This is a genomic window from Synechococcus sp. 1G10, from assembly GCF_002252625.1.
Lineage (GTDB): Bacteria > Cyanobacteriota > Cyanobacteriia > PCC-6307 > Cyanobiaceae > Regnicoccus_A.
Genome location: NZ_NQKW01000007.1, coordinates 1 through 51,102, shown reverse-complemented (window position 1 = coordinate 51,102; position 51,102 = coordinate 1). Strand labels below are relative to the sequence as shown.

73 protein-coding genes, 1 tRNA gene and 5 pseudogenes are annotated in these 51,102 nt (G+C 64.3%); 49 read left to right on the top strand and 30 right to left on the bottom strand.

Annotation, left to right across the window (positions count from 1 at the left end; genetic code table 11):
• The first annotated feature begins 75 nt into the window (after positions 1–75).
• The 9 genes and pseudogenes from CJZ82_RS07945 to CJZ82_RS19470 all read left to right on the top strand — a co-directional run.
• Positions 76–282 (top strand): type II toxin-antitoxin system HicB family antitoxin, encoded by a 207-nt coding sequence (locus tag CJZ82_RS07945; RefSeq protein WP_094555260.1) that lies wholly within the window; start codon positions 76–78, stop codon positions 280–282.
• 324 nt (positions 283–606) lie between these two features.
• Entirely contained in the window at positions 607–906 is a 300-nt protein-coding gene (locus CJZ82_RS07935; protein ID WP_198949696.1) for a nucleotidyltransferase family protein, read from the top strand.
• Between the two features lie 2 nt (positions 907–908).
• Positions 909–1,199 (top strand): DUF86 domain-containing protein, encoded by a 291-nt coding sequence (locus CJZ82_RS07930; RefSeq protein WP_158218512.1) that lies wholly within the window; start codon positions 909–911, stop codon positions 1,197–1,199.
• 52 nt (positions 1,200–1,251) lie between these two features.
• A complete protein-coding gene (locus tag CJZ82_RS18325; protein ID WP_158218511.1) occupies positions 1,252–1,389 on the top strand; it encodes a hypothetical protein in 138 nt (45 codons plus the stop codon).
• A 28-nt stretch (positions 1,390–1,417) separates the two neighbouring features.
• The gene (locus CJZ82_RS07925; RefSeq protein ID WP_094555257.1) at positions 1,418–1,636 is read left to right on the top strand and encodes a DUF433 domain-containing protein; all 219 of its coding nucleotides are present in this window, start codon (positions 1,418–1,420) and stop codon (positions 1,634–1,636) included.
• Positions 1,633–1,977, top strand: coding sequence for a DUF5615 family PIN-like protein (locus tag CJZ82_RS07920; protein ID WP_094555256.1), 345 nt, complete (start codon positions 1,633–1,635; stop codon positions 1,975–1,977). The genes CJZ82_RS07925 and CJZ82_RS07920 overlap by 4 nt, the downstream gene beginning before the upstream one ends.
• A 133-nt stretch (positions 1,978–2,110) precedes the next feature.
• On the top strand, positions 2,111–2,407 hold the full coding sequence (locus CJZ82_RS07915) for a nucleotidyltransferase family protein (protein WP_094555255.1): 297 nt from the start codon (positions 2,111–2,113) through the stop codon (positions 2,405–2,407).
• Positions 2,391–2,747, top strand: a complete 357-nt coding sequence (locus CJZ82_RS07910) for a DUF86 domain-containing protein (protein WP_094555254.1) — start codon at positions 2,391–2,393, stop codon at positions 2,745–2,747. The genes CJZ82_RS07915 and CJZ82_RS07910 overlap by 17 nt, the downstream gene beginning before the upstream one ends.
• A 26-nt stretch (positions 2,748–2,773) precedes the next feature.
• A pseudogene (locus CJZ82_RS19470) lies at positions 2,774–3,057 on the top strand (hypothetical protein); the annotation flags it as partial.
• Positions 3,058–3,112: 55 nt separating this feature from the next.
• On the opposite strand, the gene CJZ82_RS07905 reads toward CJZ82_RS19470, so the two are convergent.
• Together CJZ82_RS07905 and CJZ82_RS07900 are read right to left on the bottom strand one after the other, a co-directional pair.
• Positions 3,113–3,511, bottom strand: coding sequence for a type II toxin-antitoxin system VapC family toxin (locus CJZ82_RS07905; RefSeq protein ID WP_233130117.1), 399 nt, complete (start codon positions 3,509–3,511; stop codon positions 3,113–3,115).
• Positions 3,511–3,771 carry an antitoxin gene (locus CJZ82_RS07900; protein ID WP_094555252.1) on the bottom strand — a complete coding sequence of 87 codons (261 nt, stop codon included), beginning with the start codon at positions 3,769–3,771 and terminating at the stop codon, positions 3,511–3,513. The genes CJZ82_RS07905 and CJZ82_RS07900 overlap by 1 nt, the downstream gene beginning before the upstream one ends.
• 221 nt (positions 3,772–3,992) lie before the next feature.
• Here CJZ82_RS07900 and CJZ82_RS07895 point away from each other — a divergent pair, with 221 nt between their 5' ends.
• On the top strand, positions 3,993–4,211 hold the full coding sequence (locus tag CJZ82_RS07895) for a type II toxin-antitoxin system HicB family antitoxin (protein WP_087067897.1): 219 nt from the start codon (positions 3,993–3,995) through the stop codon (positions 4,209–4,211).
• Positions 4,151–4,408, top strand: a complete 258-nt coding sequence (locus CJZ82_RS07890; protein WP_094555251.1) for a type II toxin-antitoxin system HicA family toxin — start codon at positions 4,151–4,153, stop codon at positions 4,406–4,408. The genes CJZ82_RS07895 and CJZ82_RS07890 overlap by 61 nt, the downstream gene beginning before the upstream one ends.
• Positions 4,409–4,449: 41 nt before the next feature.
• On the opposite strand, the gene CJZ82_RS18320 is transcribed toward CJZ82_RS07890, so the two are convergent.
• The 3 genes from CJZ82_RS18320 to CJZ82_RS07880 form a co-directional block, all read right to left on the bottom strand.
• Entirely contained in the window at positions 4,450–4,740 is a 291-nt protein-coding gene (locus CJZ82_RS18320) for a hypothetical protein (protein ID WP_158218510.1), read from the bottom strand.
• A 155-nt stretch (positions 4,741–4,895) separates the two neighbouring features.
• On the bottom strand, positions 4,896–5,300 hold the full coding sequence (locus CJZ82_RS07885) for a HEPN domain-containing protein (protein ID WP_198949694.1): 405 nt from the start codon (positions 5,298–5,300) through the stop codon (positions 4,896–4,898).
• The gene (locus tag CJZ82_RS07880) at positions 5,293–5,622 is read right to left on the bottom strand and encodes a nucleotidyltransferase domain-containing protein (protein ID WP_233130116.1); all 330 of its coding nucleotides are present in this window, start codon (positions 5,620–5,622) and stop codon (positions 5,293–5,295) included. The genes CJZ82_RS07885 and CJZ82_RS07880 overlap by 8 nt, the downstream gene beginning before the upstream one ends.
• Before the next feature lie 90 nt (positions 5,623–5,712).
• On the opposite strand from CJZ82_RS07880, the pseudogene CJZ82_RS19465 reads away from it, so the two are divergent.
• The 8 genes and pseudogenes from CJZ82_RS19465 to CJZ82_RS18315 form a co-directional block, all read left to right on the top strand.
• Positions 5,713–6,005, top strand: a pseudogene (locus CJZ82_RS19465) (hypothetical protein); the annotation flags it as partial.
• A gap of 117 nt (positions 6,006–6,122) precedes the next feature.
• Positions 6,123–6,449: a nucleotidyltransferase family protein gene (locus CJZ82_RS07870; protein ID WP_094555248.1), complete on the top strand. Its 327-nt coding sequence runs from the start codon at positions 6,123–6,125 to the stop codon at positions 6,447–6,449.
• 106 nt (positions 6,450–6,555) lie between these two features.
• A complete protein-coding gene (locus CJZ82_RS07865) occupies positions 6,556–6,804 on the top strand; it encodes a DUF86 domain-containing protein (protein WP_094555247.1) in 249 nt (82 codons plus the stop codon).
• Positions 6,805–6,833: 29 nt separating this feature from the next.
• A complete protein-coding gene (locus tag CJZ82_RS18625) occupies positions 6,834–7,007 on the top strand; it encodes a hypothetical protein (protein WP_198949693.1) in 174 nt (57 codons plus the stop codon).
• Between the two features lie 28 nt (positions 7,008–7,035).
• Positions 7,036–7,149, top strand: a pseudogene (locus tag CJZ82_RS19460) (DUF433 domain-containing protein); the annotation flags it as partial.
• A gap of 398 nt (positions 7,150–7,547) precedes the next feature.
• Complete coding sequence (locus CJZ82_RS07845) at positions 7,548–7,766, top strand: type II toxin-antitoxin system HicB family antitoxin (protein ID WP_094555365.1); 219 nt, start codon at positions 7,548–7,550, stop codon at positions 7,764–7,766.
• Complete coding sequence (locus CJZ82_RS07840) at positions 7,763–7,942, top strand: type II toxin-antitoxin system HicA family toxin (RefSeq protein WP_094555244.1); 180 nt, start codon at positions 7,763–7,765, stop codon at positions 7,940–7,942. Before CJZ82_RS07845 ends, CJZ82_RS07840 begins: the two co-directional genes overlap by 4 nt.
• A gap of 145 nt (positions 7,943–8,087) precedes the next feature.
• Positions 8,088–8,337, top strand: a pseudogene (locus CJZ82_RS18315) (hypothetical protein); the annotation flags it as partial.
• Here CJZ82_RS18315 and CJZ82_RS07830 read toward each other — a convergent pair.
• Positions 8,310–9,611, bottom strand: coding sequence for a type II toxin-antitoxin system HipA family toxin (locus tag CJZ82_RS07830; RefSeq protein WP_094555242.1), 1,302 nt, complete (start codon positions 9,609–9,611; stop codon positions 8,310–8,312). The pseudogene CJZ82_RS18315 and the gene CJZ82_RS07830 overlap by 28 nt on opposite strands.
• Before the next feature lie 2 nt (positions 9,612–9,613).
• Positions 9,614–9,955, bottom strand: a complete 342-nt coding sequence (locus CJZ82_RS07825) for a helix-turn-helix domain-containing protein (RefSeq protein WP_094555241.1) — start codon at positions 9,953–9,955, stop codon at positions 9,614–9,616.
• A gap of 138 nt (positions 9,956–10,093) precedes the next feature.
• Here CJZ82_RS07825 and CJZ82_RS07820 point away from each other — a divergent pair, with 138 nt between their 5' ends.
• Together CJZ82_RS07820 and CJZ82_RS17740 are read left to right on the top strand one after the other, a co-directional pair.
• Positions 10,094–10,486, top strand: a complete 393-nt coding sequence (locus tag CJZ82_RS07820; protein WP_094555240.1) for a hypothetical protein — start codon at positions 10,094–10,096, stop codon at positions 10,484–10,486.
• A 34-nt stretch (positions 10,487–10,520) separates the two neighbouring features.
• Positions 10,521–10,679, top strand: coding sequence for a type II toxin-antitoxin system HicB family antitoxin (locus tag CJZ82_RS17740; protein WP_143593571.1), 159 nt, complete (start codon positions 10,521–10,523; stop codon positions 10,677–10,679).
• Positions 10,680–10,704: 25 nt separating this feature from the next.
• Here the strand turns inward: CJZ82_RS17740 and CJZ82_RS19555 are convergent, their stop codons facing one another.
• The 3 genes from CJZ82_RS19555 to CJZ82_RS07805 all read right to left on the bottom strand — a co-directional run bounded on the left by CJZ82_RS19555 (position 10,705) and on the right by CJZ82_RS07805 (position 13,049).
• Positions 10,705–10,821 (bottom strand): hypothetical protein, encoded by a 117-nt coding sequence (locus tag CJZ82_RS19555; protein ID WP_369820037.1) that lies wholly within the window; start codon positions 10,819–10,821, stop codon positions 10,705–10,707.
• A 168-nt stretch (positions 10,822–10,989) separates the two neighbouring features.
• The gene (locus CJZ82_RS07810) at positions 10,990–11,265 is read right to left on the bottom strand and encodes a nucleotidyltransferase family protein (protein WP_255380806.1); all 276 of its coding nucleotides are present in this window, start codon (positions 11,263–11,265) and stop codon (positions 10,990–10,992) included.
• 74 nt (positions 11,266–11,339) lie between these two features.
• Complete coding sequence (locus CJZ82_RS07805) at positions 11,340–13,049, bottom strand: YdiU family protein (RefSeq protein ID WP_233130114.1); 1,710 nt, start codon at positions 13,047–13,049, stop codon at positions 11,340–11,342.
• 138 nt (positions 13,050–13,187) lie between these two features.
• Between CJZ82_RS07805 and CJZ82_RS07800 the strand changes: the two genes are divergently transcribed.
• Both CJZ82_RS07800 and CJZ82_RS07795 read left to right on the top strand, forming a co-directional pair.
• On the top strand, positions 13,188–13,430 hold the full coding sequence (locus CJZ82_RS07800) for a type II toxin-antitoxin system Phd/YefM family antitoxin (protein ID WP_094555237.1): 243 nt from the start codon (positions 13,188–13,190) through the stop codon (positions 13,428–13,430).
• The gene (locus CJZ82_RS07795) at positions 13,427–13,696 is read left to right on the top strand and encodes a Txe/YoeB family addiction module toxin (RefSeq protein WP_094555236.1); all 270 of its coding nucleotides are present in this window, start codon (positions 13,427–13,429) and stop codon (positions 13,694–13,696) included. Before CJZ82_RS07800 ends, CJZ82_RS07795 begins: the two co-directional genes overlap by 4 nt.
• On the opposite strand, the gene CJZ82_RS07790 is transcribed toward CJZ82_RS07795, so the two are convergent.
• Positions 13,662–15,116, bottom strand: coding sequence for an FAD-dependent monooxygenase (locus tag CJZ82_RS07790; RefSeq protein ID WP_233130113.1), 1,455 nt, complete (start codon positions 15,114–15,116; stop codon positions 13,662–13,664). The genes CJZ82_RS07795 and CJZ82_RS07790 overlap by 35 nt on opposite strands.
• Positions 15,117–15,267: 151 nt before the next feature.
• Between CJZ82_RS07790 and CJZ82_RS07785 the strand changes: the two genes are divergently transcribed.
• On the top strand, positions 15,268–15,918 hold the full coding sequence (locus CJZ82_RS07785) for a hypothetical protein (protein ID WP_094555234.1): 651 nt from the start codon (positions 15,268–15,270) through the stop codon (positions 15,916–15,918).
• A 99-nt stretch (positions 15,919–16,017) separates the two neighbouring features.
• Complete coding sequence (locus CJZ82_RS07780; RefSeq protein ID WP_094555363.1) at positions 16,018–17,112, top strand: linear amide C-N hydrolase; 1,095 nt, start codon at positions 16,018–16,020, stop codon at positions 17,110–17,112.
• A gap of 86 nt (positions 17,113–17,198) precedes the next feature.
• Here CJZ82_RS07780 and CJZ82_RS18875 read toward each other — a convergent pair whose 3' ends face one another.
• Positions 17,199–17,462: a serine hydrolase domain-containing protein gene (locus CJZ82_RS18875; protein ID WP_233130112.1), complete on the bottom strand. Its 264-nt coding sequence runs from the start codon at positions 17,460–17,462 to the stop codon at positions 17,199–17,201.
• 112 nt (positions 17,463–17,574) lie between these two features.
• Here CJZ82_RS18875 and CJZ82_RS07770 point away from each other — a divergent pair, with 112 nt between their 5' ends.
• The 5 genes from CJZ82_RS07770 to CJZ82_RS07755 all read left to right on the top strand — a co-directional run bounded on the left by CJZ82_RS07770 (position 17,575) and on the right by CJZ82_RS07755 (position 22,963).
• Complete coding sequence (locus CJZ82_RS07770; RefSeq protein WP_143593570.1) at positions 17,575–18,408, top strand: hypothetical protein; 834 nt, start codon at positions 17,575–17,577, stop codon at positions 18,406–18,408.
• A 58-nt stretch (positions 18,409–18,466) separates the two neighbouring features.
• Positions 18,467–18,640, top strand: a complete 174-nt coding sequence (locus tag CJZ82_RS18310; RefSeq protein WP_158218507.1) for a hypothetical protein — start codon at positions 18,467–18,469, stop codon at positions 18,638–18,640.
• Between the two features lie 174 nt (positions 18,641–18,814).
• Positions 18,815–18,976 (top strand): type II toxin-antitoxin system PemK/MazF family toxin, encoded by a 162-nt coding sequence (locus CJZ82_RS07765; protein WP_094555232.1) that lies wholly within the window; start codon positions 18,815–18,817, stop codon positions 18,974–18,976.
• A gap of 340 nt (positions 18,977–19,316) precedes the next feature.
• The gene (locus CJZ82_RS07760; RefSeq protein ID WP_233130110.1) at positions 19,317–21,506 is read left to right on the top strand and encodes an adenylate/guanylate cyclase domain-containing protein; all 2,190 of its coding nucleotides are present in this window, start codon (positions 19,317–19,319) and stop codon (positions 21,504–21,506) included.
• Positions 21,503–22,963 carry a mechanosensitive ion channel family protein gene (locus CJZ82_RS07755; RefSeq protein ID WP_094555231.1) on the top strand — a complete coding sequence of 487 codons (1,461 nt, stop codon included), beginning with the start codon at positions 21,503–21,505 and terminating at the stop codon, positions 22,961–22,963. Before CJZ82_RS07760 ends, CJZ82_RS07755 begins: the two co-directional genes overlap by 4 nt.
• A 46-nt stretch (positions 22,964–23,009) precedes the next feature.
• On the opposite strand, the gene CJZ82_RS07750 is transcribed toward CJZ82_RS07755, so the two are convergent.
• The 5 genes from CJZ82_RS07750 to CJZ82_RS07730 all read right to left on the bottom strand — a co-directional run bounded on the left by CJZ82_RS07750 (position 23,010) and on the right by CJZ82_RS07730 (position 27,971).
• Positions 23,010–25,835, bottom strand: coding sequence for a cation-transporting P-type ATPase (locus tag CJZ82_RS07750; protein ID WP_094555230.1), 2,826 nt, complete (start codon positions 25,833–25,835; stop codon positions 23,010–23,012).
• A gap of 82 nt (positions 25,836–25,917) precedes the next feature.
• Positions 25,918–26,991, bottom strand: coding sequence for an ACR3 family arsenite efflux transporter (arsB, locus tag CJZ82_RS07745; RefSeq protein WP_304442158.1), 1,074 nt, complete (start codon positions 26,989–26,991; stop codon positions 25,918–25,920).
• Entirely contained in the window at positions 26,988–27,308 is a 321-nt protein-coding gene (locus CJZ82_RS07740) for a helix-turn-helix transcriptional regulator (RefSeq protein WP_094555360.1), read from the bottom strand. The genes arsB and CJZ82_RS07740 overlap by 4 nt, the downstream gene beginning before the upstream one ends.
• Before the next feature lie 73 nt (positions 27,309–27,381).
• Positions 27,382–27,699, bottom strand: a complete 318-nt coding sequence (locus CJZ82_RS07735; protein ID WP_233130109.1) for a PIN domain-containing protein — start codon at positions 27,697–27,699, stop codon at positions 27,382–27,384.
• A 20-nt stretch (positions 27,700–27,719) separates the two neighbouring features.
• Positions 27,720–27,971, bottom strand: a complete 252-nt coding sequence (locus CJZ82_RS07730; protein ID WP_094555228.1) for a hypothetical protein — start codon at positions 27,969–27,971, stop codon at positions 27,720–27,722.
• A gap of 134 nt (positions 27,972–28,105) precedes the next feature.
• On the opposite strand from CJZ82_RS07730, the gene CJZ82_RS18305 reads away from it, so the two are divergent.
• The 10 genes from CJZ82_RS18305 to crtR all read left to right on the top strand — a co-directional run bounded on the left by CJZ82_RS18305 (position 28,106) and on the right by crtR (position 34,384).
• Positions 28,106–28,273: a hypothetical protein gene (locus CJZ82_RS18305; protein ID WP_158218506.1), complete on the top strand. Its 168-nt coding sequence runs from the start codon at positions 28,106–28,108 to the stop codon at positions 28,271–28,273.
• Positions 28,274–28,322: 49 nt separating this feature from the next.
• Positions 28,323–28,685 (top strand): UPF0175 family protein, encoded by a 363-nt coding sequence (locus CJZ82_RS07725; protein ID WP_094555227.1) that lies wholly within the window; start codon positions 28,323–28,325, stop codon positions 28,683–28,685.
• Positions 28,649–29,164 (top strand): DUF3368 domain-containing protein, encoded by a 516-nt coding sequence (locus CJZ82_RS07720; RefSeq protein ID WP_094555226.1) that lies wholly within the window; start codon positions 28,649–28,651, stop codon positions 29,162–29,164. The genes CJZ82_RS07725 and CJZ82_RS07720 overlap by 37 nt, the downstream gene beginning before the upstream one ends.
• Before the next feature lie 266 nt (positions 29,165–29,430).
• Positions 29,431–29,730 (top strand): hypothetical protein, encoded by a 300-nt coding sequence (locus CJZ82_RS07715; RefSeq protein WP_094555225.1) that lies wholly within the window; start codon positions 29,431–29,433, stop codon positions 29,728–29,730.
• Positions 29,655–30,251, top strand: coding sequence for a type IIL restriction-modification enzyme MmeI (locus CJZ82_RS07710; protein WP_369820032.1), 597 nt, complete (start codon positions 29,655–29,657; stop codon positions 30,249–30,251). Before CJZ82_RS07715 ends, CJZ82_RS07710 begins: the two co-directional genes overlap by 76 nt.
• Positions 30,252–30,279: 28 nt before the next feature.
• Positions 30,280–30,597 carry a hypothetical protein gene (locus CJZ82_RS07705; RefSeq protein ID WP_094555223.1) on the top strand — a complete coding sequence of 106 codons (318 nt, stop codon included), beginning with the start codon at positions 30,280–30,282 and terminating at the stop codon, positions 30,595–30,597.
• A complete protein-coding gene (locus CJZ82_RS07700; RefSeq protein ID WP_094555222.1) occupies positions 30,594–30,929 on the top strand; it encodes a hypothetical protein in 336 nt (111 codons plus the stop codon). The genes CJZ82_RS07705 and CJZ82_RS07700 overlap by 4 nt, the downstream gene beginning before the upstream one ends.
• Before the next feature lie 87 nt (positions 30,930–31,016).
• Complete coding sequence (locus tag CJZ82_RS07695; protein ID WP_094555221.1) at positions 31,017–32,057, top strand: ArsJ-associated glyceraldehyde-3-phosphate dehydrogenase; 1,041 nt, start codon at positions 31,017–31,019, stop codon at positions 32,055–32,057.
• Positions 32,054–33,307, top strand: coding sequence for an organoarsenical effux MFS transporter ArsJ (gene arsJ, locus CJZ82_RS07690; RefSeq protein WP_233130107.1), 1,254 nt, complete (start codon positions 32,054–32,056; stop codon positions 33,305–33,307). Before CJZ82_RS07695 ends, arsJ begins: the two co-directional genes overlap by 4 nt.
• 36 nt (positions 33,308–33,343) lie before the next feature.
• Positions 33,344–34,384 (top strand): beta-carotene hydroxylase, encoded by a 1,041-nt coding sequence (gene crtR / locus CJZ82_RS07685; RefSeq protein ID WP_369820031.1) that lies wholly within the window; start codon positions 33,344–33,346, stop codon positions 34,382–34,384.
• 30 nt (positions 34,385–34,414) lie between these two features.
• Here crtR and gatC read toward each other — a convergent pair whose 3' ends face one another.
• Both gatC and CJZ82_RS07675 read right to left on the bottom strand, forming a co-directional pair.
• Positions 34,415–34,708 carry an Asp-tRNA(Asn)/Glu-tRNA(Gln) amidotransferase subunit GatC gene (gatC, locus tag CJZ82_RS07680; RefSeq protein ID WP_094555218.1) on the bottom strand — a complete coding sequence of 98 codons (294 nt, stop codon included), beginning with the start codon at positions 34,706–34,708 and terminating at the stop codon, positions 34,415–34,417.
• A gap of 73 nt (positions 34,709–34,781) precedes the next feature.
• Positions 34,782–35,609: a creatininase family protein gene (locus tag CJZ82_RS07675; protein ID WP_369820036.1), complete on the bottom strand. Its 828-nt coding sequence runs from the start codon at positions 35,607–35,609 to the stop codon at positions 34,782–34,784.
• Positions 35,610–35,710: 101 nt separating this feature from the next.
• Between CJZ82_RS07675 and CJZ82_RS07670 the strand changes: the two genes are divergently transcribed.
• Entirely contained in the window at positions 35,711–36,010 is a 300-nt protein-coding gene (locus CJZ82_RS07670; RefSeq protein ID WP_094555217.1) for a DUF6679 family protein, read from the top strand.
• Between the two features lie 31 nt (positions 36,011–36,041).
• Here CJZ82_RS07670 and CJZ82_RS18620 read toward each other — a convergent pair whose 3' ends face one another.
• Entirely contained in the window at positions 36,042–36,221 is a 180-nt protein-coding gene (locus tag CJZ82_RS18620; protein WP_094555216.1) for a hypothetical protein, read from the bottom strand.
• A 7-nt stretch (positions 36,222–36,228) separates the two neighbouring features.
• On the opposite strand from CJZ82_RS18620, the gene CJZ82_RS07660 reads away from it, so the two are divergent.
• Positions 36,229–36,951, top strand: coding sequence for a DNA-3-methyladenine glycosylase (locus CJZ82_RS07660; protein ID WP_094555215.1), 723 nt, complete (start codon positions 36,229–36,231; stop codon positions 36,949–36,951).
• Positions 36,948–37,997, top strand: coding sequence for an aspartate carbamoyltransferase catalytic subunit (locus tag CJZ82_RS07655; protein WP_094555214.1), 1,050 nt, complete (start codon positions 36,948–36,950; stop codon positions 37,995–37,997). The genes CJZ82_RS07660 and CJZ82_RS07655 overlap by 4 nt, the downstream gene beginning before the upstream one ends.
• On the opposite strand, the gene CJZ82_RS07650 is transcribed toward CJZ82_RS07655, so the two are convergent.
• The 4 genes from CJZ82_RS07650 to CJZ82_RS07635 form a co-directional block, all read right to left on the bottom strand.
• A complete protein-coding gene (locus CJZ82_RS07650; protein WP_233130106.1) occupies positions 37,984–38,322 on the bottom strand; it encodes a DUF565 domain-containing protein in 339 nt (112 codons plus the stop codon). The two genes, CJZ82_RS07655 and CJZ82_RS07650, sit on opposite strands and share 14 nt — an antisense overlap.
• Positions 38,323–38,446: 124 nt before the next feature.
• Positions 38,447–38,647: a hypothetical protein gene (locus CJZ82_RS07645; protein WP_006172336.1), complete on the bottom strand. Its 201-nt coding sequence runs from the start codon at positions 38,645–38,647 to the stop codon at positions 38,447–38,449.
• A 132-nt stretch (positions 38,648–38,779) separates the two neighbouring features.
• Positions 38,780–38,941: a PCP reductase family protein gene (locus CJZ82_RS07640; protein ID WP_198949691.1), complete on the bottom strand. Its 162-nt coding sequence runs from the start codon at positions 38,939–38,941 to the stop codon at positions 38,780–38,782.
• Positions 38,942–39,388: 447 nt separating this feature from the next.
• Positions 39,389–39,461 (bottom strand) — tRNA-Ala (locus tag CJZ82_RS07635).
• Positions 39,462–39,551: 90 nt separating this feature from the next.
• Between CJZ82_RS07635 and CJZ82_RS07630 the strand changes: the two genes are divergently transcribed.
• Positions 39,552–39,764 (top strand): DUF2555 domain-containing protein, encoded by a 213-nt coding sequence (locus CJZ82_RS07630; RefSeq protein WP_094555211.1) that lies wholly within the window; start codon positions 39,552–39,554, stop codon positions 39,762–39,764.
• The gene (gene coaBC, locus CJZ82_RS07625) at positions 39,754–41,058 is read left to right on the top strand and encodes a bifunctional phosphopantothenoylcysteine decarboxylase/phosphopantothenate--cysteine ligase CoaBC (RefSeq protein ID WP_094555210.1); all 1,305 of its coding nucleotides are present in this window, start codon (positions 39,754–39,756) and stop codon (positions 41,056–41,058) included. The genes CJZ82_RS07630 and coaBC overlap by 11 nt, the downstream gene beginning before the upstream one ends.
• On the opposite strand, the gene CJZ82_RS07620 is transcribed toward coaBC, so the two are convergent.
• A complete protein-coding gene (locus CJZ82_RS07620; protein WP_094555209.1) occupies positions 40,994–41,335 on the bottom strand; it encodes a hypothetical protein in 342 nt (113 codons plus the stop codon). The two genes, coaBC and CJZ82_RS07620, sit on opposite strands and share 65 nt — an antisense overlap.
• Positions 41,336–41,470: 135 nt before the next feature.
• Between CJZ82_RS07620 and psbO the strand changes: the two genes are divergently transcribed.
• The 4 genes from psbO (at position 41,471) to CJZ82_RS07600 (ending at position 46,209) form a co-directional block, all read left to right on the top strand.
• Positions 41,471–42,289 (top strand): photosystem II manganese-stabilizing polypeptide, encoded by an 819-nt coding sequence (psbO, locus tag CJZ82_RS07615; RefSeq protein WP_094555208.1) that lies wholly within the window; start codon positions 41,471–41,473, stop codon positions 42,287–42,289.
• Between the two features lie 197 nt (positions 42,290–42,486).
• Positions 42,487–43,659 (top strand): sulfate adenylyltransferase, encoded by a 1,173-nt coding sequence (gene sat, locus CJZ82_RS07610; protein ID WP_094555207.1) that lies wholly within the window; start codon positions 42,487–42,489, stop codon positions 43,657–43,659.
• A 53-nt stretch (positions 43,660–43,712) separates the two neighbouring features.
• Positions 43,713–45,557 (top strand): ATP-dependent zinc metalloprotease FtsH3, encoded by a 1,845-nt coding sequence (gene ftsH3 / locus CJZ82_RS07605; protein WP_094555206.1) that lies wholly within the window; start codon positions 43,713–43,715, stop codon positions 45,555–45,557.
• Positions 45,532–46,209, top strand: coding sequence for a bifunctional 4-hydroxy-2-oxoglutarate aldolase/2-dehydro-3-deoxy-phosphogluconate aldolase (locus CJZ82_RS07600; protein ID WP_094555205.1), 678 nt, complete (start codon positions 45,532–45,534; stop codon positions 46,207–46,209). The genes ftsH3 and CJZ82_RS07600 overlap by 26 nt, the downstream gene beginning before the upstream one ends.
• On the opposite strand, the gene aroC is transcribed toward CJZ82_RS07600, so the two are convergent.
• The 5 genes and pseudogenes from aroC to CJZ82_RS07575 all read right to left on the bottom strand — a co-directional run.
• Positions 46,191–47,279: a chorismate synthase gene (gene aroC / locus CJZ82_RS07595; protein ID WP_094555204.1), complete on the bottom strand. Its 1,089-nt coding sequence runs from the start codon at positions 47,277–47,279 to the stop codon at positions 46,191–46,193. The two genes, CJZ82_RS07600 and aroC, sit on opposite strands and share 19 nt — an antisense overlap.
• 66 nt (positions 47,280–47,345) lie before the next feature.
• Positions 47,346–48,170 (bottom strand): ATP-binding cassette domain-containing protein, encoded by an 825-nt coding sequence (locus CJZ82_RS07590; RefSeq protein WP_094555203.1) that lies wholly within the window; start codon positions 48,168–48,170, stop codon positions 47,346–47,348.
• On the bottom strand, positions 48,160–49,335 hold the full coding sequence (gene devC / locus CJZ82_RS07585) for an ABC transporter permease DevC (RefSeq protein WP_094555202.1): 1,176 nt from the start codon (positions 49,333–49,335) through the stop codon (positions 48,160–48,162). The genes CJZ82_RS07590 and devC overlap by 11 nt, the downstream gene beginning before the upstream one ends.
• Positions 49,332–50,564: an efflux RND transporter periplasmic adaptor subunit gene (locus CJZ82_RS07580; protein ID WP_094555201.1), complete on the bottom strand. Its 1,233-nt coding sequence runs from the start codon at positions 50,562–50,564 to the stop codon at positions 49,332–49,334. Before CJZ82_RS07580 ends, devC begins: the two co-directional genes overlap by 4 nt.
• A gap of 320 nt (positions 50,565–50,884) precedes the next feature.
• Positions 50,885–51,102: pseudogene (locus CJZ82_RS07575) on the bottom strand (photosystem II q(b) protein); the annotation flags it as partial.

Sequence of the window (51,102 nt, the reverse complement as noted above, 5' to 3'; positions counted from 1 at the left end):
AGATTCAGGGGGCAGATTATCGGGAGCTGGCGACCGCTGCCAGCCCTGTCAGGATGGAGTGAAAGCCGTAGGTCCATGGAACTGACAGCCGTGCTCATCCCAGCCGAAGAAGGCGGCTATTTGGCCTACAACCCCGAAACCGGCACCGCAAGCGAGGGCGAGTCCATTGATGAAGCACTTGCAAATCTGCGTGAGGCGACATCTTTGTATCTCGAGGAGTTCCCACTCGCTGTGACGGGCCACCCACTGGTCACGATGTTCAGCATTCCTGCCCATACCTGAACTTCCGCACCTTTCTGGTCGGGAGGTTATTCGGGCATTGGAACGCCTGGGGTTCAGCGCTGTCCGGCAGAACGGAGCCATATGGTGATGCGCTGCGGTAGCCGGGGTTGCGTGATTCCGTTGCATCGAACGGTCAAGGTGGGCACCCTCGCAGGCCTTTTCGCTAGGCTCAGGTCGACGTCAGTGAGTTCCTCAGAGTTCTTTGATCCCGCACGATTGATGGCCGCCTCAGTGGCATCTCCTCCGGAGCTGGCGGTGGCGGTGTGAGGGAACCCAGGACTCCACTAACCTGACTCAATGGAAACGGCTGCCCCACTGCTGCCCTTGCTGGTCGACCGGCTGGAGCCGCTCAGGCACCTGTGCGACCGCTACGGCGTGGATCGGCTTGAAGTGTTCGGCTCGGCGGCGAAGGGCCTGTTTGACCCTGCCAGCAGTGACCTGGACTTCATCGTGCAGATAACGGGCCAACGAGAACCGGGCTATGCCCGGCGCTTCTGTTCCTTCGCCGATGAATTGGAAGCCCTCTTCGGCCGTCCGGTGGATCTCCTGACGGAATCCATGATCCACAATCCCTATTTCCGCAAAGACGTGGACGCGTCACGGCGGCTTCTCCTGGAACTCTGAACATGCGAATGGAGGCGCTGAAACGCCTGCATGACGCCTTTGAGGCCATCGAGTCGATTGAGCGCTTCATTGTGAACTGCACCCTTGATCACTACCTTGACGATGAACTGATCCAGTCAGCCGTAGAACGTAAGTTCGAAATCATCGGAGAGGCACTCAAGCGGGCCCTGGATGCCGATCCCAGCGTTCTTACTGTCATCCCGGATCTCCGCCGCATCGTGGGTACACGCAACTCTGGGATGCGATCCAGAATGACCTCCCTGGCCTCAAAACCTCTCTGCAGGATGTGCTGAGCAAAGACACCCCAAGGCCTTAGCCAGCGACTTGAACGCATCCAACGCCTGGATGGGCCTATCCCTCCCCATCACTCAAGATGCGGCGGCTCCACGCTGCCGTTCCTGTGCCTGGGCTTTGCCGATTCGCTGGCGGCTGCAGCGGGCGATTCCGGAGGCCTTCTATCCGGAGCTGGCAGTGGCGGTGTGAGGAGGGCTGAAGCCGCTAGCTTGTTGCAATGGCTCATTCGCGCATTACCCACAACCCAGCCCAGTGCGGTGGCAAGCCCTGCATCAGAGGCATGCGGATCCGCGTGAGCGATGTGCTCGATCTTTATGCCGCTGGGCTCTCCCCCGATCAGATCCTCTCCGAGCTTCCTGATCTTGAGCCGGAAGATCTGCAGGCGGCCCTCAGCTACGCCGCCCGCGAGTTGAACCACCCTGTTCTGGTGGCGTGATTCTCTGGCTTGATGCTCAGTTGTCACCAGACCTCGCGAGTTGGATCACAGCACAATTCACTCCGATCCAGGCGGTGCCAGTCAGAGAGCTCGGCCTCAGGAATGCGGATGACCGGGAGATCTTCGCCCAGGCCAGATCGGCAGGCGCAGTGGTGATGACGAAGGATCGCGACTTCCTGCATCTCCTCTTCGAGCAGGGCCCACCACCCCAGGTGATCTGGCTTCGTGTGGGGAACAGTTCCAACCAGGCTCTTCAGTCCGTGCTGCTGCGCACCCTTGAGCTGGCTGTGGCCAGCCTTGGCGAAGGGGAACCCTGGGTCGAAATTCGCGCGCCGCGCTGAGCTTCTGCGGAGGCGATCTCCCGATGGCGATTCGCTGGCGGCTGCAGCGGGAGATTCCGGGGTGCTTCTATCTGGAGCTGGCGGTGGCGGTTTAGCCTCATGCCAGATCACTCCTGAGCGTTCCTTGCCGGCCATGGACGTCAGTTCAGAAACGTTGATCAGCCAGTTACGCCAGCACGCGCCCGTCTGGAGTGAGCGTTTCGGCGTGCACAGCCTGCGATTATTCGGCTCCTGGGCGCGTGGCACAGCAACACCGGGCAGCGATGTGGATCTGCTGGTGGCCTTCGACGGCCCTGCCACCGCCAGACGCTTCTATGGCCTTCAGCTGTTCCTGGAAGATCTGCTCCAGCAACCTGTCGATCTGGTGACAGAACAAGCACTCCGGCAGGAGCTCAGGTCTGCGGTGGAGGCGGATGCCATCCCCCTCTGATGGCAGTCCGAAACATGACTGGCGCCTCTATGCGCAGGACATGGATCGGTTTGCCCATCGTGCCGTGCGCTACTGCGCTGAGCTGGACCGTGCACAGTTCGAGGCAAATCAGCTGATGCAGGACGCCGTTCTTCGCAACATCGAGCTGATCGGCGAGGCCGCCACTCGCATCCCAGAGGAGGTGAAGCTGGCTCATCCTGAGATCCCCTGGCGGGAGATCATCGCGATGCGCAATCAACTCATCCACGCCTACCTGGGAGTCGATCTTGATGTGGTGTGGGATGTGATCCAGGTGGAATTGCCGCTGCTGATCCTTCAGCTGAAGACCGTTCTGTCCTGACGAACAGCCTGGTCGTGAGGGAATGAGAAGCCTCCTGGATCCAACGCGAAGGCGTGCGCTGGCACCAGCCCACCATCATCGGCCTTCTGTTCATCACCCTGCGCAAAAGCGAAGCCCTCTCCTCCCCAACCACCCGCACCCGCGACCTGGCCCTCGGCCCCTCCCGGTTCCATTGGGAGAGCCAGAGCAGAGCCGGCAGGGCACGGTCACCGAGCCTTTCGTTTGCCTGGGGGTTGCGCGCTACGAGAGTCACGAGGGGGAGCGGGAGATCCCGGCGGCGTGGCTGCCGGTGATGGCGTTGGCGGTTTGAGGGGGGGCAGAACGCCAAGTAGGAAGGCACCTGGCCAACCCCTGCCTGCTGGCCATTACCAGGCCTCCAGGTGCAGATCGGCCACATTGGCAAAGGCCTGATCCGCCGTCACCAGGGCGCAACCTTCGCTGAGGGCATGGCTGGCGATCAGCAGATCCATCGCCGCCAACGGCTTCCCGTTGCGCTCGAGATCGGCCCGCAGCCGGCCATACACCCTGGCGCAGGCTTCCGACCAGGGCAGGATCTCCAGGGTCTTGAGGGTGTTCTCCACCAGCGCCTGCAACCGCGACGTTGGCGGCAGCTTCTCCAGGCCGTAACGGATCTCCGCCACCACGATCGACGACAGGCAACAGCATTGCTCACGCACCCAGGTATCCAGGCACGGCGACAGGCCTTTCAGAAAGGCGTTCACGGCGTTGGTGTCGAACATCAGCCTCCCCTTTGCCGCAGCCATCAGATGAACTCCACCGGTTCCGCAGGGCGCGTGTCGCGCAACCCCTCGAAAAACGCTTCCAGCTCGGCCTGGAACCCAGGCTCCTGCAGCAGGTCATCTCTTTGATCCAGCAAGGCGCGGGCCGATGGTCGAACCGGTGTGAGCACCACAGCGCCACTCTCGGGATCGCGATGCACCTCCACCTCTGTGCCCTCAAAGCGGAACTCGGCCGGCAGCCGCACCGCCTGGCTGCGGCCGTTGCGGAACAACTTGGCGCGCATGACACCCCACCGTTGATCGATATCGAGTCTAGACCAAGCTTGCGCTCTCATGCCGCCTTCCACACGGCTTCCTGGAAGCGGTCCACAATCGTGATCAGCCCTCGCCATGGAGCCTGCCGACTTCTACGGGATCCGCGGCGCCGGCTCTGCCGCAGCGCCCCTCAACGTGGCGTTGCCGGTTTGAGACCAGCCAGACTGAAGGCCAAACCACCCCGGCGACCATGACGACCGCCACCCCCCAGCGCCTCACGGCGATCCTGTACCGGGAAGATGAGGTCTACGTGGCGGAGTGCCCCGAGGTCGGCACCGCGAGCCAAGGCGACACCATCGAGGAAGCCCTGGCCAACCTGCGCGAAGCCACCGAGCTCTACCTGGAGGAATGTCCGCAACCTGCTCTGGCGCCCCGGCTGCTGACCACCTTCGAGGTCAACGTTGCCTAAGTTGCCTCGGTTTCGAGATCGTGCGTCGGAAAGGCAGCCATGTGGTGCTGCGAAGACAGTCCCCCAACCCTGAAAGTGGCGACGCCAGCGTCACATGCGTGGTACCTCTCCATCGGCGTGATCTGGCGGTGGGGACACTTGGAAGCGTTCTTCGCCAGGCAGAAGTCGACGCGGAAACGTTCATCGATGTCCTCTGAAGCCTTTCATCACGGAACCTGAATCTGCGCGTGCACGGCCGCTACGTCCGGGCCGAGATCGAAGCCGCCCACTGCTTCTCTTCGAGAAGGCTTCGCCTACGCAGAAGCCTGGCGGCTATGGCGTCCTCACCGCCGACGCCCCCTGGATCCACCGCGAAGGCGTGCTCGCTCACCAGCCCAGCGCCACCGACCTGCTGTTCATCACCCTGCGCAAAAGCGAAGCCCTCTTCTCCCCCTCCACCCGCTACCGGGCAGCTGTATATCCACCACGAGGCGCGGGGCTCACGGGTGCTGCTGTTCGTGCGGGAGCAGCGCCGGTAGGTCACGGTCACAGAGCCGTTCGTTTGTCTGGGGTTTGCGCGGTACGAGAGTCATGAGGGCGAGCGGCCGATGGCGATCCGCTGGCGGCTGGAGCGGGCGATTCCGGCGGCGTGGCTGCCGGTGATGGCGTTGGCGGTTTGAGGGCCAACCCCATCGGTCGTCTTGTTCACGCTTCTGGCTTGTCGGAGCCAAGCAGGATTTTCAGTGCCTGCCTCAGCTGGCTGGCGAACTGCACGAGTTCTGCCTGTTCCTCGGCCGAGGTCTCAAAACCCGGGTAGCGAGCGAGCACCGCTCCTGAAGAGAGATCAGCCAGTTCCGTACCATCCCAGCTCCATTGGCCATCCACAGCTTCCAGCTGGCGAGACAGGGCAGCCAGATCATGGATCTTGTCAACCGTCTGCCCGAGCTGAATCAACCGAGCTTTCAGCAGTTTCTCCACACATTGCTGGGCGTGAAACACCACCGCATCTCGCAAGCCGGGGCTGTTTCCGGTCAGGAGGATCTCCAAGGCCTCCCAATCGCCTTCCGCCTTGGCCATCCACTCCGGCACGGCCGACCAGGGTTCAACCATGGAGCACCTCTCCATGGTCAAGCGCCTCGCGCACGACCGGATCACCCCCCCGGTAGCGAACCTCAATCTCTTCCGGCCGCCGCACCAGTAGATCCAGGGGGAATCGCACCGGGCACAGACGGCGCATTTCACGGATCTTGGCCAGGTGGCGCCCCTCGAAGGGCATCACCACCAGGATGTCGGCATCGGAATCCCAGCGCCCCTCACCACGAGCCAAGGAACCGAACAGGATCACCTTCTCGGGGGCGTAGCGCTCCAACAACCTCTGCGTGAAGGCCTGCAACGCCTCGCGGGTCACCAGTGGGGTCGGCGTGGTGGTCATGGGCTTCATCATCGCGAAGCCACAAAGAACAGGCCACGAAGCTTTCTGCCCACCGCGCCGACGAATGAGGGCTGGCCACCCTGCGGAAACGGCACCGGCCGCCGCTTCCGCCCCCTTCCCGACGCCCTGGCCCTGCTCTGGCAGGCCGCCGCCTGCACCCGCTGCCCTGGACCCTGCCCATCCCGGTGCGCGTGCACGGCCGCTACAGCCGCGCCGAGATCGAAGCCGCGTTCGGCGTCCTCACCGCCGACGCCCCCTGGATCCACCGCGAAGGCGTGCTCTGGCACCAGCCCAGCGCCACCGACCTGCTGTTCATCACCCTGCGCAAATGCAAAGCCCTCTTTTCCCCCTCCACCCGCTACCGCGACCTGGCCCTCGGCCCATGGAGATCCGCTTGCGGCTGGAGCGGCAGATTCCGGCGATATGGATGCCTGGCTGTTCCTCGCCAACCCTGGCGTTCGCGTTTTGAGGGAAAACCCGGGCTCCATTAGCCTGAGCCCATGGACACGGTTGCCCCACTGCTGCCCTTATTGGCCGATCAGCTCGAGCCGCTCAGGCACCTGTGCAACCGCTACGGCGTGGATCGGCTGGAAGTGTTCGGCTCGGCGGCGAAGGGCCTGTTTGACCCTGCCAGCAGTGACCTGGACTTCATCGTGCAGATGACGGGCCAGCGGGAACCTGGCTACGCCCGCCGCTTCTGTTCCTTCGCTGATGAATTGGAAGCCCTCTTCGGCCGTCCGGTGGATCTCTTGACGGAATCCATGATCCACAATCCCTTTTTCCGCAAAGACGTGGACGCGTCACGGCGGCTTCTCCTGGAACTCTGAACATGCGAATGGAGGCGCTGAAGCGCCTGCTTGACGCCTTTGAGGCCATCGAGGCGATTGAGCGCTTCATTGAAACTGCACCCCTGATCACTACCTTGGCGATGAATTGATTCAATCAGCAGTAGAACGTAAGTTCGAAATCATCGGAGCGGCACTCAAGCGGGCCCTGGATGCCGATCCCAGCGTTCTTGACGTCATCCCCGATCTCCGCCGCATCGTGGGTACACGCAACAGAATCATCCATGTCTACGAAACCGTGGATCAGCTGATCCTCTGGGATGCGATCCAGAATGACCTCCCTGGCCTCAAAACCTCTCTGCAGGATGTGCTGAGCAAAGACGCCCCAATGCCTTAGCCAGCGACTTGAAAGCATCCAACGCCTGGATGGGTCTATTCCTCCCCCATCACTCGAGATGCGGCGGCTACACGCTGCCGTTCCTGTGCCTGCGCATTGCCGGATCCATGGGCCACGAAGGTGAGGGGCCGATGGCGATTCGCTGGCGGCTGCAGCGGCCGATTCCGGGGGCGTTCTATCCGGAGCTGGCGGTGGCGGTTTGAGGAGGGCTGGAGCCGGTAGCCTGTTTTTATGGCTCATTCCCGCATCACCCACAACCCATCCCAGTGCGGCGGCAAGCCCTGCATCAGAGGAATGCGGATCCGCGTGAGCGATGTCCTTGATCTTTATGCCGCTGGGCTCTCCAGGCCGTGCTGCTGCGCACCCTTGAGCAGGCTGTGGCCAGCCTTGGTGAAGGTGAGCCCTGGGTCGAAGTGCGCTCGCCACGCTGAAACCCCTGCGCTACAAGCGCGAGCAGCGCAAGCGGGGCAGCGTCACCGAACCATTCGTGTGCCTCGGCTGGTGGCTCCGCCACGCTGGCCGGCGGCCAGGTAGCGCCACCTTCCAAAGTCACAAAGGCGAGCGCCCGATGGCGATTCGCTGGCGGCTGGATAGGGCGATCCCGGCGGGGTGGATGCAGGGGATGGGGTTGGCGGTTTGAAGGGGGGCAACGCGTCAAGAGAGGGCGCCTGGTCGGATCCCTGACTGCTGCCACTTTTTTGTTGAACCTAAACTGATTGAAATGTGGTAACGAGGCTGGTTTGATGAAGGGGGAACTGACTGCCGTGATCGAGCCAGCTCCGGAGGGTGGCTTCTGGGCGATCTGCCTGGAGATTCCCGGCGCTAACGGCCAGGGAGAATCCATGGAAGAAGCAAGAAAGGATCTGCAGGCCGCCATTGAGCTGCTGCTTGAAGATCGTGAGGCTGATATCAGCCGTGGCCTGCCAACCGATGCCGTGCGCATGCCCCTGCAGATCGGATGAAACGCCGTGATCTGGAACGGCGGCTACGTATGGCTGGATGTGTTCTTAAACGGGAAGGAGCTTCACACTCCATCTGGATCAATCCAGCCACTGGTATGAAGGAAGCTATCCCCAGACACAACGAAATCAAGGAACCACTGGCCCGCAAGATTCTCGCCAGCCTCGGCGCAACTTGAATACTGGATCAACGAAATACTCTCTGCCAGATCAATCCAGAAAGAGACTATGGGATCAAGAAGCAGCAACAATCCGTTGCTCCTGGCGATAAACCTTGATCTCCTCGTTGATCTCCTGTCATGTCGTCGGCTGTGCCCTCGGTTCCTCTGGCACGAACCCAGCCAGACCGACCTGCTGTTCGTGACCCTCAACAAGAGCGAAGCCCTCTTCTCCCCGTCCAACTGCTACCGCGACCTGGCCCTGGCCCCGTCGCAGTTCCACGGGGAGAGCCAGAGCACCACCACCACCGCCTCCGCCACCGGCAGCGCTACCTGAGCGGCCGATGGCGATTCGTTGGCGGCTGCAGCGGCCGATTCCGGGTGCCTTCTATCCGGAGCTGGCGGTGGCGGTTTGAGCGTCAAGATTCAGCCCCGCATATAGAAATGCCCCCCGAACGAGCTCGCAGTCGGCCTGACTGACGCCGACGCTGCGCAGGGTGCTCTCCCACTCCACCGCCACGGTGGTGAACACCCTCGTGGCGATCGATTCCGCCTCCTCCCGCTCCAGGCGGAACCATGCGGCCCCAGCCACGATCGTGCCCCGGTTGGCCCAACGGCTGAGTAGGCCGCCCTCCAAGCCGCAGACCATGGCCAGATCGCGCCGGGTTTCGGTTCGCATGGTTCCGGGGGTGAGGTCGTAGGCGGGGCTCAGCCGCCAGCTGCTGGAGCGGGACAGCAGGGCATGGTTGCGCGGGTGATCATCAAGATTGGAGACTGCCGCGTTGAAGCAGATGCGGCTGAAGAGTTCGCGCAGATCTTCAGTAGGCCGGTCGCTGGCGCGCCGGAGTTCATCTGCCAGCAACCGATACGACCACTTCTCGCGATCGGTGGCGCTGTCTTCGGCCTGCAGCAACGTGAGGGCGCTCACCATCCTGTGGCGCCGATAACCATCCCCACTCCATTCACGATCGAAGCGCTTCACCAGCAGCACATCAGCCTCCCCAACCTGCGTGAGCTGGCTTGCCGCCACCTGCAACCCGCAGCGCCGGGCCAACAGCAGCACTCCATGCTCCACCCGCGGTTGGTTCCAGGTGTCCATCGGTGCCGGAAACTTGGCCAGCCAGAGAGCACCTTCATGCTCCACGGTGGTTTTAGGCCGTGCTCCACCCATGGAGGTGCCTGGCCCACGCAGCAGTTCCTCCACCTGGCCCTGGGCCGAATCCGGCCTGAGCGGTTGATCGGCAAGGATCGCATCAGCCACGTGCTGAATCCGTTCCAGATCAAGGGTTCGGTTGAAATGACGCTCCGGCGCCGGTGGCTCGACATTGCGGCCAAAAGCGAGAGCACCAGCACGATCATCCGGCCCAAGCAGCAGCAGATCGAAATCGCTGGCCCCCCCCATTCCTGCGTGGCGGGCGATCACCTGTCGGCCCCAGAAATCCGGCAGCGCATCGCGCAGAGCCCCGAAAAAGCCGCCCATACGTCCGGTTTCGAACGGGCGTGCGCCCAGCCTCAACTCCACCGGGTCGAGCTCCACGGCATCGGATCGCTCGCGGTAAGTGCGGCCGTACACGAACGCACCGACCGGACGACCCTGGCGATCCTTCTGGAGCTTGAACCGCCCGGCCGTGACGAATTCCGTCGCTCCCGGCAGCACCACATAAACGAAGCACTCCTGCTCAGCTGTCATGGTCAGAAGTTGTCATCCAGCCGGCGCCAGCGGGGGGCCTGTTTCGGGCTGCGGGCACCCTCCAGGGCCTTGCCCTCCTCATCCCGATCCGGATCAGCCACCTCGGCCATCTGATCGAGCAGCCCGAGAGCCCAGAGCGCCCCGAGATAGGCCGCTACGGAGGTACCTGCCTTGCCCTTCTCCACATCGGCCACCGTGTAGCGCGTCACCCCCATGCGCTCGGCCACATCCTCCAGGCGCCAGCGGCGCCGCAACCGTGCCGTGCGGATGTTGCGACCCAGGCGCTCCAGGCTCTGCTCTAAGGCCGCAGGCGGATGACGCACGATGGCACTGGCTTGGGCCATGGACGACGAGGGAAGGATTGGAAGTGGTCTGATGGCATCCTAAAGGCATTTTCTGGTGGTTTGCAGTAACACGGTTCGCTCACAATGGGTTGGCCAGGGCAGGTGCATCTGGATCACCCGGAGCGGTTGTGCTGACGCGTGTTCAGCTGTGGAGCAGCTGTCGGCCGCCCCCTCATCCGCACCGACCACCTGGTGGCGCCGCTCGCCTGGCCGCTTCTGCCCGCAGGCGATCCAGCCCCGCCGCTGCCCTTGAAGCTCCACGGCCGCTACTCCCGCGCCGAGGTATTCGCGGCGTTCGGCTCATTGAACGAGGCCCGCCCCTTCTCCGGCCGCGTAGCCGAGGGCTTCTGCCCAGCAGTTGAGAACCGGCGCGGCGGCGTCACGCTGCCGTTCGTATACCTGGGCTTTACCGATTATGTGAGCCACGAAGGCGAACGGCCGATGGCGATTCGCTGGCGGCTGCACATGGCGTTCCGTGGGCGTTCTATCTGGAGCTGGCGGTGTCGGTGTGAGAGGGGCGGCAACGGCTAGAGCCCGTCAAACTGAGATCTCTGCACCTGTGCCGATGAAACTCACCGCTGCACCCACACCAGCGGAGGAAGAAAGGTATCTGGCCTCCAACCCTGAAACGGGCACAAGAACGGAGGGGCAGCCCATCGAGGAGGCCCTCACCAACCTACGAGAAGCCACCACTCCCTCTATGGAGGAGAGCTTGTCGAGATGACCTTCCAGCCAAATCTGGGCTTCGGCTAACTTCCCGAAGCGGGCCTTTGGGCTTCATTGAGATCACTGAGCAGATGGGTGCACTGCTCCAAAAGAACCGGCAGGTTGCTCTGGATCACGCCCCAGACGAGCTGATCGTTGATGGTTACATACTCGTGGGTGAGCTTGTTTCGAAAACTGATGATCTGTGGTGCCTGATCAATCTGAGCAAACAGGTCTTCATCTCGCCGTAGTCATCGAGGCTGATGCCATCGACGGCCATCGAGATGGCTTGGCATGCCTCGACCACATCGCTGAGAAAGGCCCGTGGATCACGCTTCATCAATCAGCTGCTTCGACGCTTCGATCGTGCGGCGCACATAGGGATTGTGCACGGCATCGGCCATCACCAGATCCACCGACTTGCATGTGATCGAGGCAAGTTGTTGCTCCAGGCCGAAGTAAGCGCGCACCAGGGCTCCGGGTTCGATCGGCTGGAACTCCACTAACAGATCCAGGTCGCTGCGGCTGGGCTCAAAGTCGTCCCGCACGGCCGAGCAAAACAGATGCATGCGCAGCACCTGGTGTTGCCGGCAGGCGTCGGCGATGGCGTCGAGCTGTGGCTGGGCGAGGGCGAGGCTCGTGGGGCCAGAGAGATCTGCTCAGTATCGGCCCAAACCGCTCACGACGAACAGCTGTAGTGGGACACGCCACCGGCGTTGAAGAATTCCCGGGGCTTCAGGCGGTCGTATGTCGCCGCCAGCTCAGCTGCTGGCTCGTCGTAGGGATGGCTGAACACGTCCTGCAGCTCCTGGATCGCTCCGAATTCACCTTGCTCAGCCTGTTGATAAGCGGGCGCGATCAGCCACTCGCGCCAGGTGACTTTGGGGTTGACGCGTTTCATCGCCTCGGATGTCGCGTTGGTGTCGCCGGCTGCCGTGATGCGATCCCGCCAGCGTTGCAGCCACTGAGTCCATTGCGCATCGAGCTGCTCTGAGCTGGGCAGGTAGAAGCTCTCTTTCAAGGTGGAGAGTTGCTCTGGAATCTCAGACAGCCGGCGGAAGAAGATCGTGTAGTCCGCCTTGGAGCTCACCATCAGCTCAAATAGCTCGTTCACCAGCGCGGCGTCGTAGGTGATCAGGCCGAGCTTGCTGGCCCACATCGCCTCGATCTCCTGGTTCATCGCTTCGCTGAAGCCGTCGCGGATCTGATCCAGCCGCGCCACTGCCTCTGTGTTGCCATCGAGCAATGGCCTGATGGCGGACCAGAACATCTGGTAATTGGCTTCAGCCGCAACTGGTTGGTTGAAGAAGCAGAAATGCTCGCCGCCGCCGGTCCAGGGCTGAAATCTGGGGTCGAACAGTTCGCAGAAGCCGAAGGGTCCGTAGTCGAGGGTGTAGCCACCGGCGGCGCAGTTGTCGCTGTTGAAATTGCCCTGGCAGTAGCCAACCCGCATCCAGTTCGCCACCAGTGCGGTGAGCCGCCCGCGAAACAATTCCGCCAGCTCAACCACCTGGTCGCTGAAATCCAGACTCGGATCAATCTCCGGCCGGTAGTTCCGCTCGATCAGGTGCTGAACGATCATCCGCAGCTCGTTCAGAGCACCCGGATGGGCCTCGCTGCGGGCGCGACGGGCGAACAGCTCCAGCTGGCCCACCCGCAGAAACGACGGCGCCACGCGGGTGGTGATCGCCGCAGGGTTGTCCACCAGGATGTCGGGATCGAATGACGTGGAGTTCGGCGAGTACCAGGGCCTGCGCACGGTTTCAGACCTGGACACATACAGCGTCAGCGAGCGTGAGGTAGGAACCCCCAGGGCGTGCATGAACTCCTGCGCCAGAAACTCGCGCACGCTGGAGCGGAGAACCGCCCGTCCATCGGCCCCGCGGCAGTAGGGCGTCGGGCCACCGCCTTTGAGTTGCATCTCCCAGCGCCTGCCCTTGAATACGCCTTCGAACACGGAAATGGCCCGGCCATCTCCATAGCCGTTGCCGGTTCCGAACGGACACTGCTGGATGTATTCGGTGCCGTAGATCGAGAGGGCATAACCGGTTGCCCAGCCGAACGGTCGCATCGGCTCCCGCGCCACGCTGATGTCGCCGGAAAACAGCCGGATGAACTGGTCGTCGTGGGCCAGCTCATCGCTCAGGCCCAGTTCGTGGAACAGGGTTCTGCTGTGCGCCACATACTCCGGCGCTGGAAGCGGGGTTGGCGTCACCGGCACGTAATGACCGGAGAACACCTGGCGGGGCCGGTGATCGTGGCCATCGCCGCTCGCCTGAGGATCCGCATGCAGTGAATCCAGCAGCGAATAGTTGGCCCGTTGGGCAAACTCAGCGAAGGTTGTTGTCAGAACTGCTGCGGGAACTGCTGCGGGCACTGTTGTCGTCACGGGTCTCTCGGGTGTTGGGCTGCCTTGGGCCTGGCCCTGACGTTGAGGCCATCTTCTCCCCCTGCTGATGCCACAACGAAACCAGCCCGGACGAGAACCGAGAGAAGTACGCTTTGGCGTACGCCTTCTGGAGGGTCAGTGAGCAGCCTTTCCGCCACCGAGGCCCGCAAGCGGCTGTACGCCCTCATCGACGAGGTGGGGCAATCCCATGAGCCGATCCAGATCACCGGCAAGCGCGGCAACGCCGTGCTCCTCTCGGAAGAAGACTGGCGGGCCATCCAGGAAACCCTGCACCTTGTCTCGATTCCTGGAATGCGCGAATCGATCCTGGATGGGATGGCCACGCCCTCAACGGAACTGAGCAGCCAACCGGGTTGGTGAGTTGGTCGGTTCTGTTCACCCGACAGGCCCAGAAAGACGCCCGCAAGTTGGCGTCTGCCTCCCCTGCCCTCAAAACCAGCGCCCAGCAGCTCCTTAATCTCCTGGCCGAGGATCCCTACCGCCAGCCGCCTCCCTTCGAGGCGTTGGTGGGTGATCTGCGCGGCGCATGCTCGCGGCGCATCAACATCCAGCACCGGCTTGTTTACCAAGTGCTGGAGCAGGAGAAGGTGGTCAAGGTGTTGCGGATGTGGACCCACTACCAATGAGCCCGGCATACCGCCGCACCGCGCTGCGGTGGTCGGCGTCGGCCCGCAGGCCGATGAAGCCGTCCGGCCGCACGGCCAGCAAGGTGAGGGATCCAAGGCCCAGGCTGGGCGCCTCCTCCAGTTGCAGCGACACCACGGCCTCCACCAGCGCCGGCGGAACCGTGCCGGTGGCCCTGTCGGCCTCCAGCTCTGCCTGCAGGGTGGCGAGTGCCTCCGGCGGTGCCTGCGGACCAGCCAGCAGCAGCAGCGTGTGGCCGCGCCGGTGGGTGAGCTGGTGCAGCAGCGCCGCGCCGGCCCCGGGCGGCAGGGCGATCGTGGTGGGCAGCCGCTGCCCGGCAGCGAGGGGGTGGCCACCCTTGACGCCCTTACCGCCGCTGATCGCCGAGCCGGCGTAACTCACGTTCATCTCGGTTTCCGCCACCACCTCCTGTTGGCGGGCCACCGGATTGGCCAGCATGGCGGCGATCGCCCGGTCGCGGGCGGCACGCTCTCCGCTCTCCTGCAGGGCGTGGGCCTGCTCGGTGGCGTCGCCGGAGCGGCAGATCTGCTGCGCCACCGGACGCCGCTCCTGTTCGTAGCTGTCCAGCAGGGCGGGAACGGCGGCGCCGTGGTGCACCAGCGCCAGCTTCCAGGCCAGGTTGGCCGCATCCTGCAGCCCGCAGTTCATGCCGTGACCCTCGGCGGGAGAGCACACGTGGGCGGCATCGCCGGCCACGAACACCGGTCCGGCCTGGAAGGCGCTGGCCACCCGGCTGTGGCAGTGGAAGCGGCTGGGGTTCTCCACGGCGCTGAAGCGGGCCGCCGGCAGGTAGCGCCGCAGCACGTCGGAGGCCTCTGCCACCAGATCGCCCTGCTCATCGGCGGGCCGCAGGTACACACGCCAGCGCTGCTCGGGCAGTGCCGTGAGGATCAGGGGCGAGGCGTCGAGGTAGGCCGCGTTCAGCTCATGGCTGTCGGCCCAGCCCTCCACCGCCGCATCGAACACGGCCCAGGGGCGGGCGATGGCATGGCCCTCGAAACTGATGCCGCTCAGTTCGCGGGTGGTGCTGCGCAGGCCGTCGCAGCCCACCACCCAGCGGGCCTGCACGGACTGCTCCTGCTCGCCGCAGCTCACCGTGGCGGTCACCCCCTCGCCGCTGGGCTGCAGAGCCACCAGCCGGCAGGCGCGCTGCACGGTGCCCCCCGCGCTCTCGAGATGGTCCGTGAGGATCGCTTCTGTCACCTCTTCTGAGAGCCCGATGTTCAAGCCGTAGCGGCTGCCGCAGACGGCCAGATCCAGTTCCCCCAGCCGTTGGCCGTCGGCGTGGATCAGGATCCGCCGCTGCCGGCAGCCGGCCTCGAGAAACCGCTCCACCAGCCCCAGCGCCTCGAAGATCTCCAGCGAGAGCGGGTGGATCACCGTGGCCCGGTCCCAGTGCAAGGCCCGCTCCCACCACGAGAACGCAGGTCTGGCTGGGCAGGGAGGCAGGCACGGGGCGGTGGCGAGCGGTAAGTCACAGGGCCCCTGCGTGGCGCAGATTAGGGCCGTCAAGCTCGGGCGAACCCGATCCGATGCTTCAGGAGTGCGGCCGATGCTTCCGCGGCGCGTGAAAGATCCGGGCGGCGTGGCAAGCCGTCTGCTGGCGGCCGCCCTGGCCCTCGGCGCGGCGGCGGTGCAGGCGGCCCCCAACGGCACCTGGCTGTCGCAGCCCCAGATCTGGTACTACGCCTCCCAGCGGTCGCTGGACACGACCATGGCCCAGATCCGCGCCAGCAACTACCGGATGGTGTTTCTGGACGTCCGCAAGGTGTCCGACGCGATGCAACAGGAGGCGGCAGAGGCGGCCCGCCGCCAGGGGCTCCTGCCCGTGGTGTGGGTGCAGTCTCCGCAGTACCGCGCGCTGCGCATCGAAGACCTGGTGCATGAGGCCCGCCACGGCGATGGGATCCAGGTGGACGATCACTTCTTCGCCAATTACACCTTGGCGGATTTCTATCTGCTGCGGCAGCTGTACACCAAACCGATCTTCTGCAGCATCCAACCTTTCCAGGCCCGCCTGGTTCCCAGGGCCGGCTGTAATCAGCTCGATGTGCAGTGCTACACCGCCCAGCAGTTCCAGCACTGCCTCAATGTGGCCGACCGCCTCGGCGCCGTGGTCAGTCTCTCCACCCAGAACACCCTGGGGCATCGCAGCAAACTGGGCGGGAGACCCTTCAATACTTTTCTCTGGCAGGGGCCCTAGGTGTGGTGTCCCACCAGGTGATTCCGCTGAGCCCAGCAGGGAGCCAGCCTTGCGCCCACAATGCCTGAAGGCATCACCTGCCCCGCATCGACGCCCCCGATGAAGCACACCCTGAGCACCCTGTTCGCTAGCGCCCTGGCCGTCGCCGCCCTGCTCACTGCCCAGGCAGCCGAGGCCTGCACGGGGATCCGGCTGATCGCCCGCAACGGCGATGTGGTCTTCGCGCGCACCCTGGAGTTTGCGACAGACATCAAATCCGAAGTGATCATGGTGCCCCGGGGCTTCGCGCGCACCGGCACCGCACCCGGCGGCAAAGCGGGAATGCGCTGGACATCCCGCTATGCCTCGCTCGGTGCCAACGGGGAGAAACTGCCCTTCATCTTCGATGGTCTCAACGAAAAGGGCCTGGCGGTGGGCACCTTCTACTTCCCCGGCAGCGCCGGCTTCCAGGAGTTCAGCGCCGCGAGTGCCGGCAGAACCCTCGCCCCCTGGGAGCTCGGCTCCTGGCTTCTGGAGAGCTTCGCCAGCGTGGAGGAGGTGCGGCGCAACATCGGCAACGTGGTGGTGGCGGATGTGATCTTCCCGGCCTGGGGGTTCACCCCTCCCGTTCACTACATCGTCAATGATGCCAGCGGCAAAAGCATCGTCATTGAATACATCGACGGCAAGCTTCAGGTTCATGACAATCCCCTGGGAGTTATGGCGAATTCGCCGTCCTTCGATTGGCACATGACGAACCTGCGCAACTACGTGAACTTTTCGCTCACCAACCCCGCTCCCGTCACGGTCGGAGGCGTGAAGCTGCAGCCCCTTGGCATGGGCGCCGGCATGCTGGGCCTGCCTGGGGATTTCACGCCCCCCTCGCGCTTCGTGCGGGCGGCGGCCTTTTCCACCTCCGTCGAGCCGGGCAAGACGGGCGACGACGCCGTGCTCGAGGCGTTCCATGTGCTCAACAACTTCGACATCCCCAAGGGGGTAGCCCGTGAAGGCCACAAGGATGAGCACGGCAATGTGCTCGCCGACTACACCCTGTGGACCAGCGCCAACGACCTGGCCCGCAAGCGCTTTCTCTTCCGCACCTATGAGAACAGTCAGATCCGATCGCTGGACCTGATGAAGCTGGATCTCAACGCCAGCACCATCAGCCGCTTTTCGATGCAGGGCAAGGAGCGGATCCAGCCGCTGAATCCCTGAAGCCACGTCTGCCGGCGGCGGCCGCAGGCTCGTCGCATCGGCCACGACGGCGGATCAGCTGGCGGTGCGTCTTTTGGGGCGCTTTCTCAAGCCCGGAAGCTGATATCTCCACGGCGATTCTTAGGCGTCGTCATCTCCCCTGGCGGACTGATCCAGGCAGTGTGGCCATCCGTCAGAACGTTGTCGAAGGCGTCATTGCCGATCACGTAGTCGCGGTAGCCGGATGTCATCCGGGCGAGCTGGCCAAACGTGACCCGATCCGCATTCGGGATGTCCGGCAGCCAGCGCGAGAGCTTGTCGTCGAGGCTCACCTTGTTCTCATCGACCAGTTGCAGCAGCAGCGTCGCCACGTAGGAGATCGCGACAGCGCCTTTGCCAAGAACGCGCCTCGCAGATTGGGCGAGCCAGCGTGGATTTTCACTCGCTCGTGCAGAGGGCCCAATGTTCCGTTATTGCTTCGCCATGCCCCGATCACGCCGCTGGCTCGCCCTCGCTGCAGCTCTGCTCCTCCAGTTGCCTGCCCGGGCTGAGCTGGCTGCTGCCTTGCCTGAGCAGAGCATTCGCAGCTACGTGAGGGCTGTGCTTGGCGCTGACGGTGCTGCCTACGCCGCCCACACCACAGGAGATCCGCTCGGCGAGCGGCGCCTTGCCGGTGCAGAGCGGAACGAGGAGCTGCTGCGCCGGCTGGAGGACGATCCCGCAAACCTTGTGATCGAACCGATCCGTCTTTTCGAGTTCCGCGGTCGGCCCCTGGCGGAGCAGGAAGCCTCAAGGCTGCCGACCGGCGCGGTGGGGCTCTACCGACTTCATTTCCTGGGCGGAAACGTCTCGATCGTGCGGCTGATCCGCAGGGATGACGGCTGGAAGGTGGACCTGCGCTGGGGGCTGGAAGGCAGGGCTGATGTGGAGAGCACTTCGCCCCCGCAGCTTGAGCCGCCAGGATCGCCGCAAGCGGTCGCACGCCGGCTGCTCCTCGCCCTGCTGGCCCTGGACCCCATAGCCGCCCAATCCCTGATCGTCTCCGGCGGCAGTGAGGAGCTGCTTTTTCTGGGGGCGCCCTCCAGTCCTGAACCCTCGGGCCAGCTGATGGCGCTGGCGATGGAGATGCCGCTGGTCTCGCTGCAGCCAGGTGAGTTCGCGGCCCTGCCCGACGGTGAGGTGGCGGAGGGGAGCTCAGACCCTGACAGGCTTCTGCTGCTCGGTCTCTTCGGAGTCGTGGAACTCCCCTTTCTGCTGCGGCGCATCGCTGGAGAGTGGCGTGCCATGCCCCAGCCCTATTTCAAGGTTCTGGAGTGATCGCTCTCCTCCCCGCCCCGGTGATCTACAGCCACCGCATCCATGAGCCGGCCAGCCGGTGACCCAGGAGCAACCCGGAGCCTGGCGAGTGGATATCCGCGAACACAGCGAATGGAGTGCCCGCCATCCATGGGCGGCCGGGCGGCGGCAGGAGATTCTGGAGCGCATCGCCGAGGAGGTGGTGCGCCAGAAGGCTCCCACCTGCAGCGCCTTGATTGAGGAGCGGTCGTGATTCATCGAGATCAAGCAGCGCGCCGCGGGCAATGAACAGCGTCAATGAACGCCAGGAACCGGCCCGGATCCTTGCGCTCCTCGTCAACGCAAGCCCTCACTGGGCAGACCACCAGACCTTCGTGGATGCCGTCTTCATCTGGCCGGATCAGTGCTCTGAAAGAAATGGGGCGAGATCTGGAGCGCCGCCGGAAGTGGCGCCTACACCAGCAAGCCGCGACCTGCAGTGATCGTGCAAGGAGATGCCTTCGTGGAGCGGAACTCAATCACCATCTGCCTGCTCGCTAGTGATCTCACCTACTACACCCCGGGCCCTGCCCCGTGCCGCTCAGGTTGATGGGCCGTTTCTGCCTGCAGGTGAGAGTCTCCCGCCGGTGCCATTGAGGCTCCACGGCCGCCACTCCCGCGCCGAGGTGTTTGCGGCGTCCGGGTTGTTGACCGAGGCCAGGCACTTTCCCGGCTGAGTAGCAGAAGGCTGTGATGATCCAGGGAAGCCCAGAAGCTCAGGCCTGACCCTCTGTAGGCCGACACAACTTCCTGTTCGTTGGCTTTCGGAAGATCTGCCGTTCCCTTTGCTGATGCCAGCTTCGATCTTGAGATCAGCGGCAGCCTGATCTTCCCCCGCAAAATGGTGGCATTGAATACAAAATGGCCGAATCGGGGGCTTAGTGTTATTCATGGTTTCCCCGATCCTCAAGCCCTTGGCATGGATGCTGCGGCTCCCCAGGGGTTCCGTGAATCATTTGAGCATCAAATCAAAGCTGATCCTGATGCTCCTGCTGGTGAGCGGTTTCTCCACCCTCTTGACAGCAGCACTCGGTTATCGGAGTGGCCAGGCCAATCTCACCAGTCGCGTCTTCAATCAACTCACCAGTGTTCGTGCCTCCAAGGCTTATCAGATTGAAGCTTATTTTCGAAATATACAGAATCATACCCAGACGCTGAGTGAAGACCTTTCGATCGTAGCGGCCGTCCAGGAGTTCGACGCGGCTTACAGGCAGCTTGAAGACGTACAAGAACCCGCAAAGTCAACGAAGAAGCTTGAGGATTACTACCGCACCCAGTTTTTGCCTCGGCTGGATAAGTACCACGCCGGAACGCCCAATCTGCCGGCTTATCTTGTGGGCGATCGGGCCACGCGATATCTTCAGTATAACTATATAGCTGCTAATCCCAATCCAGTTGGCAAGAAGCAGCAGCTGACAGCCGCCGCAGATGAAAGCGCCTATACACAAGTGCATCGGCGTTACCACCCAATCTTTCGCAATATCGTTTCAAAGTTTGGTTACTACGACATGTTCCTGATCAATCCACAGGGACAAATTGTGTACACCGTGTTCAAGGAAACCGATTACGCCACCAGCCTCGTCAATGGCCCCTACAAGGACAGCAACCTGGCTCGACTGGTGCAGCAGGTGATCGCGTCCAAGGAAAAGGGTTTCACCCAGCTGGTCGACTTTGCCGCCTACGCACCCTCCTACGGCACCCCCGCTTCGTTCATCGCCGCTCCCATCTACAACGGCTCGAAGCTGATGGGCGTGCTGGCATTTCAGATGCCTGTCGATGAGATCAACAACGTAATGACCGGCAACCAGGACTGGCTCCAGGATGGTCTTGGTAAATCGGGTGAAACCATCCTGGTGGGTAATGACAAGCTCATGCGCTCGGCCTCGCGCTTTTATCTACAGGATCCGAAGGGCTTTCTTGCCCAGTTGAAGTCCCGTGGCTTCAAGGAGGATGCCATCGCTCGGCTGAGTCAATACGGCACCACGATTCTGCAGCAGCCTGTGTCCACCCCGGCGGTGACCCGTGCCATCGCCGGCGGCTCGGGAACCCTGAGTGTGGTCGATTATCGGGGCATTCCCGTGCTCAGTTCCTACGCCCCGCTTCAGATCAAAGGCTTCGACTGGGTGATTCTCTCGCAGATGGATCTCGCCGAGGCCTACGCCCCGATCTATGCGTTCCAGCGTCAGATTCTGATCACGGTGACACTGCTGATTCTGCTGGTCACCCTGCTGGCCATGGCACTTGCCCATCTGTTCGTGAAGCCAGTCGAGCAGCTGATAGAAAGTGCCCGGAAGGTCTCTTCCGGCGAACTGGAAAGTATCCCGGAACTGAACTCGAACGATGAATTCGGAGAACTGGGCCGATCGTTCAATGCGGTCGTTCAGAGCCTTCAGACCCAGACGGCACTTGTTGATCAGAAAAATCAGGAAAACGAGCGCCTGTTGTTCAGCGTTTTCCCCAAGGCGATCGCGCGGCGGCTGCAGAGGGGGGAAACCCAGATCTCCGAAGAGGTCACCAATGTGGCGGTGCTCTTTTCCGACCTGAAGGGATTCTCGAAACTGGTGTCATCTCTGAGCGCCTATGAGTCTTTGGCGATCCTCAATGATCTGGTCGCATCCTTCGACGATCTGGCCGACAAATTCGGTCTGGAGAAGGTGAAAACCATCGGCGACAGTTACCTGGCCGTGTGCGGCCTCTCGGTGCCTTACCTCGATCACGACAAACGGGCTGCCGATTTCGCCATCGAAATGCTCGGCATCCTGCGACGCTTCAACCTCGAGCGGGGCTTTGAGCTTGGTATCCAGATCGGCATCCACTCCGGCGACATCGTGGCTGGGATCGTCGGCAAGAGCAGGGTCGTCTATGACATCTGGGGTGAGACGGTCAAGCAGGCTTATTCCCTTAGCCAGGCCTGTCCCTCCGGCAGTGTGCTCGTCTCTGAGATCGTCCATCACCGCCTCGAAGATCTCTACCCGTTCGAGGCCAGCACGGCAGCCAATAATGGCCAGGATGGACTAACGGCCTGGCGACTGTTGAATGCCCCCCTGCCCGTGAGCAGCGAAGTTCCCTCCAGGTCATGACGACTACCCCACCTGTGTGGATCTGGGGAATCGGCCTGGCCATCGCCTTCCCGCTGGTCACGATCCTGCTGGGCGAGGTGATCCATCGCCTGAAGCGCCGAGGCCGGGCCGTGTCGAGCACGGTCCGTCTGGTTCGGGATGTGCTGCTGCCGCTGCTGGTGCTGCTGCTGTTCCTGCAGCACCTGGTCCTGGTTGACCCAGGCACCCGTTTGTTCAGAACTGTCGAGACAGTGTTCTGGGTGTGCGTGATCCATGCATCACTGTCACTGCTCAATGTGATCCTGTTCGAGCAGGCCGAAGCCGACACCTGGCGCTCACGGGTGCCGAAGCTGCTGATCGACCTTGCCCGGCTGTTTCTGATCCTGCTGGGATCGGCGTTCGTGCTGGCCACGGTGTGGAAGGCGGATCTGGCCGGCCTTGTCACGGCCCTTGGGGTGAGTTCGATCGTCATCGGTCTGGCCCTGCAGGACACCCTCGGCAGTGTGATGTCGGGGATCGCCCTGCTGTTCGAGCGGCCGTTCACGGTGGGCGACTGGCTGGAAGTCAGCGGCGTGGTGGGTCAGGTGATCGACATCAACTGGCGAGCCGTGAGGTTGCTGACTCTGGAGCAGGAAATGGTGGTGATTCCCCACAAACTGATCAGCAGCGAGATCATTCGCAACTTCACCAAGCCCACTCCGGTTCACGCTGAAAGGATCCAGATCGGTTTTTCCTATAACGATCCCCCCAACCTGGCGAGGCAGGTGTTGAAGAGCACAGCACTGGAGACCAAGGGCATCCTCCTGGATCCGGAGCCGGATGTCTTCACCCTTGCTTACGAGGACTCAGCGGTGTCGTACGAAGTGAAATTCTTTATTCGCGACTATGGCGATATCGAGCAGATCCGCGAGCGCTTCATGACGCGTGTGTGGTATGCGGCGAAACGCAACAATCTGACGATTCCGTTTCCCATCCGTACGGTCTACAACTTTCATGGGCCCACGAGTCAGCAGAAGGGAATCGCCAAGAAGTTCAGCGAGAGCCTTGAGGCGATACCCTCTTACGTCCCGCTCAATCGTGAGCAGCAGTCCGTTACAACCGCTTCATCGGGGATCTCCCTGCAGCATTTTGCAGCTGGCGAAAAGGTGATCCGGCAAGGGCAAGTCGGCAATGAGCTTTACATCATCGTTGCCGGACAGGCGCTGATGTCAACCCGCAGTGAAAATGGCGATGACCTGGAGTTGCTTTCCCTGAGAAATGGCGAGTTCTTCGGAGAAATGGGCCTGTTCTCCGGTGAACCGAGCGTGGTGACCATCTCTGCCAGCAATGATCTGGAGGTGATGAAGATCTCGGCAGCGGTCGTCAACCAGATGATCGATCGTCAGCCGAGTTTTGCCCGCGAAATCGGTCAGATCCTTGAGATCCGTCGCCTGGCCATCCAGGAGACGACCCAGGCCCACCATCAATCGCTGCAGTAGTGGGGGTTATCCATCCAAGGCATAGCCTGTCGCCTGGCCATCACCACTAGCGAATCGCCGCTGCCAGTTTTGACGGACGTGGACTTCGGCTTCGCTGACGGATCACCAGCTTGTGGATGGTGTCCCCGAGCAGCACCGCCACCGGCGCCAGCGCGATCGGGCCGAGGTAGCCCAGAGGAAAGCGGGCCATTTCGAACACGGCGGCCATGGGGGCCACCAGCACCAGGATGCCGGCCACCACTGGTTCGCTCAACCAACCCAGCCACAGCAGCGGGTTGGGAATGGACAGCAGTTCCCAGAAGGGCCGCCGGTCGCTGCGGCAGGCCAGCAGCGCCCCCATCTGGCCGGCCACGATCAGGCAGAAGGCCACCGTGGAGGCTTCGTGCTGGATCGCCTGCACTGCAGGCGTGGCGCGCTGGTGGAGCAGATCGGGGGCCAGCTGCTGCAGGGCGGCGAGGTCGACGCCGTTGTTGTGCCACACCAGCAGATAGCCCGCCATCGAGATCAGACCCTCCACCAGCCCCAGCACCAGGTAAGCCCGCACCATCAGGGGCCGGTTGAGCAGGGGCAGGTCGCGGGGGCGTGGCGGCTGGTGCATCACCCCTGCCTCGGGGGCCTCGGAGCCCAGGCCCAGGGCCGGCAGCAGATCGGTGCCGAGATCCACAGCCAGGATCTGCAGCACCGTCAGGGCCGCCGGGATCCGCAGCACCACCATCGCCAGGAACGGCACGACCTCCGGCACGTTCGAGGCCAGGATGTAGGTGATGAACTTGCCGATGTTGGCCACCACCGAGCGGCCAAACCGCACGGCCTCCACGATCGTGGCGAAGTTGTCGTCGAGCAGCACGATGTCGGCGGCCTCGCGGGCCACATCGGTGCCGCTGATGCCCATGGCGAGGCCCACGTCGGCGACACGCAGGGCCGGTGCGTCGTTGACGCCATCGCCGGTGACGGCCACCACCTCGCCCAGGGCCTGGTAGGCCTGCACCAGCCGCAGCTTCTGCTCCGGAGCCATGCGGGCGAACACCAGCCTGTGGCGGTACTTGAGCAGCTGCCGCAGATGCACGTCGCTGATCTGGGCCAGGGTGGAGCCCTCGATCACCCGCACCGGATCGGCGCCTGAACTGCCACCCTGGTGATGGTCATCAGTTGCCAGGCGATTGGCGGAGCTCGGCTCCAGCAGGCCGATCTGGAGAGCGATCGCCTGGGCCGTCAGTCCGTAGTCACCGGTCACCATCGTCACCCTGATGCCGGCGTCGCGGCAGCGGCGGATGGCGTCGGGCACTTCCGGTCGGGGCGGGTCGTAGAGGCCCAGCAGGCCGAGCAGGGTCTGGCCCGATTCCAGAACGTCCCCCGGCGCCGCGTGCAGGCCTTCCTCCCCGGCTTTCAGGGCCACGGCAATCACCCGGTAGCCCCTGGCGGCCAGGTCGTCGTTGGCGGCCACCACCCGCCGGCGGCGGACCTGATCGAGCGGTTCGCTGCCGCTGGGCGTGAGCCAGGCCTCACAGCGCTCCAGCACCTCCAGCGGCGCTCCCTTGGTGATCACCAGGCTGCTCCCGCCGGCGATCGGCAACGGCTGGTCGTTCCAACTCACCAGCACCGTCATGCGCCGCCGGTATGAATCGAAGGGGATCTCGCGCAGTCGCGGGTGGAGGCGCTGCCGCTCCGCCGGATCGAGGCCGGCGGCCTGCGCTGCCTGCAGCATCGCCGTTTCGGTGGGATCGCCCACGGCACCCCCGGCATCGAGGCGGGCGTTGCTGCAGAGGGCGGCCCCCTCCAGCAGCAGCCGCTGCAGGTCCTCGCCGGGAACCGGTAGCCAGGTTTCCTCCACCGCCATGCGGTTGCAGGTGAGGGTGCCGGTCTTGTCGCTGCAGATCACGCTCACCGAACCCAGCGTTTCCACCGCCGAGAGACGCCGCACCAGCGCCTTGCGACGGGCCATGCGCTGCACGCTCAAGGCCAGCGCCAGGGTGACCGTGGGCAGAAGGCCTTCGGGCACGTTGGCCACGATGATCCCGATCGCGAAGACCAGGCTCTCCAGGGGCGTCATGCCCACGAAGACCAGGCTCAGGGCGAAGGCGAGCAGGCCCATCGTGATCGCGATCGTGCTGATCGTGTGCACGATCCGGGCCACCTGCTGCTCCAGGGTGCTGGCGCTGCGGTGGGTGCCGGCCGTGAGGCGGGCCACCTGGCCGAATTCGGTTTCGGAGCCGGTGGCATAAACGATCGCTTCGCCCCGGCCGGAGGCGATCGTGCTGCCCGCCAGCAGCAGGTTGGGCCTCTCAGCGGTGGGCAGACGCAGCTCGGCCTGAGCGGCGGGCAGGTCGATGGCCTGACGGGCCACCGGCACCGATTCACCGGTCAGCACCGAAAGATCGACGCGCAGCTCATGGCCCACCCTGATGCGGCAGTCGGCCGGCACCCGATCGCCCTCCTCCAGCAGCAGCCGGTCGCCGGCCACCAGGTCTTCGGCGGAGCGGAAGCCGAGATTTCCATCCCGCCACACCTGCACCTGGCGGGGCAGGGCGCGGGTGAGAGCGGCCAGGGTGCGCTCCGCCTGGAACTCCTGCCAGAACGAGAAGATGCCGTTGATCAGCACCACCGCCCAGATCGCCCAGCCCAGCTGCGGCGTGCCGGCCACGAAGGCCAGCATCCCGGCGATCCAGAGCAGCAGGGCCATGAAGTGGACCATCTGGTCGAGGAAGCGCAGCACCAGGGGCCGGCGTTTCAGCGGCGGCAGCCGGTTGGCGCCATAACGCTCCAGCCGCTGCTCCGCTTCCGGCTGGCTGAGACCCTCGGGGGTGCTGCGCAGGCCTGGATACACCTGCTCCAGCGGCAGTGACCAGATCGGCTGGGAGGCAGCAAGCAGCACCGGGGCAACAGGCTGGGGTGCCTTCAGGATGGCCGGGCTGGATCCGATGGAGTGTCAGCCACTTGCAAGGTGTTGATGTTGTTCAGGTCCTGGGGCTGGCCAGGAGGCGCCGCCTGAGCCAAAGCGACACGTACACCAGCGCCACCAGCACGGGCACCTCGATCAGGGGGCCGATCACCCCTGCCAGGGCCTGGCGCGAGCTGACCCCCCAGACGCTGATGCTCACGGCGATGGCCAGCTCGAAGTTGTTGCCGGCGGCGGTGAAGGCGAGGGTGGCGGTCTTCGGGTAGCTGAGCCAGCTGCGGCGGCCCACCACAAACGCGGTTCCCCACATGATCGCGAAGTAGAGCACCAACGGCACCGCCACCCTGGCCACGGTGAGCGGATCGGATGTGATGGCTTGTCCCTGCAGGGCGAACATCACCACGATCGTGAACAGCAGGCCGTAGAGGGCGAAGGGGCCGATGGTGGGGATGAAGCGCTGCTCGTACCAGCGGGGGCCCTTGAGGCGCAGGCCGATCCGGCGAGTGAGGTAACCCGCCAGCAGGGGCAGCCCCAGGAACACCAGCACCGCCCGGGCGATCTCGGCCATGGAGAAGGCCACATCCTGGGTGGCCAGGCCCAGCCAGCCGGGGAGGATCTTCAGATAGAACCCGCCCAGCAGCGCGTAGGCCAGCACCTGCACGATCGAGTTGATCGCCACCAGCAGGGCCGCCGCTTCCCGATCGCCCTGGGCCAGATCGATCCAGATCAGCACCATGGCGATGCAGGGGGCCAGGCCGATCAGGATCAGCCCGGTGCGGAACTCCGGTTGGCTGGGCAGGAACAACCAGGCCAGGGCGAACATCAGCGCCGGGCCCAGACCCCAGACCAGCAGCAACGACAGCCGCAGCAGGCGTCGATCCCGCAATGTGTGGCCCAGCTCCTCGTAGTGAACCTTCGCCAGCACCGGGTACATCATCAACAGCAGACCCAGGGCGATCGGCAGGGAGGTGTTGCCGATCCTCACGGCATCAAGCAGGCCCTGGATGGCGGGGAAGAAGCGGCCCAGCAGCAGTCCGCTCGCCATCGCCAGCAGGATCCACAGGGGCAGGAACCGATCGAGCACCGACAGCCTGGCCAGCACGGCGCGTTCTTCGGGGGGCGCGTCGCTCACGGGCAGGGGCTGGCGGAGTTGCGGCAGTCGGCACTCAAGGCAGCAAGCCAACCACGCAGATCGTCGAGGGCTTCGGGGCGCAGGCGGTAGTAGATCCAGCGGCCCTCCTGCCGGTCGGCCAGCAGCCCGGCCTGCTTGAGCACCTTGAGGTGAAAGGAGAGCTTCGACTGGGCCAGGCCGAGATCGGCGGTGAGATCACAGACGCAACGCTCGCCGCCGCCGAGGGCCTCGATCACCTGTAACCGCAACGGATCGGCGAGGGCCTTGAGCAGCGCTCGGGCCTGGTCGCTTTGCAGGGATGTGGTGGCGACGCTCATCGGATCGGGCCTGCCTGATTCATCAACGCTAGTTGATTGGTTGGCGGCAGCGGATCAGCGGTTGGTCCTGGGGTCAGGCAGGACGCCTCAGGCGCTGAAGGCGCAGCTCGCTCACCGAGGCGATGGCCTCGAAGTCGGCGTCGAAGCTCACCAGCACGGCGTTGTGGTGCAGGGCCACGGCGGCCACCAGCAGATCGAGGCTGCCCACCCTGCGGCCGACCTGGCGGCAGGCCTGGCCCAAGGCAGTCGAGTGCTGCCATAGATCCGCTGGGGTAGGGAGCGTGGGCAGGGTGGCGAACTGGGCCTCCAACAACCTTGCTTCCTCAGTCCGGGCTGAGCGCAGCACTTCAAAGCGCACGGGTTCGGCCAGGTGGGCCCCCGGATCCAGCACGAAAGGCGCGATGAACTGCTTCAGCGCAGCCTGACTGCGGGCACGGGTGAAGTCGATCCAGAGGCTTGGCGATCGCGCTCCTGATCGGCTTCGTAGCTCTCCAGCTCCACGCCCCACTCGCCGCTGAGGAAGCGCTGAGCGATCTGGGCCCGGCGTCGATGCTGGAGGGCCTGCTCCAGCAAGCGCCGGATGGCAAGGCCCTTCTTGCGTTCGCCGGTGAGTTCCAGGATTTCCCGCATCTCATGATCCGAGAGATCGACGGTCACTTTCATGGTCTGCGCCGCCACGACTCAGACTTTGCCTGCAGCATGGCACCGGACCTCCATGGGGCGCCCTCCCAGGCGCCAGCAACCCCAGCAGACTTCCAGGGGCCGAAGCACAATCGGCCGTACTGCCGCACACCCCGTTGAACACACCCCAGGCCTTGCAATCCTTCGCCGACTGGGTGGCCTCGATCCGGGGCGATGAGGCCAGCGAAGCGCAGGCCTACGTGAATCGGCTGCTGCAGGCCTGGGGCTGGGCGGCGGCAGTGGAGGCGGCAGCCACTCGTTATGGGTTCTGGTGTGACTCGTGACAATAACCCTTAGGATCATCCCATCTAATCATCCCTGGAGGGATGGGCCATGCATGCCGTCAGCGTCAGCGGCCTCAAGAACAATCCGGCCGAGGCCCTGCGCCAGTCGAAGCAGGGCATGGTCGTCGTGCTCAACAGGGACCATCCGGATGCGGTGTTGATGGGCCTCGATCAGAACGGCCTGCTGCAGGCACCGGGCGTGCGGCCCGCGCTGGCCACCGCCCTGTTCCGCGATGGTGAGCTCTCCCTGGCCCGCGCCGCCCGGGTCGCAGAGATGGACATCGCCGCCTTCATCTCCCATCTCTCGCGGCTGGGGATACCGGTGATCCGTCTGACGGAAGCCGAAACCAACGCCGACCTTGACACCCTGGAGCAATGGCTGCAGTCGTCATCAGCGACGCCAGCCCTCTGATCGGCCTGGCCCGCGTGAACGGGGTCGGCTGGCTGAGGGAGCTGTTTGGGGAGGTCCTCATCCCAGCGGTTGTCGCCGATGAGGTGATCACCGGAGGCTTCCCCGCAGAAGAAGCGCGCATCACAGCAGCGCTGGAGGCAGGCTGGCTGCAGATTGCTGGCCCCATCCCAGCCGGGCCTGACCTGCCGGATCTCGATGAGGGAGAAGCGGCCAGCATTCGTTTGGCCCTTGCTCATCCGGGGCCGGCACTGCTGCTGATCGACGAGCGCTCAGGGCGGGCGGTAGCCCAGGGCCTGGGGCTATCGATTGCAGGAACGGCCGCAGTCATCGGCATGTCTCGCCAGCGCGATCTGATCCCGTCAGCTCGTGCGGTGCTGTCCCAACTGCATGACAGTGACTTCAGGATCGCTCCGGCAGTGATTCATGCCGTACTGCAAAGCTGCGGCGAGACCAGCCCTGAACCTACCCAGGAGCCTTGAGGGAGGTCTGGGCTACAGCGCCCAGGCCACACAAGGTTGTGCTCGCGCGCAAGCTCCAGGAGCGAGAAATCATGGGCGGCAGTAAGTGCCCGTCGCTCGGTTGGAGGGAGCGGCAGCGAATTGTTGCGGAATCGACTGCGCCTCCACGATTCAGACTTTCCCTGCAGCATGGCACCGGACTTCCCTGGGGCGCCCTCCCAGACGCCAGCAACCCCAGCAGAATTCCAGGGGCCGAAGCACAATCGGCCGTACTGCCGCCCACCCCGTTGAACACACCCCAGGCCTTGCAATCCTTCGCCGACTGGGTGGCCTCGATCCGGGGCGATGAGGCCAGCGAAGCGCAGACCTACGTGAACCGGCTGCTGCAGGCCTGGGGCTGGGCGGATGCGGTGGAGGCGGCGGAAACCTTCCGCGAGACCTTTCAGCAAGTGAAAGACCTGGTGAGACCTCAGCGCGTAGAAAATCGCCGAGAAGTGACGAGGGTGAACTGGTGGAGGTATGGAGAGAAGCGGCCGGCCATGCGGGAGGCATTGAAGTCATTGAGCTGTTTCTTCGCGGTGCCTTAAGTCTCAAAGTGGGCTGTCTTCCTTGCCAGCCGAACTGGCTCTGTGGAAACAAGAACAAGGTGGTAGCAAGCGACGACTTCTACATCCTGGCCCTGTTGACATCATCCGCTCACCGCACCTGGATGCACGCGCAGAAAGGAACCCTCAAGGGCGATATCGCCTACACCCATGACTCGATCTTCGAAACCTTCCCCTTCCCCCAGATCGTCGCGCCTGAGCTGGTGGATCAGATCCGCCAGGCAATGACCACCCTCAACGACTACCGGAATGAGGTGATGTTGGCGCGGAACTGCGGCATCACCGATCTCTATAGCGCCTACTTCCACGAACCCGCCAGCCAGCTCGCCAAGCTCCATCAGGCACTTGATGTCCTGGTGCTCAAGGCCTACGGCTGGAAAGCCAGCGACAACATCCTCAGCAACCTCCTGGATCTGAACCTGGAGCTCGCGGGACGGGAAGCCGCCGGGGAGACGGTGGTGGGGCCGTGGGCGACTGGCAGCCACCAGGGCAGGTTGCCATAATGGGGACACCCCATATTGGGCAAGATCCATGGCCCCTGTTGAGCGGATCGTCAAGGCTGACCAGGCCGGGAGGCTCAACCTGGGCCGCAAGTTGGCAGGACGTTCCTATCGGGTTGTCGAACGCGGCACCAGCTTCGTTCTCGAGCACGTCGAGACCGTCCATGTCCCTGCAGAGGAGGCATGGCTCTACCGCAACGCCCAGGCCCTGGCCTCCGTGCAGCGCGGCCTGCAACAGGTCGCTGCCGGAGAGTTCGCCACCGGCCCCGACCTTGATGCCGCGCGCGAGCTGGCAGCGACGGCTTTCCCTGGCGAAGAGGTTCAGGATGGCGAAACAGATGCCGGATGAACTTCGAGATCCAATGGACCCCCGAAGCTGAATCGCAGTTCAAAGCCCTTCAGGCCTCGGCAGAGCAAGCTGTGCTTCTTGGCAGAAAGACCAAACCGTTCGGCCTCTTCAAGCAGGTTGAGGGCTGCATAAACAAGCTCAGAACCCAGGGACCCAGGCGTCCGGGTCTGCACACCCACGAATACACCTCTCTGAACAATCCCCTGAGGCCAGACGACAAAGTTTTTGAGGCCTACGCCCAAAACCACACACCCGGCGCCTACCGGGTGTTCTGGTGTTACGGCCCTGAAAAGGGCCAGCTCACCATCTGGGCCATCACGTCTCATCCTTGAGGCATGGGCGTAAGGGCGGGTGTCCCACAACACTCATCCCATCAACCCAACTTGATCTAAGTTGCCGGGAGCTCCTCCCCTGGCACGATGAAGATCGGCATCAACGGCTTCGGCCGCATCGGCCGCCTGGTGTTCCGCGCCCTCTGGGGCCGCCCCGGCATCGCCTTGGTGCATGTCAACGACCCGGCCGGTGATGCCACCGCCGCCGCCCACCTGCTCGAATTCGACTCCGTGCACGGCCGCTGGCCCCAGGCGGTGCAGGCCGACGCCGACGCCGAAGCGGATGGCTTTCGGGTGGCGGGTCAAACCGTGAGTTACAGCCGCCACAAGGATCCCACTGCCGTGCCCTGGCTTGATGCCGGCGTGGACCTGGTGCTCGAGTGCAGCGGCAAATTCAAAACACCCGAAACCCTCGAGCCCTATTTTTCGAAACTGGGCCTGAAGCGGGTGATCGTGGCCTGCCCGGTGAAGGGGGTGATCGCCGGGGAAGAAGCGCTGAACGTGGTGTTCGGCATCAACCACGAGCTCTACGAACCCAGCCGCCACAGATTGCTCACCGCCGCCTCCTGCACCACCAACTGCCTGGCACCGGTGGTGAAGGTGGTGCACGAGAGCTTCGGAATCCGCCACGGCTCGATCACCACTCTGCACAACATCACCAATACCCAGGTGGTGATCGACAGCTTCAAATCCGACCTGCGCCGGGCTCGCTCCGCCACCAGTTCGCTGATCCCCACCACCACTGGATCTGCCAAGGCGATCGGCCTGATCTTCCCGGAGCTGCAGGGCAAACTCAACGGCCACGCCGTGCGGGTGCCCTTGCTCAATGCCTCGATCACCGATGCGGTGTTCGAGCTGGAGCGCGCGGTGAGCGCGGAGGAGGTGAACGGCGCCTTTGCCGCCGCTGCAGCCGGAGCGCTGCAGGGAATCCTGGGCTATGAGGAGCGGCCGCTGGTGTCGGTCGATTACCTCAACGACAGCCGCAGTTCGATCGTCGATGCCCTCTCCACGCTGGTGACGGGCGGCACCCAGCTCAAGGTGTTCGCCTGGTACGACAACGAATGGGGATACAGCTGCCGCATGGCCGATCTGGCCTGCCATGTGGCGGCGCTGGAAGCTGCTGCGTGAAACAGCTCACCGGGCTGCAGCAATACGCGATCGTGACGGCCAATTACTGGGCCTTCACCCTCACTGATGGGGCGCTGCGCATGCTCGTGGTGTTCCATTTCCACCAGCTGGGTTACACCACCCTGGAGATCGCCTTTCTGTTTCTGTTCTACGAATTCTTCGGCATTCTCACCAACCTCTACGGCGGCTGGCTGGGGGCCCGTTTCGGGCTGCGGCTCACGCTCTGGGCGGGCACGTTGCTGCAGGTGGCTGCCCTGCTGATGCTGATTCCGGTGGCCGAAGGCTGGCCGCGCTGGTGGAGCGTGGCCTACGTGATGGTGGCCCAGGCGATCAGCGGCATCGCCAAGGACCTCAACAAGATGAGCGCCAAGAGCGCCATCAAGACCGTGGTGCCGGAAACCCCAGGCGATCCCAACCGCGGCGAAGCTCAGCTGTTCAGGTGGGTGGCGATCCTCACCGGCTCCAAGAACGCCCTCAAGGGAGTGGGTTTTTTCCTGGGAGGGGTGCTGCTCGCCACGATCGGCTTCAATGCCGCCGTTGCGGCAATGGCCGCCGGGCTGTTCCTGGCTTTCCTGGTCACCCTCGTGCTGCCAGGTGAGATCGGCCGCATGAAGGAGAAACCGGCCTTCACGGCCCTGTTCTCCAAATCGAAGGGCATCAATGTGCTCTCAACGGCCCGCTTCTTCCTGTTCGGCGCCAGAGATGTCTGGTTCGTGGTGGCCCTGCCCGTGTTCCTGCAGACCACCCTCGGTTGGCGCTACTGGGAGGCCGGCGGCTTCATGGGCCTCTGGGTGATCGGCTACGGGATCGTGCAGGCCTCGGCTCCGGCCCTGCGGCGCAGCTGGGGTCAGACCGCTCCGCCGGGGGTGTCAGCCGTGCAGTTCTGGAGCGCCGTGCTCACGGCCATCCCGGCCCTGATCGCCGTGGCCCTGTGGCGGGAGGCGGCCCAGCCGGGGGTGGCGATCGTGGTGGGGCTGGCCGCCTTCGGCGTGGTGTTCGCGATGAATTCCTCGATCCACAGCTACATGGTGCTGGCCTACACCGACGCCGAATCGGTGAGCCTCAACGTGGGCTTCTATTACATGGCCAATGCCGCTGGCCGGCTGGTGGGCACCCTGCTCTCCGGTGCTTTGTTTCTGGTGGGCGGCCTGCAGGCCTGCCTGTGGTGCTCAACGGTGCTGGTGGGGTTGTCGTGTCTGAGCAGCCTGCGTCTGCCGGCGCCGCTGCGGCAGCCTGGCTTGTGCCCGTAAGGTGGGAACCCGTTTGTAGAGGCGTGGTCTGCGGCGATGACCCGAATGTTGGCCCTGTCGCCCGAACCTGCCACCGAAGTCTTGCCTTCAGGCGCCACGCTTCGGTCGGTGCCGAAGGAATTCCTCGATCCCCCATCGGCCTGGAATCCCACCGTGGTGCTCTTCCTCGGAGGCTTCGCTCTGGCGGGGCTCACCATCTGGGGCTGGTTCGTGCCCCAGTGGCCGCTGCCCCTGCTTCTGGCTCTGGGATTCCTGGCCCTGCACCTGGAGGGCACCGTCATCCACGACGCCTGCCACAACGCCGCCCACCCAAGCCGCTTCTGGAACGCCGTGATGGGCCACGGGGCTGCGCTGCTGCTGGGCTTCAGCTTCCCGGTGTTCACCCGGGTGCATCTGCAGCATCACGCCCACGTCAATGATCCGAAGCGCGATCCCGACCACATCGTCTCCACCTTCGGACCGCTCTGGCTGATTGCACCGCGCTTCTTCTATCACGAAGTCTTTTTCTTCCGCCACCGTCTCTGGCGCAAGTGGGAGTTGCTGGAATGGGGCATTGCCCGCGCCATTTTCGTCTCGATAGTGCTGGCTGCCTTCAAATTCAATTTTCAGTCGTTCATCTTCAATTGTTGGTTCGCCCCGGCGTTGATGGTGGGCGTCACGCTTGGCCTCTTCTTCGACTACCTGCCCCACCGCCCCTTCAAGTCGCGCAACCGCTGGCATAACGCCAGGGTCTACCCCAGTCGGATGATGAACTGGTTGATCATGGGGCAGAACTATCATCTCGTGCATCACCTCTGGCCCTCGATTCCCTGGTTCGAGTATCAACCGGCTTACAGGGCCACCAAGCCTCTGCTCGACGCAAAGGGATCACCCCAGCGTCTGGGGTTCTTCGAAACTCCCCACGACGGCATCAACTTTCTCTACGACATCTTCTTCGGCATCCGCAGCCACAAGCGCCGGCGCAGCCGCCTGCGCCCGATCGCGGCGTTGATGCCCACAGCCCGCTCCCGCCGCCACCTGCTTTCGCTGTTGCACCGAACTGCCGTCTCGCCGGTGCCCCGCTCCTCCGCAGGCTGAGGTAATCAGATCAGATCAACCCCAGTCAGCTCAGCTGGCCAGAATCTGAGGAACCCGGAAAAAGTCGCCCTCCCGCTGGGGTGCCAGCTCCAGCAACTCCTCTCGTACGGGAGTCTCCTCCACCTTGTCGGCGCGGGTCACATTGACCACTTCCACCGCCCGGGTGGTGGGAGGTACCCCCTCCGTATCCACCTGCTCCAGGTGCGCCACATACTCGAGGATGCGCTCCAGCTGGGTTGTGTAGGTCGCGATCTTGGCCTCGGGCAGATCCAGGCGAGCCAGCTGGGCCACCTTGCGCACGTCGTCTGAGGAAATCTTGCCCATCGTTGCGGTGAAGCTGGCTCTGCTGGCCTGAACCTAACTGGAGCAGCCCGGGCACGCCTCGGACATGTCCCGTTCACTCGCTCAGAAAGGTTTCCAGATCGTGGCTGAGGGCTTCGGCGGCCAGTTCGAGGAAGCGTTTGCCATCGTCGGCGCTGGCGAGATAGGGGTCGGAGCCCATGCGCCCATCGGGGTGGCGTCGGCGGAAATCCTCGGGCCCATGGATCGGCCCGGCGGGCGCTGGCTCCGGCAGGGGCCGCTGTTTCGCCACCAGGCTCGGCTCCAGGTGCATGGTGAGGGCGATTTCGCTGGGGGTGGCGTGGTGCCCTTCGCGGTTGCCGTAGCGCTCGCGGGCCTCCCTCATCACAGGACCGGCCATGAACCAGTTGGCCAGTTGGCAGCGCAGCCCAGGGGCCGCCGCCAGGCCCCGGCTGGCGGCAGTGGCGTAGGCCTCGGCAAAGGCGGCCCGGGTGGTGGCGATGTTGCCGCCATGGCCGTTGATCACGAAGATCCGCTCGAAGCCATGGCGGGCCAGCGACAGCACCACGTCGTGGATCACGGCCAGCAGCGTGGAGGGCTGGAGGCTGATCGTGCCCGCGAAGCCCAGGTGGTGTTCGGCCATGCCGAAGGCCTGGGCAGGCGTGACCAGCACACCGGTGCGGCGACCCACCTCCAGGGCCACCGCTTCGGCGGTGAGGGCATCGGTGCCGATGGCGCCGGTGGGGCCGTGCTGTTCGGTGGAGCCAAGCGGCACGATCACCCCCTTGCAGCCCCTCAGGTACTCCTCCACCTCCGGCCAGCTGCGCAGCTGCAGCCGGATCGCCTCCACGCTGTCGGCGGGACCGGGCAGGGGGCTGCCGGCCGGCGCGGTGGTCTGGGGCGAGGAGATCGTCACCGGGGGCAGCTCGGCCACGGGGCCGAAACGAGGGATCCTCTGAAGTATCCCTAGGATCAGGGGGATCCGGGCCCCGATCCGCACTCGGCCCGCTGGAGTCGGAGCTCAGGATGCTGCACCGGAAGCTGGATCAGTTCTGCAGCGAGAAGCGACCTGTCTGGGTGTTCCTGCGGGATCAGCAGCGCTGGATCGAGCAGGCTCTGGTGGTGGAGATCGCCGGCGACCTGGTCACCCTGCGTTACGACGAGGAGGAGGACGACGAGTTACACAGTTGGGAGGAGAGCGTTCGCCTCGATTCGATCGGAGCGGTGAGCACCCGCCTGGCGCACTTCAGCCGCAGTGCCAGGGCAGAGGATCTCGAAACCGCCGAAGACTGCCCTGAATCAGAGCAGCTGCACCGCCAGGGCTGAGCGCTGCGCCCGCCGCCCCAGCGCCCCAACTTCAGTGGGCGGTGCCGTTGCCGTCGTAGTCGTCGCTGTCGTAGTAACCACCCTTGGTGCCGAAGTAGAGGGTCGCCAGGCAGAACAGACCGCTGCCGGCCAGCAGCACGGTGCCGAGATTGAAGCTGGAGAGAGCGTTGGACACGAAACAGACGCGAAAGACAAGCAGAGACCAACCCACAGAGGGGGTGGTGGCCTCCAGTCTGGCGGCATCCGCTCCCAGGGCCGCTCCTGGCAGCGAGGGTGTCGATCTCCTGACGCCCGCCTTCTTTGCGCGCGGTGCCGATCAGGTGGGTCCGGATCTGGTGGGCTGCCAGTTGCTGCGCCGCTTCGAGGATGGACGCTGCCTCCGGGGCCTGGTGGTGGAAACCGAGGCCTACTGCCAGAGCGAGCCCGCCTGCCACGGTCACAGGCGTCGCTCTCCCTCCAACGAAACTCTGTTCGGCCCGCCGGGGCGCTTCTACGTTTACCTCAGTCATGGCATCCATCACTGCGTGAATGTGGTCACCGACCGTGAAGGCTGGGCGAACGGTGTCCTGCTGAGGGCCGTGGCCCTGGCGGGTGAGCCAGAGCGCACCGCCGCTGGCCCCGCCCTGCTGGCGCGTCGCTTCGGCCTGGATCGCCGCCACGACGGCCAGCCGGTGGATTCAGCTGGCGGAGTGTGGCTGGCGCCGAGGCCCCCGGCCCTGCTGGCCTGGTGGCGGCAGCAGCAGCTGCAGGGTCAGGACCCGCTGCTCAACACCACCCGCATCGGCATCACCAGGGGGGTGGAGCTGCCCTGGCGCTGGTACCTGAAGGCCAGTCGCAGCGTCAGTCGCCGGGCCCGTGGCGACCGCACCCCGGCGCATTCCGTGGCCCTGAAGCCAGAGGCGGTGTTGCCGGTGGCGGCTGGGTCGGGGATGGAGCCGTGAGCGGCTGGTCGCACCGGCACCTGATCGATCTGGCGGCCTTCAGCCTCGAGGATTTCGCCACCGTGCTGGAGCTGGCCCAGCGCTTCAGGGTGATGCCCGTCAGCGGCTCCCGCAAGCTGCCAGCCCTGCAGGGCCGGCAGGTGACCAGCCTGTTCTTCGAGCCCAGCACCCGCACCCGCAGCAGCTTCGAGCTGGCGGCTCGGCGCCTCTCGGCCGATGTCCAGAGCTTCTCCCCCTCTTCGAGCTCCCTCAGCAAGGGGGAGAGCCTGCTCGATACCGCCCTCACCTACGTGGCCATGGGTGCCGATGTGCTGGTGGTGCGCCATCGCTGCGCCGGTGTTCCGGCAGCGCTGGCCCGCGACCTCGACCGCGAACGTGAACGCCGGGGCGGCGGCCGGCCGGTGGCGGTGCTCAACGGTGGAGATGGACTCCACAGCCACCCGAGCCAGGGGCTGCTCGACCTGTTCACCCTCGCCCGTCATTTCGCCCCGGAGCAGCCGACCCCGGCAGCGCTCCGCGACCGCACGATCGTGATCGTGGGCGACGTGCTCCATTCGCGGGTGGCGCGCTCCAACCTCTGGGCACTCACCGCCTGCGGTGCCCATGTGGTGCTCTGCGCCCCTGCCACGCTGCTGCCCGATGCCTTCGCCGAGTTCGTTGCGGCACCACCCCCTGGTCAGGCCAGGGATCCGGTGGTGAGCCGTGGCTCGATCCGGATCGAGCGCCAGCTGGAGCGGGCCCTGCCCGGCGCCGATGCCGTGATGACCTTGCGGCTGCAGCGGGAGCGGATGCACCAGCACCTGCTCACCAGCCTGGAGAGTTACCACCGCCGTTTCGGTCTCAGCCTGAAGCGCCTGGAGCTGTGTGGGTCCTCGGTGCCGGTGCTGCATCCAGGTCCCGTCAACCGCGGCGTGGAGATGAGCGGCGACCTGCTGGATGACCCCGACCGCTGCCTGGTGGCGGAGCAGGTGCGTAACGGCATCCCGATGCGCATGGCCCTGCTTTATCTGCTGGCCGCCCGCGGCGATGAGCTCAGAGAAGCTTGAAGCCCTCCTGCAGCAGTCCGTAGAGCAGGCCGATGCGCCCGGCGTCCAGCAGCTGCAGGGTCAGGCGGTCTTGTGGGCGCTGCAGCAGCCAGCGGCGGCAGCGGATCGAGAGTTCGATCGGCACCACAACGATCAGGGCCGCCAGCGGATCCAGATAGGAAAGGGCCCCGGTGAGCGTTCCCACCGCCCCGCCGAAGAAAAAGGCTCCGAACCCGGTGATCAGCACCAGGGAGAAACGCCGCCAGGGATTCTCTGCCCAGTTGCGCAGGCGTTCGCCCTGCAGAGCTACCTGACGATGCAACCGGGTCTGCTGCGGGCGGATCAACGCTGGGCCTTGGACGGGAAGAATTGGCAGGTGCGTTGGCTGGAGATCCCCATCACCCGGCTCAGCCACCTGCCGCCGCAGGTCTACACCCTTTCAGGCCGTCCTGCCAGTCCTGCGCCAGGGCTCAGCTTTCGCTGTCCTTGTTCTTGCGCGATCCCTTGCCTTCCAGCAGCTCCAGCAGCGCCTCCATCTGGGCCATGACGCCGCGCACCTCGCCGGCCTCCGGCAGCAGCCCGTCTTCCATCACCCCCTGGTGCATCTCCCGGAGTTCCTGGCGGATGTAGCGCAGATGACTCACCACCTGCTCTCGCTTGGACTGCGACATGGATGGGAGCAACCTTTAATGCTCTCCCTTTTACCTTATGGCCGGTCAGGGGGGCTCCAACCAGGCGAAACAAGCCTCCCTGACTGAGCCGGAGTCGATCAGGACCGCCTGGCCCAAGCGCTCAGCAGACCTTTATTTTTCGCCGAAACGGGCCTTGGCGGCTGTGTAGAAGTCAAGGTCGATGCTGGTGAGGGAGGCCTCAGCGGCCAGGCTTTCGATCCTTCGCCGCACGGCGGGGCGCACGAAGAACGGCACCTCCTTGAGCCTGGCTTCAGCTTCGGGGGTCCACTCCATGGGCATGGTGTTCGGTTAAATGAATCGGCCTGTTGAACGCTATCTGCAATCAGTGCACTGTGCTGGAGTTGGCCTGGAAGGAATTCGCCAGCCTCGCCGGTTATCTCTGGAGATGTTGGTATAGTTCAGTTTGCAGAGACTGCGCAGTAAGGAGATTCCCCTCTGGGAATGAGGTTGAACGGACGCCGTATTGGCAGGCTTGACTCCAAGAAAATACTCGCTGACTTCTTGCGGATTATCAGTAGGCAAAAGCGTATCGGAAGATATATATTTGTTTGAAGATTAGCAGATTATGTTTCTGTGGTCTTTTCTTGGAATATCAGTGACTTGGGCTTGCTGTGAGTTCGGCGGTCACTGGCTTGGATGCTGATTGAACGCGGAGCTTTCCGTGCGATCACCGCTCAGGAATAATCCAGAGTTCATCATTCTTGCTTTGTTGTAAGGAGATGGAGAATAGGGGACTCGAACCCCTGACCTCTGCGGTGCGATCGCAGCGCTCTACCAGCTGAGCTAATTCCCCGTTGGGATATCCCTTCCAGAAATTTATCAGCCCTGCCCAGTGGCGGGGCTGATGCGCTGGAATTGAGCTGTGCTCCGCCCCATTGGCCCCTTGTCCGCAACCCCGATCACGCCTGAGCGACTGGCCGCCTTTGATGAGGCGTCCATCGCCGAGCTGGCCCAGCGCCTGGACGACGACGATTACCCCACCCCCTTCGCCGCTCTGCAGGACTGGCACCTGATCCGTGCCCTGGCGATCCATCGCCCCGAGCTCGCTCGCCCCTACGTGCATCTGGTGGACCAGGAACCGTTCGATGAGGAGTGAGCAGGATCCCCTCGACGGTTGCAGGATCCTGGTGGCGATCACCGGCAGCATCGCCGCCATCAAGCTGCCTGCCCTGGTAAGTGTCCTGGCCCAGCGCGGGGCCCAGCTGCGCTGCGTGCTCACCCCCAGTGCGGCCCGGTTGGTGAGCCCGGTGGCCCTGGCCAGCCTCAGCCGGGCCGCCTGCCACCTCGATGAGGACCAGTGGAGCCACCGGGCGCCCCGGCCCCTGCATGTGGAGCTGGCCGAGTGGGCCGAGCTGGTGCTGCTGGCCCCCCTCAGCGCCACCAGCCTCGCTCGCTGGGTTCAGGGCTCCGGCGACACCCTGCTCTCCAGCACCCTGCTGGCCACCGAGGCGCCGGTGCTGGCGGCCGCCGCCATGAACACGGCGATGTGGGGGGCGCCCGGGGTGCGGCGCAACTGGGATCAGCTGCAGGCCTTTGAGCGGGTGCTGCCCCTGGGGCCGGCCGCTGGCCTGCTCGCCTGCGACCGCCAGGGGGCTGGCCGGATGGCCGAGCCTCAGCAGCTGCTGCTGGGATTGGAAACCCTGCGCCTGCATGGCTGGCGGCGTGATTGGCAGGGGCGGCGGCTGCTGGTGAGCGCCGGGCCCACCCGCGAGTGGCTTGATCCCGCCCGCTGCCTCACCAATCCCAGCAGTGGCCGGATGGGGGTGATGCTCGCCCAGGCCGCCCGGTTGCGGGGGGCTGAGGTCGACCTGGTGCATGGCCCCCTCAACCTCGATCCGCTCTTGCTGGAAGGTCTGCATACGCACCCCGTCGAGAGCGGTGCGGCCATGGGGCAGGCGCTGGAGAAGCTGCAACCGGCGGCCGATGCGGTGGCCATGGCCGCCGCTGTTGCGGATCACGGCCGCGCCGCACCCGAACACCAGAAGCTCAGCAAACAGGATCTGCTCGCGAGCCTCAGCGCCGGCTGGTGCGAGGTGCCGGACCTGCTCGCTCAGCTGGTCGCCCGCCGCCCCGAGGGTCAAAGGATCCTGGGGTTCGCCGCCCACTCGGGGGATGTGCTTTCCCAGGCCCGCGCCAAGCGGCAGCGCAAGGGCTGTGATCTGCTCTTCGCCAACCCGATCGATCAACCGCAGGCAGGCTTCGGGGTGAACAGCAATGAAGGCTGGCTGCTTGGTCCGGGGGAGCGGGAGCTGCGCATCCAGCCCGCCGGCAAGTTCGCCGTGGCCCATCAGCTCATCAGTGCCCTCGGCGCCCTGCTGGATCCGCTCACGCTGCCAGCGGATGCTCCTCGTGAAGGTCCCGCCGGTCGTCGCGCTGCAGCAGATCCATGAAGGTGCGCAGCTGCAGGCGGGGGATGTAGGGCCAGCCGCCGCTGCGCTCCATGTTCCTGAGCAGGCCGAACAGCTGCTGGCGGTCCTCCGGCAGGCTGCGGCGGAAGGCGCCGTCCTGAATTGAGCGATGCAGGGTTTCCAGCTCCCGCAGCAGGGTCAGCAACTCTTCGGGCTGCCCTTCGAGCCCTTCGGCCAGCCGGTGGAGATCCTGCAGCAGCCTCCCCGCGCCCAGCTGGGGATCCTCAGCCTCGGTCGGCTCGTTGAAACCTTCGGTCATGACTGCCGTGTCGCGTCCCGCCCTACGGGTTGTTGAGAGCCGCAACATGCTATCGGGACTCGGGTTTTTCATCTGTAGGATCGCCGTTGGCGCACCCTCCATCAAGGTTTCACCCTGCTTGTGCGGCTTCTCCCAATGCGTTTTCGACCCCTGCTGGCCCTTGTGCTGGCGCTCTGCCTGACGCTGGTCACAGCGTGCAGCGGCGGTGCCACAGCCGTTGAACGGGCCAATGTCACCTACGACGACATCGTCAACACCGGCAAGGCCAACGACTGCCCGTCCCTTCCCGATTCGGCCCGCGGCTCCATCCCCCTGGATCCGTCCGTTCGTTATCAGCTGCGTGAAATCTGCCTCCACCCCAGCGAAGTTTTCGTGAAGGGTGAGCCAGCCAACAAGCGCCAGGAGGCACAGTTCGTGGCGGGCAAGATCCTCACCCGTTACACCTCCAGCCTTGATCAGGTCTACGGCGATCTCAGCATCGACGGCGACAAGCTCACCTTCAAGGAGCTTGGCGGCATCGATTTCCAGCCGATCACCGTTCTGATGCCGGGTGGTGAGGAAGTTCCCTTCACCTTCTCCAGCAAGAAGCTGATCGCCAACGCCGTTGGTGCCTCGATCAGCCCCAGCACGGATTTCGAGGGTTCCTACCGCACCCCCAGCTACCGCACCAGCAACTTCCTCGATCCCAAGGGTCGTGGCCTCACCTCCGGCTACAGCAGTGCTGTGGGTCTGGTGCCTGCCGGTGACGACGAAGACCTCACCAGGGAGAACGTCAAGCAGTATGTGGATGGCACCGGCACCATGAGCCTCTCGATCACCAAGGTCGACAGCGCCACAGGTGAGTTCGCCGGGGTGTTCTCAGCGATCCAGCCTTCCGACACCGACATGGGCAGCAAGGCAGTCGTCGATGTCAAGGTCACCGGCCAGCTCTATGGCCGCCTGGAGCAGGTCTGAACCGATCCGCCTCAGGCTCAGGCCTCTGGCTGTTGCTTTGTCTCTTCAGCTTGCGCAGCTGGTGCAGATGCTTCAAAAGGCCCCAATCGGGGCCTTTTTTTGTGGCAGATCCATCCAGGCGCCGCAGTGACGCCACCTCGGCCACAAGCCCTTGCCGCCCGGTCTGGAACAATTTCTCCACCTGCCGCTGGCCCCCCATGACCACCGCCGCTCCCTCTGGCCGCTCCAGCACCGGTCTGATCCCGCCCCACGGGGGCTCACTGGTGGATCTGATCGTGCCGGCGGAGCAGCGTGAGGCGCTGAAGGCTGGCGTGGATCGGGTGCTCGAGTGCAGTCACCGCAACGCCTGCGATGTGGAGCTGCTGATGGTGGGTGGCTTCTCGCCCCTGCTGGGCTTCATGCACCAGGAGGACTACGAGGCGGTGGTGAAGGGGAACCGCACCACGTCAGGGCTCCTGTTCGGTCTGCCGATCATCTTTGACACCGCCGATGCCACGATCCAGGTGGGCGAGCGCCTGCTGCTCACCTATCAGGGTCAGGAGCTGGCGGTGCTCACGGTGGAGAGCCGCTGGGAACCTGACAAGGTGAAGGAGGCCAAGGGCTGCTACGGCACCACCTCCCTGGAGCATCCAGCGGTGCGCATGATCGCCACCGAGCGGGGCCGCTACTACCTCGGTGGTGCTCTCCAGGGCCTGGAACTGCCCCAGCGGGTGTTTCCCTGCCGCACCCCGGCCCAGGTGCGCGCCGATCTGCCCCATGGCGAGGACGTGGTGGCCTTCCAGTGCCGCAATCCGATCCACCGGGCCCACTACGAGCTGTTCACCCGCGCCCTGCATGCCACGAACGTGAGCGAGGGGGGAGTGGTGCTGGTGCATCCCACCTGCGGTCCCACCCAGGAAGATGACATTGCCGGTGAGGTGCGCTTCCAGACTTATGAGCGCCTGGCGGCGGAGGTGGCCAATCCCAGAATCCGCTGGGCCTACCTGCCCTACGCCATGCACATGGCCGGGCCTAGGGAGGCGCTGCAGCACATGATCATCCGCAAGAATTACGGCTGCACCCACTTCATCATTGGCCGCGACATGGCGGGCTGCAAGAGCTCCCTCAGCGGTGAGGATTTCTACGGCCCCTACGACGCCCAGGACTTCGCCCGCGACAACGCGCCGGAGCTGGGCATGGAAACGGTGCCGTCACTCAACCTGGTGTACACCGAAGAAGAGGGCTACGTGACGGCGGAGCATGCCGAGGCGCGGGGGCTGCATGTAAAGAAATTGAGCGGAACCCAGTTCCGGCAGATGCTGCGCAGCGGTGAGGAGATCCCGGAGTGGTTCGCGTTTCGTAGCGTGGTGGAGGTGCTGCGGTCCGCCTGACGGTCCCGGCGACAGTTAACATTCTGTTACTTCCCCTCTCAGGAGCACGCAGGTTGAAAAAACGCTGGCGCAACGCGGGGCTTTATGTGCTCCTGGCGATCGTGGTGATTGCGGTGGGGTCCGCTTTCCTGGGTCGCCCTGATCAGGCCAATGCCCCCAGAAGCCTCCGCTACAGCGATTTCGTCGAGGCGGTTCAGGAGAACCAGATCTCCCGCGTGCTGATCTCCCCCGACCGCGGCACCGCCCAGGTCGTTGAGAACGACGGCAACCGGGCCGTGGTCAACCTCGCCCCTGACAAGGACCTGCTCAAGCTGCTCACTGACCACAACGTCGACATCGCGGTTCAGCCCAACCGGGAGCCGGCCGCCTGGCAGCAGGCCGTGGGCAGCTTGCTCTTCCCGCTGCTGCTCCTGGGAGGTCTGTTCTTCCTGTTGCGGCGCGCCCAGGGGGGCGGCGGCAACCCCGCCATGAGCTTCGGCAAGAGCAAGGCACGGGTTCAGATGGAACCCCAGACCCAGGTCACCTTCGGTGATGTGGCCGGCATTGAGGGCGCCAAGCTCGAGCTCACCGAGGTGGTCGACTTCCTCAAGAATCCCGATCGCTTCACGGCCGTGGGCGCCAAGATTCCCAAGGGTGTGCTCCTGGTGGGCCCTCCGGGCACCGGCAAGACCCTGCTTGCCAAAGCTGTGGCCGGTGAAGCAGGCGTCCCGTTCTTCTCGATCGCCGGTTCGGAGTTCGTGGAGATGTTTGTGGGTGTGGGCGCCAGCCGCGTGCGTGACCTGTTCGAGCAGGCCAAGAAGAGCGCTCCCTGCATCGTCTTCATCGACGAGATCGACGCGGTTGGCCGTCAGCGCGGCGCTGGCCTCGGCGGCGGTAACGACGAAAGGGAGCAGACCCTCAACCAGCTGCTGACCGAGATGGACGGCTTCGAGGGCAACACCGGCGTGATCATCGTGGCGGCCACCAACCGCCCCGACGTGCTGGATTCGGCCCTGATGAGGCCGGGTCGCTTCGATCGCCAGGTGGTGGTTGACCGTCCGGACTACGCCGGCCGCTTCCAGATCCTTGGGGTCCATGCCCGCGGCAAGACCCTTGCCAAGGACGTTGATCTCGACAAGGTGGCGCGTCGCACCCCCGGTTTCACCGGAGCCGATCTCGCTAACCTGCTCAATGAGGCGGCGATCCTGGCGGCCCGCCGGCAGCTCACCGAGATCTCGATGGATGAGGTCAATGACGCCATCGAGCGCGTCATGGCCGGTCCTGAGAAGAAAGACCGGGTGATGAGCGAGAAGCGCAAGCGGCTGGTGGCGTATCACGAATCGGGCCACGCCCTGGTGGGAGCCCTGATGCCCGACTACGACCCCGTCCAGAAGATCAGCATCATTCCCCGCGGTCAGGCCGGTGGTCTCACGTTCTTCACCCCCAGCGAAGAGCGGATGGAGTCGGGCCTCTATTCCCGCGCTTACCTGCAGAACCAGATGGCTGTGGCCCTCGGTGGGCGCGTGGCTGAGGAGATCGTCTACGGCGAAGACGAGGTCACCACAGGAGCCTCCAACGACCTTCAGCAGGTGGCCCGCGTCGCCCGCCAGATGGTCACCCGCTTCGGCATGAGCGACAAGTTGGGTCCCGTGGCCCTTGGCCGTGCCCAGGGGGGTATGTTCCTCGGCCGCGACATCGCCGCCGAGCGCGACTTCTCCGAGGACACAGCCGCCACCATCGATGAGGAGGTGGGGCTGCTGGTGGCTGAGGCCTACCGCCGCGCCAAGCGCGTGCTGATCGAGAACCGCTCGGTTCTCGATGAACTGGCCGAGATGCTTGTGGAGAAGGAAACCGTCGACGCCGAGGAGCTTCAGGAGCTTCTGATCCGCAGCGATGTGCGGGTCGCTGAATACGTCTGAGTCCGGGTCGCTGCTGGCTGAACTCCGGGCACTGCCGCTGCTTGCGGTCCTGCGCCCGATACGTCCCCTTGATGCCGTTTCCCGGATCGCGCTCTTGAGCGCGGCCGGGATTCGTCATGTGGAGATCGCCTGGAGTCCATGGCCCTGCTGGAGCCACGACTGCCGTGAGCTGGCCCAACGCTTCCCCGCCATCAGTTTCGGGGCGGCTTCGGTGCGAACGCTCCAGGCCCTCGAGGCTGCCGACCAGGCCGGCCTCAGCTTCGCGTTCTCGCCCGTGCTGGATCCAGGCCTGCTGAGGAGAGCCCACCAGCTGGGCATCACCCTGGTGCCGGGGGTCTTCTCGCCCACGGAGGTGCAGCAGGCGGTTGAGTTGGGCTGCGTGGCCGTGAAACTCTTCCCGGCCAAGACCCTGGGGTCTGGTTACTGGGCCTCGCTGTCCGGTGCTCTGGCTCCCTTGCCCTTCTGCATCGCCGCGGGAGGGCTGGAGGTCGCCGACCTCAGCGGCTGGCTCCAGGGGGGTGTGAATGCCCTGGCCCTGGGCTCCACGCTGTTCGAGCCCAAAAGCGAAGCGGGAGCCTGCCCCCGCCTGGATCCGCGCCTGGCCGGCTGGGTGGCGAGCTACCCCTCAGCCCTTCACCAGAGGCTGCACTGAGCCTGCTGACGCAGCAGGTGGTCGGCCAGCACCAGGGCCACCATCGCTTCCACCATCGGCACCGCCCGGGGCAGCACGCAGGGGTCGTGGCGTCCCTTGGCTTCCAGCACCGTGGCCTCGCCGCTGGAGGTCACGGTCTGCTGGGCCTTACGGATCGTGGCGGTGGGTTTGAAGGCCACCCGCAGCACGATGTCCTCGCCGTTGCTGATGCCACCCTGGATGCCGCCGGAGTTGTTGGTGGCGGTGCGCAGGCTGCCGTCGCCTGTGGCAAGGAAGGCGTCGTTGTGCTCACTGCCCCGCTGCAGGCTGCCGGCGAAGCCCGAGCCGATCTCGAAGCCCTTGGTTGCCGGCAGCGACATCACCGCCTTGGCCAGATCGGCTTCCAGCTTGTCGAAGACCGGCATGCCCAGACCCACCGGCGACCTGCGAACCACGCACTCGATCACGCCGCCGCAGGAATCACCCTCCCGGCCGATCGCCTCGATCCGCTCGATCATTAGCTCGGCGCAGGCGGCATCAGGGCAACGCACGATGTTGGCCTCCACGTCGTCGAGGCTCACGCTGGCTGGATCGATCGTGGCCTCGATGGTGTGGATCCGCTTCACCCAGGCGATCACCTCGGTGCCATGGGCCTTGGCCAGCAGTTGCTTGGCGATGGCACCGGCGGCCACCCGGCCGATGGTTTCCCGCGCCGAGGCACGGCCGCCGCCACTGCGGGCCTGGATGCCGTATTTCGCCTGGTAGGTGGCATCGGCGTGGGAGGGCCGGAAGGCCACCGCCATCTCGCTGTAGTCGCCGGGGCGCTGGTCCCTGTTGCGCACCACCATCGCGATCGGCGTGCCCAGGGTGACACCATCCAGCAGGCCGCTGAGGATCTCGACGCGATCGTCTTCCTTGCGGGGGGTGGTGATCTTGCTCTGACCTGGCTTCCTGCGGTCGAGCTCCGCCTGAATGGCCTCAAGATCGAGCGCCAGCCGCGGCGGGCAACCATCGACGATCACACCGACACCACCGCCGTGGGACTCCCCGAAGCTGGTGATCCGAAACAGGTGTCCGAAGCTGCTGCCCATGGGCTGGAGCCTACTGAAACGCTCCGACTGCGGTTCTGCCGGTTCGACCGCCGTGGGGCATCGGCTTCAGCTGCCGGTTTCCCTCATCCTGCCAACGAAGGCCGCTTCGGCCTCCTTGCTGGCCAGGGCACCCTCATCCACAATGATGATCCGATCGGCAACATCGAGAATCTTGTTGTCGTGGGTCACCATGATGATCGTGGTCTTGTGATTGGTGGCCATCTCACGCATCAGGTTCACCACATTGCGGCCTGATTCCTTATCGAGAGCCGCGGTGGGTTCATCGCCGAGCAGGATCTTCGGTTGCGCCACCATGGCCCGGGCAATCGCCACCCGCTGCCTCTGGCCGCCGGAGAGATTGGCGGGAAAGTAGTCTTCCCGGTCGCCGAGACCCACTTTCTCGAGCATCTCCGCCGCCAGCTTGTCCATGTCTTCCTCGTAGTACTGATCGTGCAGTTCGAGGGAGAGGCGCACGTTCTTCCTGGCGTTGAGGAACATCATCAGGTTGTGGGCCTGGAAGATGAAGCCCACATTGAGGCGCAGCTTCGCCAGGACCCCCTTGCCGGCTCCATGGAGTTCCTCGCCGAGGATCTTCAGGCTGCCGTCCTGGCAGGCCCGCAAGCCTCCCAGCATGGTCAGCAGGGTGGTCTTGCCGGAACCTGAAGGCCCTGTGCAGATCACGATCTCGCCCGGCTGGATGTCGAGAGTGATGTCCTTGAGGGCGTGCTTGCGGCTGTCGCCGCTGCCGAACCAGTGGTTCACGTGTTTCAGGGAGATCACGGGCTCGTCGGTGGGCAGGGTTTCATCGGTGGGCAAGGAATCGCCGGCGGGCAGAGATTCTTCAGTGGGCACTGTTTCACCAGTGGGCACTGATCCGGATTCAGAAGACATCGGCTGGATCGAGTTCCACAAGTTTGCGGGTGGCCAGGGCGCCGGATCCCACGCACATCACGAAGGTGAGAATCAACACCTGCAGGGCCCGGTTCAGGGTCATGAACACTGTGAGCTTGGTGACGTTGGCCAGCAGGCTGTAAAGACCCATGGAGATAATCACACCCGGCACGAAGCCGATCACCGCCAGAATGGCCGACTGCTGGATCACCACGCTGATCACGAAGGAATCGGTGTAGCCCATCGCCTTCAGGGTGGCGTACTGGGGCAGATTGTTCATCACGTCACCGAAGAGGATCTGGTACACGATGATGCTGCCCACCACGAAGCCCACCAGAACGCCGAGGGAGAAGATGAATCCCACCGAGGAGTTGCGCTTCCAGTAGTTCACCTCCAGCTCGGCCAGTTCATTGCGGGTGAGCACCTTCACTTCTTTCGTCATCAATGGCTGCAGGGCGGCCTGCACGGCGCTGGCTGAGCTGCCGGGCCGCAGGCGGATCAGGCCCAGTTGGATCATGCGGTGATCCGCCTTGGGGAACATGTAGAGAAAGGTGTTCTCGCTGACGATCAGATTGGCCTCGGCCGCGAAGGTGGCCCCCATCGAGAAGGTGTCGACGATGCGGATCGATTTGCCGTTGATCTCGAGTGGATAGACGCCATCACGCTTCAAGATGCTGGTAACATCTCCGTATTGCTTCTTGGAGTTGCGATCGAAGAGCGCGTTGCGCAGCGGCTGCAGACGGAAAGGATCGTTCTCGAGTTCGGGAAAGGCGAGGGATGGCTTGGCGAGATCCACGCCGAAGGTGTAGATGTCGTAAGACTGCCGGGTGGCGGGGGTGATCCAGGTGCCGCGCGAGATGCGCAGCGGCGAGATGCTCTCCACCCCTTCAACCCCAAGGGCCTGATAGAGCCGGCTGCGCTGGAAGTCCTGCAGGGAACCGAGGTTGCTGTAGCCCTCACTCACCATCACCAGATCGGCGCGGAGGCGGTCGATGGGTTTGCGCTGGCTGTTGTAAAGGCTGTCCATCAACCCCAGTTGAAAGAACATCAGCAGGTTGGAGAAGCTCACACCCGCCAGGGCGATCATCATCTTCACAGGGCTGTTGGTGACCTGCAGCCAGGCCACCGGGGTGCGTTTCAGCAGCTTGCGCAGGGGGCTGATCATGGTGCCGGTGCCGGCTTGGGGTCGAATACCACGTTCACCTGGAGATTGGAGGCGTAGCCGATCCGTTTCTGCTGTGATTCATTGAGCTGGAGCTGCAGCTTCACCTCGAACACCCGCTGGTCCTGATTCTCACCAGGCTCCCCGGCGAAGATGGTCTGCTTCTGCACCTGGGGAATCACCTGGTACACCTTGCCCTTGAGGCTGCCTTCGATGCCATCGGCGGTGATGGTGGCGCCCTGGCCCATGCCGATCATGCGCATGTCGGTCTGATAGACCTCTGCCGTCACGACCATGCGGCTGGTGTCTGCCATCTCGAGGATGCCCTCGTCGCTCACCTTGTCGCCTGGCCTGGCGATGATCTTGAGGATGCGTCCGTTCTGGGGTGCCAGCACCGTGGCGAACTCGAATTCCTGGCGGGCTCGGTCGCGGGCGGCTACCGCCTTGCGTAGTTCATTGTTGGCGGTGGTGATGTCTTCGGGGCGCACCTCCTTGATCTGTTCCAGGGTCTGCCTGGCGCTCTCGATGTCGGAGCGAAGGGTGAGCAGGGTGCCGTCGCGGGTTTCGATCGCCTTGGCCAGATCGGCAGCACTGGTTTCAGCGCGGGTGCGGTAGCGGTCTCGCTCGAGCGCGGATACGCCACCATTTGCATAGAGGTTGTCGTAGCGCTGCTGTTCAATCCGTGCCTCGGTGGCCTTGGCACGGGCGGCATTGACAGCCTGGTCCTGGGCGAGCTTCTGGGCGGCCAGTTTGCGCTCCAGGCTCTGCACGTTGAACTCCTGCGCGCGGATCTCCCCCTGCTTGGCACCGGCCTTCACCTGGGCCAGCTTGCTCTGGGCCACGGCCACGTTCTCGTTGGCCTCGTCGTAGGACGCCTTGAGGGTGCCGTAGCTGTTCAGCCGGGCCAGGGGTGTTCCCCGCGTCACCCAGGTGTCCTCCTGCACCAGGATCTCTTCGATGCGGTCGCCGCTCAGAGAGCTCGACACAGCCACTTTGCGGATCTTGGTTTCCGGCTCGATGCGCCCCAAGGCGGATACGCGCCGAGCAGCGGCGACGGGGGGCGGTTCGCTTGATTTCGGCTGGCAGCCCAGCAGGGTTGCTCCCACCCCGATCAATGACAGTCCGATCAGAACGATCGCCAGACCCCCTGGAGATTGGCCCCGCCGCAGCTGGCGATGGGCGTGGGGTATGCCGCGACGGGCGGCATCTGGACGTGCGGGTCGGACCCTCAAAGAATCGAATCCGGTACAGCCGTTTTGACTGTAAGCAGGTTTCCAGGTCCCAGCTCAGGGTGACACAGGTTGTTGCCGAGGCTGGCAGAGATCGTCACTGCAGGTTTCTGATCACAGGAGTGGCTTCTGCAGCTCCTAGTGGCTGTTCTGTGAATGATTTGCGCTGTAGATAGTTTGCCCTATACATGATGTGTCCAGGAGTTGATTGGTCCTGCAGCTTATGGTTTTAGCCATAAAAAAAGCCCCCGCCAAGGCGGAGGCTTCATTTGCTATCGATGCATTGAAGCAGGTGGTGGGCCACGAATGACCCACCGCTTGCATCAGCCGATTGCAGGGGCGGTCAGTGCCACAGGGGTGGCTTCTGCAGATGCCAGGTCAAGCGGGAAGTTGTGAGCATTGCGCTCGTGCATCACTTCCATACCCAGACCAGCGCGGTTCAGTACATCAGCCCAGGTGTTGATCACGCGGCCTTGGCCATCGAGGATCGACTGGTTGAAGTTGAAACCGTTCAGGTTGAAGGCCATCGTGCTCACGCCAA

What these genes read in the sequence shown, in the direction of transcription:
- CJZ82_RS07945 (WP_094555260.1), top strand. Translation starts at nt 76, where the DNA reads ATGGAACTGACAGCCGTGCTCATCCCAGCCGAAGAAGGCGGCTATTTG.
- CJZ82_RS07930 (WP_158218512.1), top strand. Translation starts at nt 909, where the DNA reads ATGCGAATGGAGGCGCTGAAACGCCTGCATGACGCCTTTGAGGCCATC.
- CJZ82_RS18325 (WP_158218511.1), top strand. Translation starts at nt 1,252, where the DNA reads ATGGGCCTATCCCTCCCCATCACTCAAGATGCGGCGGCTCCACGCTGC.
- CJZ82_RS07925 (WP_094555257.1), top strand. Translation starts at nt 1,418, where the DNA reads ATGGCTCATTCGCGCATTACCCACAACCCAGCCCAGTGCGGTGGCAAG.
- CJZ82_RS07915 (WP_094555255.1), top strand. Translation starts at nt 2,111, where the DNA reads ATGGACGTCAGTTCAGAAACGTTGATCAGCCAGTTACGCCAGCACGCG.
- CJZ82_RS07910 (WP_094555254.1), top strand. Translation starts at nt 2,391, where the DNA reads ATGCCATCCCCCTCTGATGGCAGTCCGAAACATGACTGGCGCCTCTAT.
- CJZ82_RS07905 (WP_233130117.1), bottom strand. Translation starts at nt 3,511, where the DNA reads ATGGCTGCGGCAAAGGGGAGGCTGATGTTCGACACCAACGCCGTGAAC.
- CJZ82_RS07900 (WP_094555252.1), bottom strand. Translation starts at nt 3,771, where the DNA reads ATGCGCGCCAAGTTGTTCCGCAACGGCCGCAGCCAGGCGGTGCGGCTG.
- CJZ82_RS07895 (WP_087067897.1), top strand. Translation starts at nt 3,993, where the DNA reads ATGACGACCGCCACCCCCCAGCGCCTCACGGCGATCCTGTACCGGGAA.
- CJZ82_RS07890 (WP_094555251.1), top strand. Translation starts at nt 4,151, where the DNA reads ATGTCCGCAACCTGCTCTGGCGCCCCGGCTGCTGACCACCTTCGAGGT.
- CJZ82_RS07885 (WP_198949694.1), bottom strand. Translation starts at nt 5,300, where the DNA reads ATGGTTGAACCCTGGTCGGCCGTGCCGGAGTGGATGGCCAAGGCGGAA.
- CJZ82_RS07880 (WP_233130116.1), bottom strand. Translation starts at nt 5,622, where the DNA reads ATGACCACCACGCCGACCCCACTGGTGACCCGCGAGGCGTTGCAGGCC.
- CJZ82_RS07870 (WP_094555248.1), top strand. Translation starts at nt 6,123, where the DNA reads ATGGACACGGTTGCCCCACTGCTGCCCTTATTGGCCGATCAGCTCGAG.
- CJZ82_RS18625 (WP_198949693.1), top strand. Translation starts at nt 6,834, where the DNA reads ATGGGTCTATTCCTCCCCCATCACTCGAGATGCGGCGGCTACACGCTG.
- CJZ82_RS07845 (WP_094555365.1), top strand. Translation starts at nt 7,548, where the DNA reads ATGAAGGGGGAACTGACTGCCGTGATCGAGCCAGCTCCGGAGGGTGGC.
- CJZ82_RS07840 (WP_094555244.1), top strand. Translation starts at nt 7,763, where the DNA reads ATGAAACGCCGTGATCTGGAACGGCGGCTACGTATGGCTGGATGTGTT.
- CJZ82_RS07830 (WP_094555242.1), bottom strand. Translation starts at nt 9,611, where the DNA reads ATGACAGCTGAGCAGGAGTGCTTCGTTTATGTGGTGCTGCCGGGAGCG.
- CJZ82_RS07825 (WP_094555241.1), bottom strand. Translation starts at nt 9,955, where the DNA reads ATGGCCCAAGCCAGTGCCATCGTGCGTCATCCGCCTGCGGCCTTAGAG.
- CJZ82_RS17740 (WP_143593571.1), top strand. Translation starts at nt 10,521, where the DNA reads ATGAAACTCACCGCTGCACCCACACCAGCGGAGGAAGAAAGGTATCTG.
- CJZ82_RS07785 (WP_094555234.1), top strand. Translation starts at nt 15,268, where the DNA reads ATGCTTCCGCGGCGCGTGAAAGATCCGGGCGGCGTGGCAAGCCGTCTG.
- CJZ82_RS07780 (WP_094555363.1), top strand. Translation starts at nt 16,018, where the DNA reads ATGAAGCACACCCTGAGCACCCTGTTCGCTAGCGCCCTGGCCGTCGCC.
- CJZ82_RS07770 (WP_143593570.1), top strand. Translation starts at nt 17,575, where the DNA reads ATGCCCCGATCACGCCGCTGGCTCGCCCTCGCTGCAGCTCTGCTCCTC.
- CJZ82_RS07760 (WP_233130110.1), top strand. Translation starts at nt 19,317, where the DNA reads ATGGTTTCCCCGATCCTCAAGCCCTTGGCATGGATGCTGCGGCTCCCC.
- CJZ82_RS07755 (WP_094555231.1), top strand. Translation starts at nt 21,503, where the DNA reads ATGACGACTACCCCACCTGTGTGGATCTGGGGAATCGGCCTGGCCATC.
- CJZ82_RS07740 (WP_094555360.1), bottom strand. Translation starts at nt 27,308, where the DNA reads ATGAGCGTCGCCACCACATCCCTGCAAAGCGACCAGGCCCGAGCGCTG.
- CJZ82_RS07730 (WP_094555228.1), bottom strand. Translation starts at nt 27,971, where the DNA reads ATGAAAGTGACCGTCGATCTCTCGGATCATGAGATGCGGGAAATCCTG.
- CJZ82_RS07725 (WP_094555227.1), top strand. Translation starts at nt 28,323, where the DNA reads ATGCATGCCGTCAGCGTCAGCGGCCTCAAGAACAATCCGGCCGAGGCC.
- CJZ82_RS07720 (WP_094555226.1), top strand. Translation starts at nt 28,649, where the DNA reads ATGGCTGCAGTCGTCATCAGCGACGCCAGCCCTCTGATCGGCCTGGCC.
- CJZ82_RS07705 (WP_094555223.1), top strand. Translation starts at nt 30,280, where the DNA reads ATGGCCCCTGTTGAGCGGATCGTCAAGGCTGACCAGGCCGGGAGGCTC.
- CJZ82_RS07700 (WP_094555222.1), top strand. Translation starts at nt 30,594, where the DNA reads ATGAACTTCGAGATCCAATGGACCCCCGAAGCTGAATCGCAGTTCAAA.
- CJZ82_RS07695 (WP_094555221.1), top strand. Translation starts at nt 31,017, where the DNA reads ATGAAGATCGGCATCAACGGCTTCGGCCGCATCGGCCGCCTGGTGTTC.
- crtR (WP_369820031.1), top strand. Translation starts at nt 33,344, where the DNA reads ATGACCCGAATGTTGGCCCTGTCGCCCGAACCTGCCACCGAAGTCTTG.
- gatC (WP_094555218.1), bottom strand. Translation starts at nt 34,708, where the DNA reads ATGGGCAAGATTTCCTCAGACGACGTGCGCAAGGTGGCCCAGCTGGCT.
- CJZ82_RS07670 (WP_094555217.1), top strand. Translation starts at nt 35,711, where the DNA reads ATGCTGCACCGGAAGCTGGATCAGTTCTGCAGCGAGAAGCGACCTGTC.
- CJZ82_RS07645 (WP_006172336.1), bottom strand. Translation starts at nt 38,647, where the DNA reads ATGTCGCAGTCCAAGCGAGAGCAGGTGGTGAGTCATCTGCGCTACATC.
- CJZ82_RS07640 (WP_198949691.1), bottom strand. Translation starts at nt 38,941, where the DNA reads ATGGAGTGGACCCCCGAAGCTGAAGCCAGGCTCAAGGAGGTGCCGTTC.
- coaBC (WP_094555210.1), top strand. Translation starts at nt 39,754, where the DNA reads ATGAGGAGTGAGCAGGATCCCCTCGACGGTTGCAGGATCCTGGTGGCG.
- CJZ82_RS07620 (WP_094555209.1), bottom strand. Translation starts at nt 41,335, where the DNA reads ATGACCGAAGGTTTCAACGAGCCGACCGAGGCTGAGGATCCCCAGCTG.
- psbO (WP_094555208.1), top strand. Translation starts at nt 41,471, where the DNA reads ATGCGTTTTCGACCCCTGCTGGCCCTTGTGCTGGCGCTCTGCCTGACG.
- sat (WP_094555207.1), top strand. Translation starts at nt 42,487, where the DNA reads ATGACCACCGCCGCTCCCTCTGGCCGCTCCAGCACCGGTCTGATCCCG.
- CJZ82_RS07600 (WP_094555205.1), top strand. Translation starts at nt 45,532, where the DNA reads ATGTGCGGGTCGCTGAATACGTCTGAGTCCGGGTCGCTGCTGGCTGAA.
- aroC (WP_094555204.1), bottom strand. Translation starts at nt 47,279, where the DNA reads ATGGGCAGCAGCTTCGGACACCTGTTTCGGATCACCAGCTTCGGGGAG.
- CJZ82_RS07590 (WP_094555203.1), bottom strand. Translation starts at nt 48,170, where the DNA reads ATGTCTTCTGAATCCGGATCAGTGCCCACTGGTGAAACAGTGCCCACT.
- devC (WP_094555202.1), bottom strand. Translation starts at nt 49,335, where the DNA reads ATGATCAGCCCCCTGCGCAAGCTGCTGAAACGCACCCCGGTGGCCTGG.